Raw genomic sequence first — 57671 nt, 5'->3', positions numbered from 1 at the left:
GTAAGTACGATAGCCGGAACCGCGCCGTTCAGCACATTAAAATCGCTTGGTATTTTCAAAAGCCTGTCCGTAACCAACGGTATCGGGCCTTTTCCCGACCATAACCGAACGTTCAGTTTAGGGTTGTCCGCCAGAACGGTATTGGTACCTACCAGTATCCCTTGCTCTTGGCTGCGCCAAAAGTGGACTCGCTGTCGGGATGCCTTATTGGTTATCCAGTACGGTTGCGCAGTACTATCCCTTTCATGGCTTTCAGGTGCCATAAAACCATCCGATGTTTGTGCCCATTTTAAAATGATGTACGGTCGGTGTTCCTCATGAAATTTTAAAAACCGTTTGTGGTGTAGCCTACAGGCTTTTTCCATTATTCCCGTATGTACCTCGCACCCGCCATCCTTTAGTTTTTGTATTCCCTCGCCCGCCACTTTAATGTGGGGATCCTTAAGTCCGATGACCACTCGGGGGATATTATGCCGCAGTACCAGGTCGGCACAAGGCGGAGTTTTTCCATGGTGGGAGCAGGGTTCCAAGGTCACGTAAAGTGTACTATGCGGCAACAAGGCTTTATTTTTTACCGAACCAATGGCGTTTACCTCGGCATGCGCACCGCCAAAAGGACTGGTGAAGCCTTCCCCGATAATTTTACCATTGTGTACGACGATTGCCCCTACGGAAGGGTTTGGTGCCGTGGTGCCGATCCCGTTTTTGGCAATTTCAATACACCGTAACATATATTTTTCATCCGTAGTGTACGTCATTTTTTATGCGATAGGATTTTTAGGATTGCCTGCATTCTCAGTATCTTCACGGACACAAAAATAGAACAATAAACCGAGACGTTTCGATGGACTTTTAATGCCTGTTGAAGTGCTGGGTTCAAGTGGATCCGATATGTTGTTGAGCGAAGTAAAAAACATTTTTCACAAGGAGTTGGATGCGCATTATCCGGTGGAGGAAGTGGATAGTTTTTTTTTCCTGTTGATCGATCATTACTTTGATTTTCCACGTTTTGTACTGGCGTTAGACCCAAAACGACAGCTGACCAAAGCACAGGAAAAACCCTTGTTCCATGCCCTATCCGAATTGCGTAACCACCGGCCGGTGCAATACATAATGGGGAATACGGAGTTTATGGGATTGGATTTTTTAGTGGACGAAAACGTGCTGATTCCCCGTCCGGAAACCGAGGAGCTGGTCAACTGGATTTTGGAAACATACAAGGGGCATGTGGGCGATACCAAAGATTCGACGGCATCGGCACAAGGGGACGCGGCCATGGAAACGCAATCGAAAAGGGAAGAAACCCTCATGTTGGATATCGGTACTGGGAGTGGTTGTATAGCGGTTTCACTGGCAAAATACCTACAGGGAAGTACCGTATATGCGCTCGATGTCTCCGAGCCGGCCTTGGCATTGGCCGAACGCAATGCCCAAAGGAACAAGGTGGATGTTAAAACGGTACAGGCAGATATCCGTACACTAAACGATCTTGGACTTCGGTTCGATGTTATCGTGTCCAACCCTCCTTATGTACGGGAAAGTGAAAAAAAACAAATGCAGGCTAACGTGCTTGATTTTGAACCCGATTTGGCATTGTTCGTGCCAGATGAGGACCCTTTGATTTTTTATAAAAAAATTATCGGTTTCGCGGCACTTAATCTTGCCCAAAACGGCACCTTGTTTTTGGAAATTAACCAATATCTCCCGAAAGAGACCGAACAGCTTTTACAGGAGCATAATTTTATGGATATTGAATTGCGAAACGACCTTTACGGGAATCCTAGGATGCTAAAAGGTACCGTAACCAATATGCCGTAAAAAATATCAAGACAAACTAAACCCATTCGAAAGGATATGGACATTGAAGCACAGCTGACCGAATTACGAAACGAGTTACGGATACACAACCATAATTATTATGTGTTGGACCGTCCGACCATTTCCGATTATGAGTTCGATATGAAGTTAAAGGCCCTTCAAGACTTGGAAGCGGCCAACCCTCAATTTTATGATGCTACCTCGCCCACTTTGCGGGTCGGCGGTGGGGTCACCAAAAACTTCGATACGGTGGTTCATGACCATCGGATGTATTCGCTCGACAATTCCTATTCAAAAGAAGATTTGGAAGATTGGGAGAAACGCATTCAAAGGGGACTTGGCGACGTGGATGTGACGTTTACCTGCGAGCTGAAGTATGATGGCGCTTCCATAAGCCTTACCTATGAAAACGGGGAGTTGATAAGGGCGGTGACCCGGGGCGACGGTACCCAGGGAGACGATGTTACGACCAATGTAAAAACCATCAATTCCGTTCCGTTGCGGTTAAAAGGGGACTATCCTGAAAAATTTGATATTAGGGGCGAAATCGTATTGCCGTTCGAGGGTTTTGCCAAAATGAACGAGGAACGTATCGCCAATGGGGAAGAGCCCTATATGAATCCAAGGAATACCGCTTCGGGAAGTTTAAAACTTCAAGATAGCGCCATAACTGCGCAGCGCCCACTGGATTGTTTGCTTTATGGTATCGTTGGCCGGAACACAGGAATCACCTCACAATGGCAAATGCTGGAAAAAGCAAGGGAATGGGGGTTCAAAGTACCATCGGTAGCCAAACATTGTAAAACGGTGGGGGAGATTATGGATTTTGTCGCGTATTGGGACGTACATCGCCACGAGTTGCCTTATGAAACGGATGGTGTCGTTATCAAAGTAAACGACCTTCAACAACAGGAAGAACTTGGGTTTACTTCCAAATCGCCCCGATGGGCCATGGCCTATAAGTTTAAGGCGGAACAGGCGACCACTGTTTTGAGGGAGATTTCATATCAAGTAGGCCGTACCGGGGCCATTACCCCGGTCGCGAACCTGGAACCTGTGCTTCTCGCGGGAACCACGGTAAAACGGGCCTCATTGCACAATGCCGACCAAATTGCAAAATTCGATATTCGCGAAGGGGATACCGTTTTTGTTGAAAAAGGAGGGGAGATCATCCCCAAGATCGTTCAGGTAGATTTTACCAGAAGGCCCGAGGGTTCGAAACCGACGGCATACATTACACACTGTCCCGAATGTGATAGTGAATTGGAGCGTACCGAAGGGGATGCAAAGCACTATTGCGTGAACTATTATGGTTGTCCACCGCAGATTACGGGACGCATGCAGCACTATATTTCCAGAAAAGCGATGGATATCGAAGGAATGGGGAGCGAGACCGTAACCCTATTGTTCAAGGAAGGCTTGGTCACCAATTATGCGGATTTTTACGAACTGACCAAAGAACAGCTTATGCCGTTGGAACGTATGGCGGAAAAATCCGCAGCCAATCTCGTCGCAGGGGTAGCGGCATCGGTACAAATTCCTTTTGAGCGGGTCCTTTTCGCCTTGGGTATCCGCTTTGTTGGGGAAACCGTAGCAAAAAAACTGGCTAGGGCCTACAAAAATATAGATGCATTATCCGAAGCGACAGAGGAAGCGCTTGTAGCGGTCGACGAAATAGGGGAACGTATCGCAAAATCCGTTCTCGAATTTTTTGGAAATGCTACCAACAGGGCCATCATCGACCGACTTAAACGCCATGGGGTACAGTTCTCCATATCGGAGGAACAGTTGCAGCATCAAACCGATAAATTGAAAGGACGAACCATTGTCGTTTCGGGGGTTTTTGAAACCATCGGACGAAACGAACTAAAAAAACTGATCGAAGACAATGGGGGTAAAGTAGGTTCCAGTATCTCCTCGAATACCGCATATTTGGTTGCCGGCGACAAAATGGGACCCAGTAAACGAACCAAGGCGGAAAAATTGGGGGTTCCCATTATCTCGGAACAGGAGTTTTTGCAAATGGTTAACTGAGTTTAGCTTTTTAGGGTGTTCGGGCTAAAACGGAGCATGGGACGATATGCTAAGGAACTCCGGTCGATTTTGTTTCTTGTTTTGAAACAACGCCATTGTCAAAAAAGCTTGATTTCCACAAGTGGGTTTCATACCCCGATGCTTGCTTCGAAATGGTAAAGGACAGTTCCTTTTAATGCCTCGTGGGCTTGCCCCGAGATAATTTACTAGGGATACCCTTGGTTTAACGAATGACGAAATGATTACCAACACTACCCGACGTTTTTGGCTGGCAGTATTGACCACCTTGGCTTTTTTGTTTCGAAACCGATCGCTGCGCAAATGGTTATGGGTGCCTTTTTTGGTGCTAGGAGCCGGTTTTTTGATACCACAACGTATGGTAGTACCCGTTCGGGGCGCGAGCTTGACCAGTTGGAACAAAAAATCGTTTTGGGCCTATCCGTGGGGCAGTTCCATTACCCATAAAGGAATCGATATTTTTGCCGAAAAGGGTACCGATGTACTGTCGGCTACCCAAGGAATTGTGGTGTACGTTCACGAAGGGGGAAAAGGGGGGAAGTCCGTTATGGTATTGGGGCCAAAGTGGCGTTTTCATTATTATGCGCACTTGAACGATATCAAAACAACGGTCTTTAAACCACTGAGTGCCGGGGCGGTCATCGGTTCTGTCGGGGATACGGGAAATGCCGTTGGCAAACCACCACATTTGCATTATGCGATAACAACCCCATTTCCCTATCCACATTTATATGATGATGAAGCGGTGCAGGGATGGAAAAAAATGTTTTATTTGAATCCGGATGTTTGGTTGCGTCCGTGAAAAATAAATGCTAAGGCCAATGGAACCACCTCAAAATATTCAAGACTTTCAAGATTCGCTACGGCTCAGGGAAGTGCCGCTTCATTGGCCCGAAGGTTTAAAAGCGCTTTGGTTCGATGCCAAGGACGACTGGGAAGCCTCCCATAACATTGCCCAGGACATGCACACTGGTTTGGGAAGTTGGATCCACGCCTACCTGCACCGTAAAGAAGGTGATGCGTTCAATGCGGGCTATTGGTATCGTAAGGCGGGAAAACCGTACCCCACGGTAGACTTGAAAACCGAGCATTTGCAGTTGGTAGCCTTCGTGTTGACATCGGACTAAATAATCGCCCTTCTGACGACGCGGTTTGCAATCAAAATCAGCGGAATCAAAATTGGGGGCGATAGCGCGAACCAAACCCAAAAAAGGCGCAATCCTATCCATAGCAGCACTAGTGCAAGCAAAAAGCCGACGAGGTAGCGGATGCCTTTTATTACATCCTTTTGGATTAAACCATCGACCAAATAGCATAGAGCAGGTATTATAGGAACTATAGCAATGTACCACCTGGAAGTGCTTACGTAAAAAGTCAGGAATTCTTGTTGGTTTGGCCGTGAACAGTTTTTCTAAAACAAAGGCTGTTTTGGACGCCCTCATAGGGAGGGTAGTTGGGAACGATGACATAGCCGTTTTTTTGATAAAGGGCGATGGCTTCCGGTTGTCGTTTTCCGGTTTCCAGTAGGCAATGGTGAAAACCCAATGCTTTTGTCCATACTTCCAGTGCGGTCAACACTTTTGTGGCGATACCTTTTCCACGAAAATCGGGCAATACGTACATCCTTTTTACTTCAAGGGTGGTAGGGTCAAACGTTTTAAGGGCGCCACAGCCTACCGCCTTGTGGTTGTAATAGGCTACCAAACAATGTTCCAATCGGTCGATACCGTTAAATTGATGGTAAAACGAATGGTCCGCTCCATCTCGGGTCGCCAAATCGGTATCCAATTGTGCCACCAGTTTAATGAAGTCCTCATTTTTGGCATTGGTCTTTAAGAACTGTATGGTCATGGTTACACGCTAATGCTTACCCCTTTGGAGGTGCTGTTTTTTAGGGCATCAAAATAAAAATCGATTCTTCCCAATTGAAGCCCGAAACACCCAACTTGATTGACCAGAACATCATTGCCGATACGGTTTTTCGCGATGGTGGGTCTTTCCAAAAAAGTGTGTGTATGCCCACCGATGATCAGGTTGGTGTGTGCGGTTTTGGCTGCCAGTTTTAGGTCGTTGGGCCTGTTTTCGTTTGGGTACCGATAGCCCAGATGGGACAAGCAGATAATGACATCGCATTGCTCATCGTTTTTAAGGTGCTGTTCGCAATCCCAGGCAATTTCATAAGGGTCGAGCGACTTTGTTTCTTTATAGAGTGAATGGGTGACCAAACCTTCCAATTGAATACCAAGGCCGTAGATGCCTACTTTGATGCCATCCATAAAATAGGTGCGGTACGGCTTTACATGCCCATCGAGCACGGTGTTGCGAAAATCGTAATTGGCCGATAACAGCTCGAACGTCGCATTGGGCAGTTGGGCCAAAAGTCCGTCGATGCCATTGTCAAAGTCGTGATTTCCTATTGTGGCGGCATCGTACCTTAGTTTGGACATTAGTTTGAATTCCAGCTCGCCCCCATAAAAATTGAAGTAGGGGGTTCCCTGAAAAATGTCGCCGGCATCCAATAGCAAGGTGTTCGGATTTTCGTTACGGATTGTTTCTACCAATGCCGCCCGTCGCGCCAGACCGCCCATTCCCGGAAATTCGCTATGTTCCGAAGGAAAGGGGTCGATATGACTGTGTACATCATTGGTATGTAAAATGGTCAGCTTTTTTTTGGGTAGGTCCTCCTTGCACGACGCTAAGGAAAGACCGCTTAGCGCCAAGCTTCCCGCTGCCGAAACATCCTTGATAAACGTTCTTCTTTTCATCCGTTTGAGGTTTTGTAGTCTGCTAAAAATGAGAAAACTAAAAATTTCTGCTCATTTCATGGCACATGCTTCGTTTTTGGTGCCCGAATCCCACTAAGGGGTTAATTCTTCTATTGGGTGTTCAATATTTTTGTAAATCTCAATTCCTTTTATAAAACCGGTCGTCTACCTTGGGGGCTATGGTGTCTACGGCCTTAAAATAGTCGATTATGGCGTTCCGGACCAAATAATCGGTCTGGTGAAAAGCCGTGGCATCGGCAAAGAAACCCATGTTGTCGCCTCCCTTTACTAGGTAATCGTTGGTAGCAATATGGTACGTTTCCGTTTCGCTAAAAAGTCTGCCGGCAATGGTCACCTGATGAATGGTATCATCGTTATTTAAAACAATTTGGACTCCCGCTACGGGATGTGCTCTTTTTGAGCGTATCAAAAAGGATAAAAGCGACTTTACGGCCGTTCCGGGCAATTCTACGACCACGATGTAATTTTCAAAAGGCATCACTTCGTATGCCGTCCGGGCGCTTACCGGACCTTTGGAAATAGTAGATCGTATACCACCGTGGTTGAGCAACACAAAATCGATGGTATTGGAAGTGCGGCTTTTATATATCGGGTTGGCACGCTCCAACACTAAATCCGCCAAAAGATTGCCTGCGGTAGTATTGTAGCTGCCGTCGTCCTTGGAAATGGTGTTGGGCGCATAGGCCAAGGTACTGTCGAGTACCGCATCTATCCGTGAACGATAGGGGAAGATCATGGCGTCGATGGAATCGATTTTTGCGATCGTGTCCAATATAGGGAGCTGTTCTGCCGTTATTTTTTGTAAGGAGTAACCGTCCGGTTTACAGGATGCCATCATACATATTGTTACAGAAACAACAAAATGTTTTATTTTTAAAACAGTCATCCTTTTTATCTTTGTCCCATCAGGTGATAGGATATTCTTTACATTTGTATTGTATGCCCTTGCGACCCTGTGGTGAAACAGGTGGTACTTTATTCCAATGCAATTGGATAAAGACCCGATGTGCCAACGGACAAGGTTGCAGGTTTAAATGGTAAAAATACATGTTTAAAGGAATAAAAGATAAGCTGAAATATAAATCTGGTGTTAAGTTTTTGAAAGCGGCCATGGAACGCCCTGTAGTACCGGTGGACCGGTCCCACGGAATTACCTCGGTCGGGTGCATTGTGGATATGGACAAGTTTGAAAATTCGGACGTCTTTTTCCAGTTTCAAGAAGAGTATGCACTTCGGCCCAATGCCGTCAAAATAATAGGGTACAAGAGTTATTATGATAAAAACTCCCCCTATGCCACCCCGGTATTTTCCGATAAGGACCTGGGATGGAACGGTGCTATCGAAAACAGTTATGCTTTGGAATTTTTAAGCCGGGAATATGATTTGTTGGTCAATTATTACAAAGAAGATAACTTGCTCATGAAATTGATGAGCGTCAATACCAAGGCACGTTTTCGTGTTGGTTTCAGTGAAGTCGATAGTTATTTTAACGATTTGATTTTGGAAGTTCCCTTAAACGACTTCAAGGTCTTTAAAAAAGAGCTAAAGAAGTATTTGGGTGTCCTTAATGAAATAGGCGGATAACTATCTACAACATGCCGTTTTTCACTTGGTTATAATTGTTCGGAATAGAGGATATATTACAAATAAAGTGGATAGTATGAAGGAATTGATAGGAACTGGGGTTGCATTGGTGACACCTTTTACCACCGAAGGCCATGTCGATGTTGATGGGCTTACACGAATTGTTGGTTACTGTATCGATGGGGGCATCGATTATTTGGTGGTATTGGGTACTACCGGAGAATCGGCGACCCTTACCAAAAAAGAGAAGCAATTGGTTGCCGATACCGTGGTTGCCGCAAATAACGGTAGGCTTCCTTTGGTTTTAGGTGTCGGAGGTAACAATACCGCCGCCGTGGTAGAAGAGCTTAGGGAACTCGACCTAACGAATTTTGATGTCGTTTTATCCGTATCCCCCTATTACAACAAACCTACCCAAGAGGGCATTTACCAACATTTTAAGGTAATAGCCGCGGCATCGCCACTACCGATCATCGTGTACAATGTGCCGAGCCGCACCGGTAGTAATATGGCACCGCAGACTACCGTACGATTGGCCAACGATTGTCCAAAGATCATAGCCATAAAAGAAGCTTCGGGCGACATGGAACAGGTACGGCATATTTTAAGACAAAGACCGAACGGGTTTATGGTGATATCGGGTGATGATGCAACGGCATTGGAAACGACATTGGCGGGTGGTTCCGGAGTAATTTCCGTGCTTGGTCAAGGCCTTCCCGCGGAGTTTTCGGCGATGATACGGCTCGGCCTGAACGGTGAGGCCGCCGAGGCAAGAGCGCTGCACCATACGTTACATTCTGGAATGGAACTGATTTTCCAAGAGGGGAACCCTGCCGGGATTAAGGCGATTTTTGAAATTCTGAACCTTGCTACGGCCAAAGTGCGTTTGCCTTTGATGGAGGCCAGTACACGCTTAAAAGGAGAACTCCTTCGGTTCGTGGAACAAAAGCTAAAGCACACTGTTTCATAACGTACGTTAAAACTTCCTCAAAAGCGATTTAAAAGTTAGGGCATCTGCTTATTTTAGCAGGGAAATTTTGTTTTTTAAATCCATCCATAATCCCTAATTTTGCAAAATGTTTTTAAACCGGGCTACATTACCGTTCTATTTATGTCTAGTCGTTTGTTTTTCCTCTTGTAGTGAATACCAACAGGTATTGAAAAATCAAGATGTGAAGGCCAAGTACGATATGGCGGAAAAGCTTTACGAGGACGGTGACTATAAAAGGTCGAACCGTCTTTTTGAACAAATAGCGCCAAAGTACGTTGGAAAGCCTCAAGGGGAACGGGTCATGTTCTTTTTGGCGGACAGCTATTTTCAGCGAAAAGATTACAATATGGCCGGATATCAGTTCGAGCGTTTTGTCAAGTCATATCCAAGTAGTGATAAAGCGGCGCAAGCCTCGTTTCTTGGTGCAAAATGTTATTATAAGTTGAGTCCCAATTATTCATTGGACCAAACTGATACGGATAAGGCCCTTGCAAAATTGCAGACCTTTATCAATACCTATACGGATTCGGAGTATTTTCCGGAGGCCAACCAAATGGCTAAGGAGCTGACAACAAAGAAAGAACGAAAGGCCTATGAAATAGCCAAACAGTTCAATAAGCTAGGAAAGTTCGATTTTACCTTTCTCACTCCTGCAATTGCCGCCTTTGAGAATTTCATTACCGATTACCCGGGTTCCGTGTATATGGAAAAAGCGTTGTACTATCGGTTTGAGTCGGCTACCGAGTACGGGATAAACAGTATTGAGCGGATGAAGCCGGAACGTTTGAATAAGGCGCGGACGGCATATGAGCAGTTGAAAAAACAATATCCTGAAACGGAGTATGCCGAAAAGGCGGAAAAGTTATTGGAAAAAATAAACCAAGAGTTACCAGAGCAGCCAACAGGGCGGGCCAAATAAATAATTCGATATCATGAATATGAATGACCTAAAAAATTCCAAAGCGCCGGTTTCTACCGTTACCATCAACAAAAATGAATTTGATCAGGAAACGGGAAACATTTACGAAGCTATTTCGATAGCGGCAAAACGAGCGGTTCAAATAAACTCCGAAATCAAAAAAGAACTGTTGGAGAAGCTTGAAGAGTTTGCAACCTACAGCGATAGTCTGGAGGAAGTTTTTGAAAACAAAGAGCAGATCGAGGTTTCCAAATTCTACGAAAAACTCCCAAAACCGCATGCGTTGGCCGTTGAGGAATGGTTGAACGAAAAAATATACCACAGGAATACCGATAAAGAGGTATAACGGATGTTGTACGGCAAGCACATTCTCTTAGGAATAACAGGGGGAATCGCCGCCTACAAAACCACCTTCCTGGTTCGATTACTGATTAAAGCCGGCGCTACAGTCAAGATTATTATGACTGAAAGCGCCGGCTCCTTTGTTTCGCCGTTGACCTTGGCAACCTTATCCAAAAACCCTGTACTGACCGATTTTGTTTCGGAGGACAATGGCTCCGTAGATTGGAACAATCATGTATCGCTAGGGCTTTGGGCCGATTTGATGCTCGTGGCCCCGGCCACGGCCAATACATTGTCAAAAATGGCCAATGGAACGGCTGACAACCTGTTATTGGCGACATATCTGTCCGCCAAATGTCCTGTTTTTTTTGCTCCGGCGATGGATTTGGACATGTACCGACATGCTACTACCAAAAAATCGTTTGCCGCACTGGAATCTTTCGGAAATATTATGATTCCGGCGACCAGTGGGGAACTGGCCAGTGGATTGCACGGAGAAGGCAGAATGGCAGAACCGGAGGATATGGTAGCCTTTATAGAAAGGGAGCTACAAAAAGGATTGCCTTTATCGGGAAAGAAGGTCATGATTACCGCCGGACCCACGCATGAGGCCATTGACCCCGTTCGCTTTATCGGCAATCATTCTACCGGTCTTATGGGATACGAATTAGCGGAGTGCGCCGCCAATTTGGGTGCGACCGTAACCTTGGTGTCCGGGCCTTCCAACTTAAGCCCAAGACACTCGAACATCAATTGTATCCGCGTAACCTCCGCCAACGAAATGTACGATGTCGCCCATTCCAATTACTCCGATATGGATGTCGTTATCTGCGCTGCGGCAGTGGCCGATTATCGGCCCGAGCAGGTGGCAACACAAAAGATTAAAAAATCGGATGCCGAGTTTACCCTATCTTTAGTGAAGAACAAAGACATTTTAAAATCGTTGGGTGCCCTGAAAAAACGGCAATATTTGGTGGGTTTCGCCTTGGAGACAGAGAATGAGCTGGCCAATGCAAAAGGAAAACTGGAGCGAAAAAATTTGGATGCCATCGTATTGAACTCCCTGAATGACAAGGGTTCGGGTTTTGGTACCTCCACCAATAAAATACAATTTATAGATAAGAATTCGGAGATACGATCGTTTGAACTTAAGACAAAGGCGGCCGTAGCATCCGATATCTGGAACTTAATTATCAGTAAGACCCATGCGTAACACATTCTTTTTTTTCAGTTTCTTTTTGATGTTCATGGGTACTTTGGCCGCGCAAGAGCTAAATTGTACCATTACGGTGAATTCCGATCAGGTCTCGCAAACCAATCAACAGGTATTCAAAACCTTGGAACGGGCGTTGAACGATTTTGTGAACAAGAACAAGTGGACCAACCGTAAGTTTAAGGAAAATGAGCTGGTGAACGCACAAATGTTCATTACCATCACCGATTTCGATTCCAATCGTTTTCAAGGTAACATTCAGGTACAATCTTCTAGACCTGTTTACAATACTTCGTACCAGACCCCGATCTTTAACTTTAAGGACAACAATTTTGATTTTGAATACATTGAATTTCAGCCGTTGGTCTTCAATCAAAATGTTTTTGAATCGAATCTTGTCAGCGTCATATCGTATTACGTGTATGTAATCCTTGGATTGGATGCGGATACCTTTTCACTCGAAGGCGGAAACGATAATTTTAGGGTGGCACAGGCCATTGTTACCCAGGCACAGGGAAACAACATTCGTGGTTGGGAACGCACCACCGATAACAAACGCAGTCGGTTTGAACTGGTCGATAACCTCATGTCGAACTCGTACAGGGAATACCGTGTTGCCATGTACAACTACCACAGAAAGGGAATGGATGTACTGGCCGACAATAACAGCACCGGAAAACAGGTGATCGCCGGTACCATGAAACTTTTTGAAACGATGATTAAAAGACGTCCCAATGCCTTTTTGATCCAGACCTTTTTTGATGCCAAATCGGAAGAGATCCAAAGTATTTTTTCAGATGGTCCCAAGACCGATATCGTGTCTTTAAAGGAGACCCTGAACAGTATTGCGCCCCTGTATTCCAGCACTTGGAACGATATCAAATATTAAACTTCAATCGGTGGTAACTGTCAATTCCGAGGGATTGCGATAGGTGCCGGTCTATGTATTTGTAGGGTGATCGGCTTGTAGCACCGTTTTTACCGATTACCTGCGGCAGGTTCTTTTGAAGAAGATTATGGAATGTTTTACGACGGAATAAACATATCTTTGCATCCTAAGTAAGTGAAACTGTGCTCTCCAACCTATCCATTAAAAATTATGCGTTGATAGATGCCCTAGAGGTGTCCTTCCATACTGGTTTTACGGTTATTACCGGGGAAACCGGTGCCGGAAAATCGATTCTTTTAGGAGGTCTTGCCCTGGTATTGGGCAAACGTGCCGACCTTGGGTCGTTACGGGACAAAGAACGGAAGTGTATCGTAGAAGCGGCCTTTAAAATTACCAAATACCGATTACGTCCCTTTTTTGAACAGAACGACCTCGACTATGAGGACGAAACAATTTTGCGCCGTGAAATACACCCAAGTGGTAAATCCCGTGCCTTTATCAATGATTCTCCGGTAACCTTATCCATACTATCGGCTTTGGGGGAACGCTTAATCGACGTGCATTCGCAGCACCAGACCCTACGACTTACGGAAAATGAATTCCAATTAAAGGTTATCGACGCCTTGGCCGACAATAAGCAAAACTTGCAGGCGTATGGAACGGAATTAAAGGCATTCAGGGATACCGAAAAGCGTTTGCAACAGTTAATCGCTACCCAAAAGGAGGCCAATAAAGAGAAAGATTACGACAGTTTTCTGCTTCAAGAATTGGAAACGGCTGCCCTAAGCGAAGGAATGCAGGAAGCACTGGAATCGGAACAGCAAAAATTGAGCAATGTAGAGACCATTTTGGAGTATTTTGCCAATGGCTATCAATTGCTAAGTGACGATCAGTTGGGTATTATGAGCGCGGTAACCCAATTGACCCAACTCTCGGGCAAGCTGGCCGATTTTGGCGAAAAGTATGAAAACTTGCACCAACGGATACAATCGGTCCATATCGAAATGGAGGATATCGCTTCGGAATGGGAATCGCTCAAAGATACCACGGAAGCAGATCCCGAGCGTCTTGAGCAACTTAACGGCCAATTGCAATTGTTGTACGATCTTTTGCGAAAACACGATGTTCAAAATGTTAACGATCTTTTGTCCGTTCAGGAGGCACTTTCGCAAAAAGTTGGGGATACGGCGAATTTAGAAGTGGAAATCGCGGAAAAAGAAGCGCTGTTGGCGGCTCAAAAAGAAACGCTGGAAGCAAAAGCCTCCATTATTTCCCAGAAAAGAACCCGGGCAATACCGATCTTGGATAAGGAACTTTCCGAGGTGCTTTCCAGTTTGGGAATGCCCAGCGCAACCTTTAAAATGGAGTTGACGCCCGCAGCGAATTTTAAGGAAACCGGTAAGGACGATCTGGCCTTTTTATTTTCGGCCAATAAAGGAGTGGGGTATGGCGAGCTTAAAAAAGTAGCCTCTGGTGGCGAATTGTCGCGTATCATGCTGACCATAAAAGCGGTGTTGGCGCGCTATGAACAACTCCCAACGATGATGTTCGATGAAATCGATACCGGGGTTTCAGGGGAAATTTCCAACAAGATGGGCGACATCATGAAAGCCATGAGCAACCATATGCAGGTGTTTTCCATCACCCATTTGCCCCAGGTGGCTTCCAAAGGAGATGCCCATTTCAAAGTCTTTAAGGAAGAGATAGGGGAAACCACCCACACCAAATTGAAACAGCTACAGCAAGAAGAACGGGTTTCCGAATTGGCCGAGATGCTAGGGGGTAAGGTGTTGACCGATTCTGCAATGGCACATGCCCGGCAATTACTCGATTAATCTTTGGGCACTACAATCGTAAATTGGGACGAAAGCCGTATCCCCAATATACCGTTCCGCAAATGGGAAAATAGCGATTCAAACTTTCTGTAGACCACATCGTTTTCCTGCAAACTTTTTAAATATCTTTGAAGCCGAAATCGAACAAATATTACAAACACATGGCATATAATCTATTAAAGGGAAAAAGAGGAATTATTTTTGGTGCATTGGACGAAAATTCCATCGCTTGGAAAACGGCGGAAAGAGTGCACGAAGAAGGCGGCACTTTCGTACTTACCAATGCTCCGATTGCAATGCGAATGGGACAGATCAAGCAACTTGCGGAGAAAACAGGTTCCGAAATTATTCCCGCCGACGCTACTCTGGAAGAGGATTTGAATACTTTGGTGAGCAAATCGATGGAGATTCTTGGTGGCAAACTCGATTTTGTATTGCACTCTATTGGAATGTCGGTAAATGTTCGTAAAGGACGCCATTACACGGACGAAAAATATGATTTTACCGCTAAAGGATGGGATATTTCAGCCTTGTCCTTTCATAAGGTGATGCAAAGCTTGTACAAGCAAGATGCCATGGCAGAGTGGGGGAGTATCGTAGCGTTGACCTATATGGCGGCACAAAGGGTGTTTCCCGATTATAACGACATGGCGGACAACAAGGCCTATTTGGAGTCGGTCGCCAGAAGTTTTGGGTACTTTTTTGGAAAGGAAAAGAAAGTTCGCGTCAATACCATATCGCAATCGCCTACACCGACCACGGCAGGCCAGGGAGTCAAAGGTTTTGACGGATTTATCAGCTATGCCGAAAAGATGTCACCCCTCGGTAATGCAAGTGCTTTGGAATGTGCGGATTATACGGTATCCCTTTTTTCGGACCTTACCAAAAAGGTAACGATGCAAAACTTGTTTCACGACGGCGGTTTTTCCAACACCGGTGTCAGTCAAGAAGTCATCGATTATTTTTCCGAAAGTTAGGCCACTCCATTTAAATTCTGAATAAGCGTTGCCTGACCTGATGGTTAAGGGTAGGTCCATTTAAATGTTTGGGTGCCGATCGCTATTTGCTTTTGACTAAACTACCATGTATTTAAAATGCATAGGTTTCTAGGAAAGGAATGGAATTGTTTTTCAACATTGTATCAAAGTAGCAGTAAACAGTTGGTAGTGGGCTGTTTTGTAACCCATAAAAATTACGGACTGCCAAGTACAACTGCAAATTTATTGAAGATTTGTATTTCCGAGTATTCGGAGGAAAGTCTTGCACTAAAGTGCATTCTTTCAACTAACGCCTGTGGCCAATGAAGCTATTCTTTTCGTTCATCATTCCGGTTTACAATCGTCCCGATGAAATTCGGGAGCTTTTGGAAAGTCTGGCCGAGCAGACTTACGAAAACGCTTTTGAGGTTGTCATTGTTGAGGACGGTTCCACTATCAGTGCCGAACATGAGGTGTCCGTATTTCAAGATCGGTTGCAGATAACCTATCTGCCGAAACCCAATTCGGGGCCGGGTGCTTCCCGAAACTATGGAATGGAGCGGGCGAAAGGAAACTATTTTATTGTTTTGGACTCCGATTGTATTTTGCCGCCACAGTATTTGGTGGAGGCGGATAAAGCGCTGCAAGAGCATTTTGTACACTGTTATGGTGGACCTGATGCCGCACACCCGTCCTTTAGTCTTGTGCAAAAGGCCATCAACTATGCCATGACCTCTATTTGGACCACCGGTGGTATACGTGGGGGTAAAAAAGCTGTCGGTAAATTCCAGCCCAGAAGTTTTAATATGGGTATTTCCAAAGAAGCCTTTCAAACCGTTGGGGGATATGGAAAAATACACCCCGGAGAAGATCCCGACCTAACGATGCGCATATGGAACTACGGATACGAAACCCGTTTGATACCCAACGCCTTTGTATATCATAAGCGACGGATCGATTGGAAAAAGTTCTATATACAAGTAAACAAATTTGGGATGGTGCGCCCCATATTGAACAAATGGCATCCTGGAACGGCAAAGGTCACCTATTGGTTTCCAACACTTTTTTGTTTGGGCTTTTTGGTCTCGTTGGTACTTTCCGCAATCGGTATTTTTGCACCTTTAGGTTTGTATGGCTGCTACTTTGCATTGGTTTTTATCGATGCGCTATTAAAAAATAGGAGTGTTGCGATAGCATTATTATCCTTTTTGGCCGTATGGATCCAATTCATAGGATACGGGTATGGTTTTCTGAAGTCTGTTATCTTGATTAACTTTAGTGGCAAAACAGCGGAACAGGTATTTCCAAAACTGTTTTTCAAGTAGCAAAGGGTGATACAGAAAATTAAAAATATCCTAAAGCGACGAAAGGTAAAACTATTCTTTTTGTTCTTTTTGTGTTCAAGTTTGGCTTGGTTCGTAAGTAACCTTTCCAACCGCTATACGCATCATGCGGAAGTGGGCCTTACCTTTGTAAATCCTCCCGACAGTCTTTTGCTGGTCGATGTTTCTAAGAAACGGGTCCGTTTAAAATTGGAGGCGGTAGGCTTTCGGTTTTTATCGTTCAATTTAGGCGAACGCAGTTTTCGGCTCGACCTTTCCAAGGTGAAAAACGACCGTGGCCGTTATTTTATGGTAGAAAAGGAGTGCATGCGGCAAATTGAAACCCAGCTTCCCAATTCCGTAAGCTTGTTGGGAGTTGCCGAAGATTCCCTTTTTTTTGGCTTTCAAAAAGTCATTTCAAAAAAAGTGCCCCTTGTCCCCAAAGTGGATTTACAATTACCTCAGAATTATAGGCTTGAAAAACCTTTGGTGTTAACGCCGGACTCGATTGGTATCACCGGACCACAAAATGAAGTGGATACTATAGAACGGGTATTGCTGGACCCCATTCGTTTATCCGAGGTTACGGAGGATTTCTCCGTTAATGCGCGCGTAAAGGACGATGCAAAATTGAAGTATACCACTTATAGTACCACCGCAGTGCAAATAGAAGGTACCGTATCCCGTTTTTCCGAAAAGATGATCAGTGTTCCTATAACAGTTATCAATGCTCCTGAAAATATGTCCGTAACGACCTTCCCCGCTGAGACCAACGTTTTGGTCAAGGCAAGTTTAACAGCATTAAAGGGGCTCAAAGCGTCGGATTTTAGTGTGATTGCCGACTATAAAAAAGTGCAGGGAACCGATTCGAAAACATTGAAGCTCATCATTGCTTCAAAACCAACGAATATTTACGGTGCGACTGTTATAAAAGATCGTACGGATTTTATTCTGGAGCGGAAATGAAGTTGATCGGATTAACAGGAGGGATTGGTAGCGGTAAGTCCACCGTAGCGAAAATGTTCGCCGACCTTGGAGTGCCCGTCTACGATTCGGACAGGGAGGCGAAAAAGTTGATGCGCGACTCCGCTACTGTAAAAAGAGCAATTATCGGCTTGTTTGGCGAAGCCGCCTATTTGGACGAAAGGTTAAACAAAAAACATATTGCGGAACAGGTTTTTGGAAATGCGGAACTACTGGAAAAATTGAATGCTATCGTACATCCTGCAGTTCGGGAGCATTTTTTACAATGGGCATCCGAACAGAAAACACAGTATGTGATACAGGAAACCGCACTTATTTTTGAAAACGGGATGCAGGCTTTTTATGATGCGACCATTCTGGCAGCTGCAGATGAAAGTGTTCGAATTCAGAGGGTTATGGAGAGGGATAGCATTTCCGAAGGACAGGTAAGGGCTCGTATGGAACATCAATTGGACGACGAAATAAAAAGACGAAAAGCGGATTACGTTATCGAAAATTTAGATCTAGAACAAACGGCTCACAATGTTTTGGGAATACACCAAAAAATACTTGGGACCCTCTGAAAACACTCCATTTTAACATTTTTGTTAAGGTTTGGTTAAACCTAGAAAGTGGTAAATGTTAAATCTTTAATTTTGATTAAAAGATGAACAAAAGGTTATTTGTTCTTTTGGTAATTCTAATGAGCCTTTCGCTCATAGGAATCATTTTTGTCCAAGTTTTTTGGATAAAGAAGTCCGTGGAAGACAAGGAAGAACAGTTCTCAAACGCGGTTTCGCAGGTATTGTTGAAGGTGACCGACAAGGTGGAAGAAAGGGAGCGACGTGATTACTACGACCGTTATCTTTCCCAGGACAGTTTGGGAGCACCTACATCGACGAAGCTCAGAAACATCTTTTTTATCGATAGGGATATCAATTCCAACGAAATACTGTTTTATTCCCACGGTATTTTAGAGGAAAATTACAATATAGCATCCACGTTCTTTGACAATGGCAATAATGAAGACAGTACGCTGATATCCAATTATACCAGCAGAAGGCAAAAAACTGTTTTTAAAGAAGATTACGATCTCGATGGAAACGGCATACGCTTAAATGCGGTCGAAAAGCTCGAAAAAATTGGAACCCTTTCCAGTATCGAAAAAGCGCAATTCGATGACGTTTTCAGTGAAAGTGCGAAAACGGTCCCCATTCATAAACGGGTCTCCAAACAAGAATTGGAGCTGTTGTTGAACCGGGAGTTGGAATCACGAAACTTAAATGTCGAATATGAATACGGCATATACAGCAAGGGACTTCCGACCAAAGTTAAATCCCGAAAATTCAAGTTTGCGAGCAGTACCTTGTACAAGTCGCCCATTTTTGAGGATAAGGATGGGGATACGGATTTTTCGTTATTGCTCACTTTTCCTAAAAAGAAAGGTTTTTTGATCCAACAGATATTGGGCATGGCGGTGCTCTCCCTGCTTTTTACTTTGGTCATTATGGCATCGTATTCGGGAGCAATCTATCAATTGATAAAACAGAAACAGATTTCGGCCATCAAAACCGATTTTATCAATAATATGACGCATGAGTTCAAAACCCCGATAGCGACCATTAATTTGGCGGTAGAGGCGATCCGAAATCCTAAGACGATCGATGACAAGGAAAAGATAATGCGTTACCTGGGAATGATCAGGGACGAGAACAAAAGGATGCACGCACAGGTAGAAAACGTGCTGCGGATTTCGAAACTGGAAAAAAATCAGTTGGACATTAGTAAGGATAGACTAGATGTTCACGACATTATAATAGACGCCGTTGCACACGTAGAATTGATCGTACAGGATCGTGGTGGATATGTGAAAACACATTTAGAGGCAACCCGTACGGAAGTGTTGGCAAATGAGATGCATTTTACCAACGTGCTCGTTAACATGTTGGATAATGCCATAAAATATTCCCCCGAGGCCCCAAAGGTTGATGTATACACCGAAGTGGCAAAAAATTTTATTATCGTTAAAATAAAGGATCAGGGTTCAGGTATGAGCAAAGCTGTTCTCAAGCGGGTTTTTGAAAAGTTCTATAGGGAACATACCGGAGACTTGCATAATGTAAAAGGGCACGGTCTGGGACTGGCCTATGTAAAGAAAATAATGGATGATCATCAGGGTGAGGTCTATGCAGAAAGTGAAAAAGGAAAGGGAAGCACTTTCTTTCTAAAACTACCCTTAATCTAGAATAATTATGGATACTGTAAACAAAAAAATACTTTTAGTAGAGGATGACCCAAATTTTGGAATCGTGTTGAAAGATTACCTTTCGATGAACGATTTTGACGTCACTTTGGCGAAAAATGGAATGGAGGGCTTCGAAAAATTCAAAAAGGACAATTTTGACGTCTGTATTTTGGATGTTATGATGCCCTACAAGGACGGGTTTACATTAGCAAAAGAAATCCGGGAAAAAAACGAAAACGTGCCCATTGTTTTTTTAACGGCAAAAACAATGAAGGAAGATGTGTTAAAGGGGTATAAGGCAGGGGCCGATGATTACTTGAACAAACCTTTTGATTCGGAGGTACTTTTGATGAAACTTAAGGCCATTTTGCAACGAAAATCGTCCAATACGCTGGCCGATAGCAAAAAGTTCGAGTTTCAGATAGGCGGTTTTCACCTGAACAGTAAACTACGCTTTTTAAAGTATAAGGAAGAAGAGGCCATTAAACTCTCACCAAAAGAAAATGAGTTGTTGCGTTTGTTGGCACTTCATGAGAACGATTTAATGCCTAGGGAGTTGGCGTTGACCAAAATATGGAGGGACGACAATTATTTTACTTCCCGAAGTATGGATGTATACATCGCAAAATTGCGGAAATATCTAAAACGGGACGACACTGTGGAAATACTCAACATCCACGGAGAAGGCTTTCGTTTGGTAATAAAAACGGAATCCTAAACGGTTGTACGACCATTCCCAACGATACAAAGCATCTATTTATGATAGGTGCTTTTTTTATGTTGCTTTGTTACCGATGAATCTTTAACACTCATTCATTCAACCGTCCATTTACTTTTTTTGCAAGTGCTTAGTTACAACAGTACAAGGCCCTAGCGGCCTCAAATAAAAAGCCACTTCGCTATCTGTTGAGATATTTAAGGATAAATTGCAACGATACGCTAAATGGAGTACATTACCTGTGCCACCATGCTTTCAACAGGTTGTGAAATAGATACGGTAATCGCATCCAAGGGAGGCTCCAAGGTGTCAAATTGGGAGCGTAACAGGTCGGTGGGCATAAAATGGTCTTTTCGTGCTTTCATGCGCTTTTCTATGGTTTCGAACGAACCTTCTAAAAAAACAAAGGTGCTATAGTGTTCCATCCCATCGGTCAGTAGTTTCCGATAGGTTTTTTTAAGTGCGGAACAAGCGATGACAGCGCCTTGCATTTTATGGTTCATCGCCAATTTGTTCAAAGCGATCAGCCAGCCATGTCGATCGGCATCGTCCAGGGGAATGCCTTTTGCCATTTTGGTGACGTTGGCAGCGGGGTGGTAGTCATCGCCATCGAAAAACGGAATCTGAAGTTTTTCTGCCAACGCGCGTCCCACGGTAGATTTTCCGGAGCCCGACACGCCCATTACAAAAAGGATTTTGTTAACGTTCATTTGAAATTTGGGTTAGTTTTTCTTCCAGCATCGCTATCATCGGTTCCTTTTGGTATTTGTAATCGATCCAAAGCACATCGGATCGTTTTCGGTACCAAGTGAGCTGTCTTTTGGCAAAACGGCGGGTGTTTTTTTTAATTTCGGCAACTGCGGTCTCCAGGTCGATATTACCATCGAAATACTGGAATAGCTCTCGATAGCCAACGGTCTGAAGGGCATTTAGCTTCCGGTGGGGGTAAAGTCGTTCGGCCTCCTCCAAAAGTCCTTCTTGCATCATAAGGTCCACTCTTTTATTGATCCGTGCGTAAATGTCCGCTCGCGCCGCGGAAATCCCAAGGGTGACCGTCTTAAAGAAGCGTTCTTTTTTGGGGCGTTTCAAAAAGGAGGAGTAGGGGCGCCCACTACCGATACATACCTCCAATGCGCGGATCAGCCGATGTGGATTTTCGGCATCCACATTTTTATAATAGGTAGGATCTAATTGTTTAAGCTGTTGTTGCAGATGTACGATTCCCTTCTGTTGAAAATCCAGATTGAGTTGTTGTCGAATGTCGGTGGCTATTTTTGGAAAATAATCGAGTCCCTTCACCACGGCATCCACATATAGGCCACTGCCACCCACTAGGACGACTACCTCATGAGCATTAAAAAGGGAGTTCAACAACGTTAATGCGGCCGTTTCATATTCGCCTACCGAGTACTCTTCAAAAATAGCTTTGTGCTGTATAAAATGATGGGGCGCCGCATTCAGTTCCAAAGGGCTCGGTACTGCCGTGCCGATGCGCATTTCTTTGTAAAATTGACGGGAATCCGCGGATACGATTTCCGTTTTAAAATGTTGTGCCAAGGTTATTGCCAAGGTGGTCTTGCCGATAGCGGTGGGGCCTACTACTGCCAATAGGATTTTAGCCATTACAATTTGCTTCCACAATTAAAACAATGGGTGGCGTCGTCGCGGTGATCTTCCACCGCGCAACTGGGACAACTTTGAGTATTTAAATGGATTTTGCCTTTTTCCGACAATCCCTGTTTGGTAAATTCCGAAGTGACGATGCCCGTCGGTACGGCGATGATGCCATACCCTAAGATCATGACCATTGTGGCGATAAATTGGCCTAGGGACGTTTGCGGTGCTATATCGCCATAACCAACGGTGGTCAGGGTAACAATGGCCCAGTAAATGCTCCTAGGGATACTGGTGAAGCCCGAGGCATCACTTTCCACCCAATACATGATCGTACCCATAATGACGGACAAAATAAGGACCGTATAAATAAATACCGCAATTTTGGCCCTGCTCGCCTTTAGGGCTTTTTTAAGTTGGGAGGCTTCCCCAAGAAACTTGACCAATTTTAGGATCCTGAAAATTCGCAAAAGGCGCAAGGCCCTTACCGCCAATAACACCTGTGACCCGACGAAAAAATAAGAGATATACAGCGGAATGGTGGAAATAAAGTCGATTATGCCATAAAAACTGAGGATATACTTCCATGGTTTTTTTATGGCAACGATACGGGCAATGTATTCGATGGTAAAAAAAATGGTGACGATCCATTCAAAAATCAGCAGTTGCCTGTGGTATTTTACATCGAACGATTTCACACTCTCCAGCATTACCAAAACAACGCTTAGGATGATCAATGCAAATAATAACAGGTCAAAAGCTTTGCCCAAGGGCGTATCCGCTTCATAAATGATTTCATGAAGGCGACCTCTCCAATTTGCGTTCGGTTTGCGTTCTTTCACTCGGCTGGTATCAGTTGAACCTGTTTTGGACTTCTTTTTTTACGCAGGTACGATTCGATAATGTGTTTGGTGTTGGCATCGGAGCGCATGGGCGTAATTAACGATTCTAAGATATGCAAATTATTTAGTTGATGGTTCAGACCATAAAAACCGAACCCCATAAAGATCCCGTTCTTTATCAAAATTGCGCTCCGTTCCCCAATTGCCCTACCTTTATCGACTAACGCCATGGTTTTTGATGCGAGGCAATACGGCTCCAAGGCCGCTAAGGTTTTTGCATTGTAATGCTCCGGGCTTTCATTTTCGATACAGGCACCATCGCAGTTGCCCTCACTATAGGCCGAACAGTGTTTTCTGGCATCGGACCTCCCCGTTAATTTTAAACACAGCCGATTCTTTTTTATCAGTGTGTCCAGAAAGTTTTCAGCCCCCAATCGGCTATTGAACGTCAACAGCGCCCGTGATTTGGGGGTTGTTTTTGCAATTTTGAGGACAAGGTATCCTTTGGTATCGGTTTCTTCGTAAATGCAATGGGAAAACAACAGTTTTGCCCTTGCCTGGGAAAAGGAGGGCTTGTGGCGTTTCAGTTCCTCATACTCCTTTAAAACGGAAATCAGCTCATTTCCGGTTTTTTCGAAACTTACCTTTTTGGTCTCTTTTTGTAATCTTCGAGAACGTCCACCATCATTGGTAAAATGTTGGTTTACCCTTTTTCTGATATTCGTGCTTTTGCCTAGGTAAATGATTTCCCCATCCTTGTTGTGCATGTAATATACCCCAGTTTCCGATGGTAGGTTTTCTACCATATCGAGCTGTCGCTGTGAGAGCTCCCCGGTCGTTTCGGTCCTTAATACACTTTTAATGATGGTTTTATCAACATCTTTTGCAAGTAAAAGTTTAAAGAGTTCTAGGGTCGCCAAGGCATCTCCGTTGGCACGGTGCCGGTCGCTGACCGCAATACCTAAAGATCGTACGAGTTTGCCCAGGCTGTGGGATTCGGCTTCCGGGATCAACTTTTTGGAAAGGTCCACGGTGCAAATTGTCTTGCGTTCGAACTGGTACCCCAATCTTCTGAATTCGGTGCGTAGAATACGATAATCGAACTGGGCGTTATGGGCGACCAAGGTGGTGCCCTCCGTTATTTCTACGATGCGTTTTGCCACTTCGTGAAATTTTGGGGCCGTTCGCAACATTTTATTGTTGATTCCCGTAAGGTTTACAACAAACGGTTGTATGGGCTTCTCCGGGTTTACCAGACTGATAAATTGATCCACCGTCTCATGGCCGTCGAATTTATGGATGGCGATTTCCGTAATTCCCTCTTCGTTAAACTTTCCTCCCGTGGTTTCAATATCAAGTATGGCGTACATCTAAAAAGTATCCTGATTTTATATTATGTGTTTCGAGTGCCAAAGATACTGCTTCCAATGCGCACCATGGTACTCCCTTCGGAAATGGCCAATTTATAATCGCCACTCATGCCCATCGATACAATTTCCAAACCGTCCAGTACTGTTGCCGCCCGGTCGAAAAGCGTTTTTAGGTGCTTGAATTCCCTACGGACTTGGTCCTCATTGTCCGTAAAGGTCGCCATTCCCATAAGCCCTAGTATCCTGATGTTCGAAAGGGAGGCCAAGGCGTCGGAGGAAATCAACTCGAGCAGTTCTGCTTCGTCCAGCCCAAATTTGGTGCTTTCCTCGGCAATATGCACCTGTAACAAACAATCGATGGTCCGCTCGTGTTTTGCGGCTTGTTTGTTGATTTCCTTTAGCAACCGCAAACTGTCCACGCCGTGGACAAGGCTAACGTAAGGGGCCATATACTTTACTTTATTGCGTTGTACATGGCCGATCATGTGCCAGGCAATATCCTTTGGCAAGGCTTCGTGCTTCTGTGTCATTTCTTGGATCTTATTCTCGCCAAAAACCCGTTGGCCGGCGGAGTAGGCCTCTTGCAGATCGGAAACCGGTTTGGTTTTCGATACCGCCACCAGGGTTACGTTTTCCGGCAGTTCGGTTTTAATACGAAGCAAATTTTGTTGGATCGACATAGTTGGATAGCTTGTTATAGTTCGTAGATCGCAAGGCCACTGCGCAATTTCGGCTCGATGTAGGTGCTTTTTGGGGGCATTACCAACCCTGCGTCGGCAATGGCCTTTATTTCGGCCATGCGTACCGGTAGCATGCCAAAGCCAACGGTAAACCGTCCCTTGTCGATGGCATCCTTCATTTCTATGATGTTGTGTTTTCCATGCCCGTACGCGATCCGTTTGTCCTTTCTGAGGTCGGTTATTCCCAAAATTGGTTCCAAAATGGTCTTGAACAATATTTGGGTGTCCAAATGGCTTAACGCGTCGGTGAATCGGTAAACCTTCTTTCGAAGGTATAGGGAATAGAAGGCCCCATCGAGATACATGCTAAAGTGATGTTTTTTAGACGGCCTATACAGTACGTTCCCCTGATTTTCGATTCGGAAAAAAGCATCCAAACGAATCAAAAACGCTTCCTTGGACAAGCCGTTCAGTCCTTTCACCATGCGATTGAACTCATGTATCTGAATTTGGGAATCGGGTATCAGGTAACTCATAAAAAAATTATAGGGTTCCTTACCGGTATGGGAGGGATTCTCCTTTTTTGAGTTTTCGGCCAGCAGTGCGGAGGAGGCACTGCGGTGATGTCCATCCGCGATATAGAGCGCCGGTATTTTTTCAAAACCGTTCTGTAATTCGCTTACGGTCTTTTTTTCGGAGATTACCCATAGTTTATGGGTCGTTTTATCCGTAGTGGTAAAATGATACGCAACCGGTTTTTGTTTTTCCAGTTCAATGATCTTGGCAATAACGGTAGTATCCTCATAGGTCATCAGAACCGGTTCCGCATTAAACTTTACCGTTTTCAGATAATTGGCGAACAAGGCTTCCCGTCGTTGAAGCGTGTCCTCGTGTTTTTTGATGACGTTGTCATTGTAATCCGCCACGGTGGTACTGCAAAACAGCCCACAGCAACTGAACGCACCGTTTTCCATTTGATACAGGTAAAAACTGTCCTTGGCGTCCTTTAAAAAAACATTGTCCTCCAAAAACTCCAAATAACGATTAAGCACCAATTGAAATCGTTCCGGTCCCTTCACGTCCTTGTGGTATTTATAACCCGGATTGATGATGTGCAAAAATGAAAATGGATTATAGGTCAATTGGGCGTTAAGCTCTTTTCTACTATAGCCTTGATAGGATTTGGAGACCACATGAACGACTTTGTCCGCGCAGGGTCTGATCGCTTTGAACGGTTTTACGGTGGCCATTTTTGATACGATTAATGTTGTTTAAGTGTCTACGGGGGCTATTTCTGGTTCATTTATCCCTTGCTATAGAAAGCTTTGGGATACCGTTTCGGCTTTCCGGCTTTGGGAGTAATCATAGAACCCCTCTCCAGATTTCACCCCTAATTTCCCGGCATTCACCATATTCACCAAAAGCGGGCAGGGTGCGTATTTGGGGCGTTTAAAACCATCGTACAAAACGTTTAAAATGGAAAGGCAAACGTCCAAACCGATAAAATCGGCCAGTTGCAACGGTCCCATCGGATGCGCCATACCAAGTTTCATAACAGTGTCGATTTCCGTTACGCCACCGACCCCGTTGTACAAGGTTTCAATGGCTTCGTTGATCATCGGCATTAAAATCCGATTGGCCACAAATCCGGGATAATCGTTTACTTCGGTCGGTGTTTTCCCCAGCTTTTTAGAAAGCTCCATAACGGTGCCCGTCGTTGCATCGGAGGTATTGTAACCACGAATGATCTCTACCAGTTGCATAATGGGAACGGGGTTCATAAAATGCATGCCGATAACCTTTTCTGCCCGCGATGTCACCGCGGCGATCTGGGTAATGGAAATGGAAGAAGTGTTCGTAGCCAAAATACAATCGGGATTGCACAGCTGGTCCAGTTGTTTGAAGATTTCCAATTTTACGGCCAGGTTTTCCGAAGCGGCCTCTACGACCAGTTCCGTCTTAGCTACGCCTTGCTCCAAGGCGGTAAAGGTATGTATGTTCTTTAAGGTGTCGGATTTTATCGTTTCCGTAATTTTTTCCTTTTGTAACAAGCGGTCCAAATTTCTGGTGATCGTCCCCATTCCTTTATCCAAAGAAGCTTGGGAGATATCTATCAAACTAACGGAAAAACCATTTTGTGCAAATACATGGGCGATACCGTTCCCCATGGTGCCGGCACCTATTACGGCGATATTGTTCATAAGTTCGTTTTAAAATGATTCGATAATGCGAAGTGCTACCCGTAGGGCATTGGTCCCTTGCTCAAGGGAAACGACCGGTTCCGTATCGGTTTCGATCGCTTTGGCAAAAGCCTCCAATTCGTCTTTAATGGCATTGTTGAGGTGTACTTCCGGATTTTCAAAATAGATCTGTTTTTTGACCCCTTCGGCGTTTTGTAATACCATGTCAAAATCTCCCGGTCGTTCGGGTGCCGCTTTCATTTTGACCACCTCTACTTTCTTCTGCAAAAAATCGACCGAGATGTAGGCATCTTTTTGGAAGAAACGCGATTTGCGCATGTTTTTCAAAGAGATACGACTTGCCGTCAAATTGGCGACACAACCGTTTTCAAAGGCAATTCTGGCATTGGCAATATCCGGTGAGCTGCTAATGACTGATACGCCACTGGCATTGATCTGTTTTACCTCCGAATCTACAACACTTAAAATGGCGTCGATATCATGGATCATCAGATCTAGCACCACAGGTACATCCGTACCTCTTGGGTTGAATTCCGCCAAACGATGTGTTTCAATGAACATGGGGTCCTTAATGTTTTCCTTGACCGCCGTAAAAGCAGGATTAAAACGCTCTACATGTCCTACCTGTCCCTTTACCGAATATTCCCGGGCAAGCGCTATCAATTCTTCGGCCTTTTCCAAAGTATGGGTAATGGGCTTTTCGATAAAAATGTGTTTCTTGTTCTCGATGGCTTTTTTGGCACATTCGAAATGCGAAAGGGTAGGTGTAACGATATCCACAACATCGACCGAAGCAATGAGGGTGTTTAAATTGTCGAAATAACGGTATCCGAACTCCTTGGCGACACGTTCTCCATTTACTGCATCGGCATCATAAAAACCGATAAGCTCATACGCCTCTGATTCGTTGAGTAAACGCAAATGTATTTTACCTAAATGCCCCGCTCCGAGCACTCCAACCTTTAACATAGTCTGTTGTGTTTATGGATATACGGCAATCCTCATTCCCTGGCAACCTCTTGTCTCAAAAAAAATGCCATAAAAAGTATAGGGGCCGTACTGTTCAATGTTTGACAAAAATAAGCATACTTAAGCAGTTATTTTGGCTAAACCGCTAGCTTTTGATGGTCGCCATAGGATGTTCCTACCGATGGAACGGTACCATGCACCAGGTAATGGGAAAGATTAGGTATTGCGCTCAAATGCTTCCTCGGAAGAAATAACTTCGTTACATTTGATGTTCCAAAACCGACCCTTTTTGAAAGATACTTTGAAGCATCGAGGCATGCGCAACAAGCTGGCAGATGTACTGGAGGAGAAAGGAATAACCGACTCCAAAGTGCTCGGTGCCATACGTACCGTTCCCAGGCATCTGTTTATAGACAGTAGTTTTGAAGGACATGCGTATCAAAACAAGGCGTTCCCCATTGCTGCGGACCAGACCATTTCACATCCCTATACCGTAGCGTTCCAAACGAGCCTGCTGCAGCTCGCGCCGAACCAAAAAGTACTGGAAATCGGTACGGGTAGCGGATACCAAACTGCCGTTTTATTGCATTTGAAGGTAAAGGTCTATTCCATTGAAAGACAGTTGGAACTGTTCAAAAAAACATCCCTGTTCTTCAAAAAAATGGGATATCGTCCCAAGAAACTGATTTTTGGTGACGGGTACAAGGGACTTCCCGAGGAAGCACCGTTTGATCGTATTGTAGTAACGGCAGGCGCACCGGAAGTGCCGAAAGCACTTATGGCCCAACTTAAAGTAGGAGGGAGGTTGGTCATCCCGATCGGGACCGATGAACAGATAATGACCCTGTTCGTACGGAAATCGGCAAAGCAATTTGAAAAGAAAACATTGGGTTCCTTTCGGTTCGTTCCGCTTTTGGAAAACAAAAATTGAACTTAGCTTAAGGCACTGTTCAAGTATTGAAACTTTTTTTGATCCGATCTAAATTCCGTTTGTTGTCACGGTCTTTTATACTTTCCCTTTTGTCGTATAGTTTTTTACCCTTTGCCAACGCAATGTTTATTTTGGCCAGACCACGGTCGTTTAAAAAAAGATTTAAAGGAATTATGGTCAATCCTGAAGTCTTCACTTCCTTGAACAGTTTTTTAAGCTCCCTTTTATTGAGCAGTAGTTTACGGGAAGCTTTTGGTTTATGATTATAATGTGATCCATGGGAATATTCGTCCACTTGCATGTTGATCACAAATAGTTCGCCCCGTTCGCTAAACTCGCAAAAACTTTCGGTAATCGATGCCTTTCCCAAACGAATGGACTTGATTTCCGTGCCAGAGAGTACAATACCCGCGGTAAAGGTGTCCAGCAGTTCGTATTCGAACCTGGCGCGCTTGTTCTTTATGTTTATTTTATGCTGCATGGGTTACAAAAATACCCACAATTATTGGAACAGTTGAACGAAACCAATTTCATTGTTCCGTTCACTTTTTAAAACGGACCAACTTTTAATCGAATGAATCGGACGAAATGGTTTAGCCAATTTGTTTTTCCCATGTCTCTATTACGGGATTACTTGCCAAAAACTTAAAAGGACGAAAAATGAAAAAAAAGTATTGCGTTGGTGTTGGTTTTAACGACGTTTTTTTCTTCATACTGTTATGGTACGTGATCGATAATTGCTGTGGACCGTGAAACGGGCGAAATAGGTATTGCGGGCGCATCATGTACCTTTGATGTTTCTGGAATAGCATCTATCGTTCCGGGAAAAGGAGCGATCGTTGTTCAGGCGGGAAGCGATTATTTTGCGCGAATGGAAGGCGTAAGCTTAATACGAGATGGCAAAGGACTAACGGAAATACTTACCGCTATGAAAGATGAAAGGTTCCATCCTGAAAGACAACAATATGGTATCGTTTTACTGAACACGGATGATCGACCACTAGTATATTCAGATACAGAAATTACAGATTGGAACGGTGAACAAGTAGGTGACGATTTTGCCGTTATGGGGAATATACTACCAGGGGAGAAAGTAGTGGCAGAGGCCTATAGGGCATTTGATGAAAATAGGGATAAACCAATAGCAGAAAGGCTTATGCTTGTGCTAAAGGTGGGCGAAGAGGCCGGTGGTGATAAAAGGTGCGAAACACAATATGCGCGGTCCGCTTTTATAATGGTCTACCAACCTAAGGATGGAGCAATTTTAAAACTCGCGGTACAAGGAAGGAAAAAGGGAGGCAAACCTGCCGTAACCTTGTTGAACAAACAATTTGCGCTTTGGCGTAAAGAGGAAATCAAGAAAAAGTAACGTTCATAAAAATCCAATAAACATACTTCTCCATAGTTAGGGAATTAGAAGTCGATTCATCGATTGGAAGATCACAATGATTCTTCCCGTTTTGGACAGTTGCAATTGAAGACAATTTTTTGTGAGGTAGCAACACCGTTTACGATCTGTACGATAAAGAAACTGCCGTTATCATATTCGTCCATTTGATAATATTTTTCCTCGCCCAACAACTTGTTCGCAAATTCTGGCGTACTGTTGCTATGTCCGACGATAAGAACTCTTTTGTTCAGGTTCTCGGTCTTAAACTGTTCAATATCAATTTCGTTGGGGTCGTAATACTGCGTGTCGATGTCGTTTTTGACCGATGTAGGAGATGCGGTCATGGAGGTTCGATTGTAATCGGTGCTATACACGGCGTCCAGTTCCGCGTCCTGTAAAATTTCTGCCCAGTGCATGGCCCGGCCCAAACCGGCCTGTGTAAGTTCAGGGTCCACATTATCGGGGTCGGATTGGTCCTTTTCGGCATGCCGTATCAGATAAAAAGTACTTACACCGCTCTCCACTGGGGTGTCTACGGTTTCTGCTTTCTTTTCTTCTTTACAGGAAAAGATGCTTAAAACCAGCACGGTAGCTACAAACAATCGTAAAAATTTCATATGCTTTTGGTTGTTCGTTCAATACATATCGAACACCTTATCGGTGCTATGCTTTCTAACCAACCTGGAAGGGCCGGGTAATTGTTGAAAACTTTTCTTTCTATTTAACTAAAATAAGTTTGAAATAGTATGTGAAACGTGCTGTTTTTTGTTTTTTTGTATATGACGAGATGCGGGCTTCTTTTGCTTTTTTTACTGTGGGTATCGAAAGCGATTTCTCAAGAAGTTTCACTTCCCGTAGACTTGCGACAACATAACGTAGGTCCTTACAACGCCAGTCTGTTCCATCCCGGTTTTTCCCTTACCGCTACCAATGAACAATCCGTTGCGCTATGGAGCCGGTGGCAATGGCAGAACATTGACGCCGATCCTACAACGCTTTTTCTCAATTATAGCAGAAAACTTAAGCCCAATGCTGCGGCGTCGATTGGTTTTTTCCAACACAACACCGGCCTGTATGTCAACACCGGAGGAGTGTTGAACTATGCATACGCCTATGAGTTCAATTCGAAAGTGCGTTTTGGGGCAGGCCTTAACCTGTTTGGTTTTCAGCAAGCGTTTGCCGATGAGCGTTTCGTTATCGATCCTTTGTTACAGTTACCGATCAGTGACAACGGTTCTGATTTTATCCTTCAAATTGCACCCGGTATTTTTCTACAATGGAGCGATTTGACCATTGGACTGACCTCAGAAAACTTATTGGACTATAATTTTTCTACCCGTAAGCGAAATTCTGGCCCGTCCGACCGTATCTATACCGCTTCGGTATCGTATGATTTGTCATTCGGAAGTTCCGCTACCACAATGTTACGACCATTGTTTTACTACAAATCGGTTCCTGGTTTTGAAAATCAATTTGGTATCGGCGCACAGTTTTCCACAGAAAAATACTGGACACAGCTGGGGTATAACGATTTTTACGGATTTGCCTTTGGTGCCGGAGGGCGCTTTTTTAAAAAACTATCGCTGGGGGGCGTTGTAGAGACGGGCACCAGCTCGGCCTTACGAAATACGGGTACCACATTTGAGCTGGTCGCGATGTATCAATTTGGTGGACGGTCGGTAAGGAAGCCATCGGTTACGGACAAAACCGAGACCGTTGCTCAAGAAAAAATAGTCCATAATAAAGAAAAACCAGAAAACGCCGAAATTGAAAAAACTTCTGAAAAAGCGATTACAAAAACAACTGAAATACAGTCTGTTGATGGTGACAAGGAAACTAAGTCATCAGTTTCCGAAATCGAGGTCGAAAGACCGGATACAATCCCGAAAGAATCCGATGGGCGTGTTTTTGATGCAAAACAGCAACAGGAGAAAGAGGCATTACAGCAGCGTTCCATAGAAAAAGAACGACGTAAGAAGCGTGCAATGGAAGCGCAAAAGCGATTGGATTCCATACAGCGAATTATAGAAAATACCCCACCGGTTTCAACGGATGAAACCGTAGCACCTCCACCACGTTCCTATGCCGAAAAAGGTGAAACCGAAGCGCCCAAACCCGATACCAAGAAAGAAACGGTAGTACAGCAAGGAAATGAAAAATATGAGGAAGTGCTGTCGGAAGGGGAGTTGCTGCCCGGTTTCTATTTGATTACCAATGTTTTCGGTACCAAAACGTACTATACCGCCTTTATGAAAAAGCTGAAAGGAGCGGGGCTAGCGCCAAAATCGTTCGTGAGGTCCTCAAATAGATACAACTACGTTTATTTGAAACGATTCGATACCATGTCGGAAGCCCGAGAGGCTAGGGATAGTCGTTTTTACGGGAAATATCAGGATAAAACCTGGATTTTTAGGGTAGTGGGGCGATAATACTGTTGCAATACCATCAATTATTGTTTTGCCAGGAACAGCCAAAAAATAATTCAATGGCTATACCTACCATCTCAAAATTAAAATGGAACGGGTATAAAACCGTTAATTTCTGAGTTCTTTCTTCACCAGTTGTTCCAAATAGGCAATGGTATTCAAAAGATATTTACGGTCTTTGGTTATGGTGGCCATAGAAACCGCTCCCTGTATCATGGTGAACAATTGTTTGGCAAATTGTAAGGGAGTCACGGGCAGTCGCAGTTCGTTGTTGTTGACCCCATTTTCCAAGGTCAGCGCAATTTTGCCCTCCAATGTCTTGATTACCTCCTTGCTGGCGGCACTTAACATTTTATTGTTATGGTCGGCATCTATACCTACATTGATTACCGGGCATCCGCCCATCGGCACGGTAAACTCATCATAGTTTCGGTAAAAATCGGTCAATCTATAAATACGCTCCAAAGCGGTTCCCGTTCCGTTCAATCGGTCGTCTACGGCCGACAACAGGCGTTTTGCGTTGTACTCAAAAGCAGCCAACGCTAAGGCTTCCTTATTTTCAAAATTCCCGTACAATGCTCCTTTGGTAAGCCCTGTAGCTTCCGTCAGATCGCTCATACTCGTACCGGCATACCCCTGTTTATTAAAAACGGGCGCTACGGTTTCGATAATAAAAGCGGTGGTTCTTTCGGCTTTGGTGGACATTTATGGCAGATTTTCCTACGAAGATAAAAAAATTATATACTGCATGGTATGTGGGACATGAAAAAAGAGCAGTACTCAAACTGCTCTTTTTTATGCCCATGTTCCGCAACCATTATTCCACTAACGCAATCTGGTTTCTAAAGACCAAATTATCATCAAAGCAATCGATCAATACGATGCTTTCCGCGGTAATGGCACCTTTTAAGAGTTCCTTGGACAAGTTGTTCAGGACTTCCTTTTGTATGACCCGCTTTATCGGTCTGGCCCCATACTGTGGGTCGAATCCTTTTTTTGCCAGGTATGCGATCGCCTCGTCGGTGGCATCAATGGTAATATGCTGTTTGTTCAAGGTCTTCTTTAATTTGTTCAGCTGTAACCTTACTATCTTTGAGATATCCGATTCATCCAATGGGGTGAACATTATAATGTCGTCGATACGGTTTAAGAACTCCGGCCGTATGGTTTTTCGCAGCAGTCCCAATACTTCAATACGGGCCGCTTCCATAGCAGTGTCCCGGTCTTTGGTGCTTTCCAGCCTTTCTTGAATGAGTTGACTGCCCATATTACTGGTCATGATGATGATAGTGTTCTTAAAGTCGGCCACTCTTCCTTTGTTATCGGTCAGCCTGCCTTCGTCCAAAACTTGTAATAGCACGTTAAAGGTATCCGGATGTGCTTTTTCAATCTCATCCAACAACACCACGGAATAGGGTTTGCGCCGAACCGCTTCGGTCAATTGACCGCCCTCTTCATAGCCCACATATCCTGGAGGTGCCCCCACGAGTCTGCTTACGGAATGCCGTTCTTGATATTCGCTCATATCAATTCTTGTTAAGGCATTCTCATCGTCGAACAGGTAGGCCGCCAATGTTTTGGCCAGTTCCGTTTTCCCCACTCCCGTGGTACCCAAAAATAGAAACGAGCCTATGGGGCGGTCAACGTCTTGCAGACCGGCCCTGCTGCGACGGATCGCATCGGAAACCGCGATGATTCCCTCTTCTTGACCGACAACTCTCTTGTGCAGTTCCTCTTCCAATTGAAGCAGTTTTTCCCGTTCGCTCTGGAGCATCTTATTCACCGGGATACCTGTCCATTTTGCCACGGTTTCCGCAATGTCCTCGTTGGTGACCTCTTCCTTGATCAGAACTCCTTTTGTTTGCTGGGCCGCGAGTTCTTTTTGGAGTTGTTCCAAGCGTTCTTGGGCCTCTTTCGTTTTTCCATATCGCAGTTCGGCTACTTTTCCGTAATCGCCTTCGCGTTCCGCCCGTTCGGCCTCCAATTTATAGTTTTCTATATCCTGTTTGGTTCGCTGCAGATTGTCCACAACCGTTTTTTCACTTTCCCACTGGGCAAAGATCTGTTTGCGGTCCTCTTTAAGGTTGGCCAGTTCGATATGGAGCAATTGGAGTTTGTTTTGGTCGTTTTCCCTTTTGATTGCCTCGATCTCAATTTCGAGCTGCATTATTTTACGGTCGAGAACGTCCAGCTCCTCGGGCTTGGAATTGATTTCCATACGCAGTTTCGACGCGGCCTCGTCCATAAGGTCAATAGCCTTGTCCGGTAAAAAGCGATTGGTAATATAGCGTTGCGAAAGTTCTACTGCGGCGATAACGGCCTCATCTTTGATTCGCACTTTGTGGTGTGCTTCATATTTTTCCTTGATACCACGTAGGATCGAAATGGCGCTTTCCGTATCCGGTTCGTCCACGACCACTTTTTGAAACCTCCGTTCCAATGCCTTGTCCTTTTCAAAGTACTTTTGATATTCATCCAAAGTAGTCGCCCCAATAGCCCGTAATTCCCCTCTTGCCAATGCCGGTTTCAGAATATTCGCGGCATCCATGGCCCCTTGGCCGCCGCCTGCTCCTACCAAAGTATGGATCTCGTCGATGAACAATACAATGTTGCCATCGGATGACACTACTTCTTTGATTACCGCCTTTAAACGTTCCTCGAACTCGCCCTTGTACTTGGCCCCGGCAATCAATGCGCCCATATCCAGTGAGTAGATGGTTTTGTCCTTTAAGTTTTCCGGGATATCGCCTTGGACGATACGATGTGCCAACCCCTCGGCAATGGCAGTTTTTCCGACTCCCGGCTCTCCCACGAGCATGGGATTGTTTTTGGTTCTCCGGGAAAGGATCTGTAAAATGCGACGTATTTCCTCGTCCCTTCCGATTACGGGATCCAACTTGCCGCTATCGGCCAGCTGATTGAGGTTTTTGGCATATTTATCAAGGGAATTATAGGTGTCCTCCGCATTTTGCGAATTCACCTTTCCGCCTTTTCGCAATTCCTCAATGGCTGCGAGGTATTCCTTTTCCGTAGCGCCCTGGTCTTTTAAGATACGGGCAACATTGCTTTTCGATTTAAAAATGGCCAACGAAAGATGCTCGATGGCAACAAATTCGTCGTTCATGTTCTTGGCCAATATGCTCGCTTCCGTTATAGTTTGGGCAGCTTTGCTGGAAAACTGTAGATTTCCTCCCGTTACCTTTGAAAAACTGGACAGTTGCTTGTCCAACAATTGAATAAGCAACGGTATTTGGATATTCAACTTCTTTAAAATGAAGGGAATAACATTCTCGTCCACTTGTAAAATGGCCTTAAAAAGATGTTCGTTCTCTATTTGTTGATGGCCCATTTCCTGCGCCAGCTGCTGGGACAGTTGAATTGCCTCCTGCGATTTTATGGTATAATTATTACTATTCATCGTGTTATTTTTATGTATTTCCTACTTTTGAAGAATAGGGGACAACAATCCTACCAAGCTGAACGAGCAGACAAAATGGCGGTTTTTGATGGTATTTTGATGTCATTTCGGCAGGACGTAAGTAACGGGAATAATCGCGACCTATCTATTGGTCTCGGAAAACGATAAATCGATTCAGAGTTTAAAAAGTGTGGACTGATAACCTTTTGGGAAATCGTTTAAAAAACTCAAGACGAGTGCAATAAAGCAAACATAACTATGGGAGTATTCAATAACCTTTTCGGTGGAAAAAAAGAGCAAGAAAAAGAGAAAAAGGAAGAAATCCCGTGGATTCCCCTTAACGATATAGCGCAACTGGCCGAGATCACCTCGCGATCAAATTCCAAGACCCAGGTCATTTTTAAACATTCGACCACCTGCGGTATCAGTAGAATGGTGCTGAATATGTTTACCGGTAATTACGGATTTACCAAAGAACAGATCGACCTCTATTTTCTAGATCTTCATGCGCATAGGGCGGTATCCGATGAAACAGGGTATCATTTTCAGGTGATACACCAGTCCCCACAGTTGATCGTGGTGCGCAATGGTACGGTGGTGCAACATGCGAGCCATGGTGCTATCGCGGAAGTATCGCTAGATCGGTTCATTTAATGAAGAACATCCTGCAATAAATGCTCGTTCCTTCCTTTTTGAAAAGGTAGTGTAAAAACTAGGGACCGAACACGATCGCTATACACCGTAGAACGTATTTTCATTTGGACATCTAAAACTGTTGGCGAACAAGTATCCGCTTTAAACGCTGCTTAAGATCTTCGCCCGCATCGTACACCATTTGTTCGTTCGTAGGAAATGGAACCGCCGCCAATTTCAACAGCGCGACCAATTCATTGTCGAGAGCCCTACGGTCACCATCATAATTGGCGTACACATGTTCAAAGATAAATTCGCTCGACAAGGGATAAGAATTGATTTGTTGCTGTGTTTTTAAATCGGTAAAATCGACCATGCCCGATACTTGGGCCGACTTAAACTGGGTAAACTGATAAAAATCGCAACGTACCGTTTTAAAGGCATCTACTTTTATACGGTTTCCAAGACTGTCCCGAACGGCGTTTCCGCTTGCGTCACGAACATAGGTATATCCGTCCTTTATCTGTCTTTCTTTAATGATCTGTTTTTCGTTGACCTGCTCGGGTGAAATCACGATGTTCCTTAGGGCTACTTGCATTTGGTAGTCATAGTCGATATCCTTAAGGTGGTTGGTATGGTACCGAATCCATTTGGCGTCCAGTCCGTAGGTATTAAAATCGAGCAACTCTTCTTGCAGTCGGGCGGGAATAATTTGGTCCGAATCGTTTATCATGTCCACTTTTACGTAATCCAATCCCTTGGCATAGGCCTGCTGTATCCGTTTTGGTGTCTCTTCAAATCCGGGGTTGATTTCCTGTAGGTATTGAAAATCGTCGTGCGCTTTCCTAAAATCCTGTTTGTTCGTTCCGTTGGCCAATAAGCCCGAAGCATTGTCATAAAGGTATTCGGACAATGCATCTTTCGCGTCAAGAATTTCGTTTTCGTAATTGTTAAAGGAAAATTTGGCATTTCTTCTTTCTTCCTTCACATATAAGGGTAGCAAAGGGCGCACCCGTTCTTGAATGCTGCGCAGTTTCTCATAACCGGTATAGATGGCTTCGAAGTTTGCCGGATTTTCATCATTTTTTAAAAACCTGATTTTTTGGAGCTCACGTTCCGTATTTTTTTGATAGGCTTCCTCAAGTAGCAGAACATAGGGTTGGTTCCCTTTTTTGGTCTTGTTCTCAACCAAGTTACGGATCGACTTGTCTATGGCACTGCCATAATCTCCGATGTTGATCGCTTCCTGGGTCTTTTTTACACCGCCACAAGAAAGCATTACCAAAAGGCTTATCGCTATAAGTAGTCCTTTTTTCATGATATGGTTTTTAAGGGTATACGGACACCTTTTCAACAGCCGTGCCAAAATGGTGTGGTTCTAGAACGCAAAACGATGAAATATCTTGTTCCATCGTTATAAAACCATATCGAATTGAAGGATTTACTCCGTTTGGAAAGGAGGCAACAGTTTGGTGCTTACTTCACCAAATCCGATTCGGACGCCATTTTTTTCGCAGAAGCCTTTCATGATTACGGTATCGTTATCCGCTATAAAACTACGTTGGCTACCATCCTTCATGGTAACGGGTTTGGTTCCCTGCCAGGCGATTTCGAGCATGGAGCCATAGGAGTCGGGTGTTGGACCGGATATGGTGCCGCTCCCCAGCATATCGCCACTGTTTATTTTACAACCATTGACCGTGTGATGGGCGAGTTGCTGTGCCATGGTCCAATACATGTATTTAAAGTTGGACTTTCCTACCACGGTAGCTTCCGTGTTTTCCGGGGCAATGGCGACCTCTAATTGAATATCAAAACTGTGGTCGCCCTTTTGTTGCAGATAGGGTAGGGGCTCCGGGTCCTGTTTTGGTCCGGCTACCCGAAACGGTTCGAGCGCATCCAAGGTTACGATCCATGGGGAAATGCTGGAGGCAAAGTTTTTGGCCAGAAACGGACCCAATGGCACATATTCCCATTTTTGAATGTCCCGGGCACTCCAATCGTTAAAAAGTACCATTCCAAAAATATAATCCTCGGCCTCCGCCACGGAAACAGGTTCGCCCAGTACATTGGCATCGGTCGTAATAAAGGCCATTTCCAACTCAAAATCGACCCTTTTTGATGGTCCGAATACAGGTGCTTCCGATCCTTTGGGAAGGGTCTGCCCATTCGGGCGGTGTATTGCGGTGCCGCTGGGTACAATAGTGGAACTCCTCCCGTGGTATCCTACGGGGATATGGAGCCAATTCGGTAGTAAGGCCTTGTCCGGATCCCGGAACATGGTTCCAATATTGGTCGCGTGCTCCTTACTGGAATAGAAATCGGTATAATCACCTATCTGTACCGGCAACTGCATCTCTATTTCATTTACGGAAAAAAGCACGGTCGACCTATGGTCCATATTCGTCCGCAACGTATCGTTTTCCACATCAAAAAGCGTACTGATCCTATTGCGAACGAGCCGCCATGTTTTTTTTCCGTCGGATATAAAATCGTTCAGGCTATCCTGCAGAAAAATGTCATCGGTCAGCGGTATCCCTTCAAAATAACCCAGTTGTTGCAGGGCATTGAGGTCAATGGCGTAGTCGCCTATTCTGGTGCCTATCGTAATGATATCGTCACGGGTCAGAAATACTCCAAAAGGAATATTTTGAATCGGAAAATCGGAATTTTCAGGTACGGACAACCAACTTTTTTTTGAGGCATCGTTCGTCTTATGGGGCATGGGAAAATTGTTAATTATTGTTTAATAAAATCTCTTTCAAATATATTCTTTTATGCCAATTAACCTCACTCGTTTCGTATTTTTGCCATTCATTTAACAGAAACACCGATTATGCAACGCGACAATCAGATTTTTGACCTTATCACCGCAGAAGAGGCCCGACAGATACACGGAATAGAGCTCATTGCTTCTGAAAATTTTACCAGTCCCCAAGTAATGGAAGCCGCCGGTTCGGTACTTACCAATAAGTACGCCGAAGGGTATCCTGGAAAGCGGTATTATGGAGGATGTGAGATTGTCGATCAAGTTGAACAGATCGCGATCGATCGTGCAAAAGAGCTTTTTGGTGCGGAGTATGCAAATGTTCAGCCGCATTCGGGATCTCAGGCCAATGCCTCGGTATATCATGCCTGTCTAAAGCCCGGTGATACCATTTTGGGTTTTGATCTGTCGCACGGTGGGCATTTGACACATGGTTCCCCGGTGAATTTTTCGGGTCGACTTTACAATCCGGTGTTTTATGGTGTTGAAAAGGAGACCGGTGTTTTGAAATATGATGTGATACAGGAAATTGCCGAACGTGAGCAACCCAAGATGATCATTGCCGGTGCCTCGGCCTACTCCCGAGACATCGACTTTGAACGTTTCCGGAAAATTGCCGATAGTGTAGGGGCCCTGTTGTTAGCTGATATTTCTCACCCATCGGGTTTGATCGCCAAGGGGATATTGAACGATCCCGTGCCGCATTGCCATATTGTGACCACCACCACCCACAAAACCTTACGCGGGCCTCGGGGCGGACTTATTTTAATGGGTAAAGATTTTGATAACCCTTTTGGTATTACCCTAAAGAACGGAAAACTGCGTAAAATGTCGGCATTATTGAACCTTGCCGTTTTTCCCGGAAATCAAGGCGGACCGTTGGAACACATTATAGCAGCCAAGGCCATTGCCTTTGGAGAAGCACTTTCCGACGACTTTTTGCAGTACATGATCCAGGTGAAGAAAAATGCGGCCGCCATGGCCAAGGCGTTCGTTGAAAGGGACTATCATATTATTTCGGGAGGAACCGATAACCATATGATGCTGATCGATCTGCGAAACAAGGATATTTCCGGAAAGGAAGCCGAAGCGGCATTGGTTAAAGCCGATATTACCGCAAACAAGAATATGGTCCCTTTTGATGACAAATCTCCATTTGTAACCTCTGGAATTCGTTTTGGAACACCCGCCATAACCACTCGTGGCCTACTGGAGGAGGATATGGGAACGATAGTAGCCCTTATCGATCGTGTTCTCGCAAACATTGACAACGATACGGAAATCGCATCCGTTAAAGCGGAAGTGAACGCCTTAATGAAAAATCGTCCGTTGTTCAACGCATAATGATGCATTAAAAAATAGTCACCGCTTATTTACCGTTTAACTGAGATTACAAATACGGGATACCTGATACTAATTTTTAGACTCATTTCAAGTTTGTGCCATGATATAATGGCTGGAAACACCTGCGACCTATCAAGGGCTTATGGCACACTTATCCCAGAATGGAATACGGGCAATTATCGGTTACTCATTGAGCATATTTAGTTCGCCCGAAGAAATCGACTTGTTCCGCAAGGTGTAGATAAGGCCGTCGTCTTCCTGGGAATAAAAATAAAGTCCCCAGTAATTGAAATAATCCTTTCGTTGCATTTTCCCTTTGGCTGCTTTCGCGGGAATTCGATTATCGGCAACAAAGGATTGTTCACCTTCTTCAAAGATCGGGATGAAAATTTCAAAGGGTATTTCCCTATTCCTGTTGGTCAGGTATATAAAATGTGATGACAGCTTTGTTAAAATGGCATCCAGTTGTTTTGGAATACTGCCTTCATAAATCTTGTTTACGATAACGGTACTATCCGTAAAAACAAAGGACAGTTCTTCCACATCGATATGAAATTCGTTCTTGCTTTTTAGACCGCTCATCAATTTGTAGAACAAGGAGTCGCTAAAAATATGGCTCCGGCTCTTTTTCCACTGTCCCCATATCCCTTCGTCAAGATGAATGAGGCCCTCGATAAGGTTGTAATTACAGTTCAGTTCGATTACCAATTTGGCCGAACGCATGTCGGTCGCGCTGTTTCGAATAATTACTTCTGAAAAGAACAGTTTTTCCAATTCTTTTTTGAAAAACGATAGCCCATTAATATCACTATCCTTAAGTATAGCGATAGGGGGTCTGTTTTTGAAGTTGTCTAGGTGTAAAGGCATACTACAATGGAGCTTAGGTTTCACTAGCGACCAAAGTTAGCCGTTAATTGGTTTGCCCGATTATAGAAAAACCTTAGAAAAATTAGGTTTTTAGGGGTATTGCGTGCATTTCATCTAATTTTTTTAGATGAACCCCCTAACCCTTGCCTCTTCGATCAAGGCGAGGTCATTTTTGTCCTGTACACCAAAGTTGTGTTTTAGGGCCCTCTTTCGGTTGTCGATGGTCGCTTGGGAAAGCGGAATCACCGAGGTCATGTCCTTTGTTTTTGTGCCAATGGACAATTGATAGAGAATGGCTTGGTCGTGTTCGTCCACGCGAAAGGTTTGTGCAATATTCTTACGAACGGCCACCAATGCCAGATGGGTGTAATAAGGAGGTGCGCTGACCACGGTCTTTACCATATCGATCAAACTGAGCTCGTCGATTTCCGATTTTACCAAATAGCCGTCCGGATTTACGGATTGACAAATACTGTTTATTCGAAAGCTATCGCTAAAGGACGACATGAACACCACCTTGCTCTCGGGAATGAGTTTACGGGCCAGTATGCCCAAATCTTGTCCTGTTCTAGGGTCTTTGGCTTCTGCCGGGAACAGTTGTATGTCCAATAATACAATATCATAACGATCGGTCCCCGCGGCCGCCTCAATTTTTTTCTCTCCTTCCAAATAGCCGTTCGCTACGTCTACACGAACCGTGTACTCCTCAAAAACAGCGTCTTCCAGAATATATTTATATCCCAAAGCTGTCATCTTATGGTCATCGACCGATAAAATTGTCACTACTCTATCCATTACTCCTTATTATTTTTTATGATTCACCCCAGCGACTTACACTGGAGTCTTTTTCCAAATAAAAGATTTTTTCAGGGTTTATCCTATCATCACATCCCAGCGTTCAAGCTACTTAAAAAGTAGCTTAATTAAGCCAAAATCCTACTTTTTTTGTTTAAAAGCAAGAGTAGAAAGTGATTTATTGTCTTTTTAAGTTTAATGGTGGGTCGCATTCCGGATAAACGAGGGTCCTTTATATCTGATTTTGGACCAATTGTAGGGACGCTATGGGAATCAAGAACGTAACGGTGGTGCCTTTACCGGGAGCACTTTCAATGTCAAACTCACCATTTATCTTTGCTATTCTCGAGGCAATGTTGCGCATTCCTATTCCTTTTCTCCCTTTTTTGATCGTGAAGCCCTTACCATCATCGATCAAACTTACCCGCAATAGCGTTTCCTTTTCCAAATGAAACACCAATTTAAGCTGATTGGCCGCTGCATGCTTTACGCAGTTTTGAATGCTTTCCTGTACCATGCGATACAGGTTAACTTTTACGGCGCTTCCCAAATTGTCCCATTGTAGGGAGTCGTCATACTCAAAGGAATAATCGAGTTTGGCACTTTCCTTTACATTAGCTAAAAGATCCTCGATCGTTTTGATAAAGTTGTGTATTTTCTGGTAGGCCGCATGGCTAAGTTCGTGGGAAATGGCCCTTACTTCTTCTTGGATATCCTGTAGTTCCTTTATCGCCTCGGAACGTTGGTCGATTGCCTCAGGGGTCGTTCGTTTATTGAGCCCTAGCAATAACATTCGCACCCCTTGTAACCGTCCTTGGACACCGTCATGCAGTTCCTCTGAAATGCGTTTTTGGGCAATTTTTTTGCCTTCCTCCACTTTTTGACTTTGATCGGAAAGGAGGTTGAATATTTTTTCGTTGTTTTCCTGCTGTTCTTTTTGGAAGCGCAGTTTTTGGTTTTTCGCGCGTTGATCAAAAAATAGGAATGCGGCCAACGCCAATAGAACAACCACCACGGCAATTCCGATCCATAACCTTTTTTGTTGCGCTAAAAGGCGGTTTTGTTCTATGGTTTCGTTGGTTTCAAAACGGATCCGCGCAAATTTGTTTCTGGTTTTTCGTTCTTCCTGTTGAAGGCTATCGTTCAGCGCAATATACTCCAAAGTATGCTGGACCCCATTTTCGGAATCTACTACTCCCAATAACAATAGCGTTTCCAACATTCTTTGATTGTCATTACTTTGTTTGGTAACTTTCTTGGCCAAAATGCCATGGTGCAACGCTTTTACCGTATCCTTTTGTCTAAGGTAAAATTCGGCCAAATGAAAATTGGAGCTGGCAATACCCCTACTATCTTCGAGCTCTGTTCTAATTTTAAGGGTTTCCCTAAGATTTTCTTCAGCTTTATCATTTTTTTCAAGCATGTATCTAGCTTGTGTCAGGTTGATTAGAGTTATTGAATAGCGACGAGGATCTTCTATTTTAAGGTTCTTGTTTGAATTTAGTATATCTTCAAACAAACGTTCGGCCCTATCATATTCTTCAAGGCGCAAATATATACTACCGATATTATTCTGTGCTTGTATTTGTTTGGTCCTATAGTTAGGTAAGCTTTTAGCATAATCTAACGCTTTGTTGTAATATCGAATGGAGTTGTCGTATTCCTTGAGCCCAGCGCTTATCATTCCAAGCCAATTATAACACATGTGAAGTTGTTTGTTCTTCTTTAAGGGTTTTAAAAGCTCAATGGCCTTGATAAGATTGATTTCCGCCCCGGTATAATCTTTAACACGGCCCTGTATGAAGCCCATATTGTACAACATACGACCGGAATAAAAATCGTTGCCCATACCGTCGTAAATCTTTTGTGCCTTGGCATAATGGTAATAGGAACTATCCATTACCTCGGTATTCCTGAAAAATGTGGCTATATCCCAATGAGCCTCAGCGAGGCGGTTGCTGTCTTTTAACTTTATGCTTAGGGTTCGGTAAAGCTGATTGGATTTTGTAAAATGGAGTGAGTCTTTTTGATTTAAAAAGGCTAGCGAAAGTTCTGAAAGGTATTTTATTCTTACAGTATCGGTTTTTAGGTTTTGAGCTTTGTTGAAAACGGACCGCAATTGCTTTTGATATTCTGCATCAGTAATATCGGGTTTTCGTATTAGTTCTGATTTGACACTATCGACGGTTGCATCCTTTTCTAAATTATTTTGTTCGCAGGCGGTAAATAATGATAGGGCACTCGCAAGAAAGAGAAATAATACGAATCGGTGGCTCAATATCATATAACGAAGATAAAAAAAAGCCCCAACATCTGTTGGGGCTTTTTTTTAAGGAGTTTTAATTTCCTGATCCGCGATCATCACCATCAGTAGGGTCGTCATCGCCTGCTTGTAAGTTTTCATAAAGTGCTTGGGTCTCATCGGCACTATCCTGTTCGCAAGAATAAAGTCCTACACTGGTCAACAATACTGCGGCAATCAAAATCACTTTTTTCATAATAGTAGTTTTTAGTAGTTCGTTTTATTTTCATGACTAAAGTAGAACAGAACCAGCTCGTAGGAGCACGATTAAAAGTGTGCGGGGTAAACTCATCATTTATAAGAGAATTCTTCTTAATTTTATTAGAATTGTACTAATTTGAAGCGGAAATGCTGTTTTTTGAGAGGATTTTTTTGAGGCCATCCACGTTTTCTTTGTAGGTTTTTGAAAACGGGAGTTGCAATTTTTGCCCTTTTAAACTACATATTGCCTTTCCGTAATTGATTCGCGCAACATGTTTGGTATTGAGAATATAACTCTGGTGTACCCTAACGAAACTTTTTGGTAATTGTTGTTCAAAGCTCTTTAAGGTTTTGTACGTATTTATTCTGGACCCGTCGGTCATTATAAAATCCGTGGCATTGTTGTCCGCCTGCAGGTAAAGGATATCGTTGGTATCCACATAATGATAGTCGCGGTAGGACTGTAAACAAAGGGTATGGGGCGTTTTGTCCTCTTTTGGTGATCGCAATTTTAGTTTTAGAAGGGATTTGCGAATATCCAATTCGCTGTAGGGAAGCAACCAATAATCGAAAAAATTACATTTTATGGCCTGGTATGCGTGATTCTTGGTTTTTGAGAGCCCGATGACCAGTGGCATATCCTTAACATATTGGTGCAGTTCCATGACCATTTGGAAACACTCTTCCGCAGATTTGTTCAAGTTAACGAAAACCAGATCGGGAAGCAGTTTAAGAATGTTGTTCAATCCTTCTCCACTAGTTTTACTAAGCCCCAAAAAATCAAAATCTTCGTGCTCATCCAAATAGTGCATAAGCTGCAGATTTGATGTAGCATCCGAATCGATAATGATATACTTGTAATCCATTTCTGGTGCCAATTATGATACTGCAAATTAGCGATAGTGGTCGAGAGTGGATTAGAGAATAACCTTAGAAAAACTATAGTTTTTTTTGCTAACCCCTTGAAAACAAGCTATTTTGACAGAAAAATCTGTCAATTTAACAAATTTTAACATTTGGGCGTTTAGCACTTTTTGGATTTTAACAAAAAAGGATTTATAAAGCTGGTATTCTCGAAACGGGAGTTATTGATGCTTCCCTACGGAATTGGAACAAACTGGAAAGCGCCTAGGTCCGGAGCGGTGGTACGATCGATTCCCAAAATATCAAAAGGAACGATAAGGGCGGCACTGGTACTTCCTATGCCTATGATCGGGGCATTTTCCAATAATCGAAAATCATTTTGATCGGTACCCTTGTAAGGAATATTTTCATTCAGTAAAACGCTGTTGTATCGCGCGGTATTTTCAAAGTCATAGACCGGTAAGCCGGAAAGTTGGCCGGATATGTCATCGAATCGAATATAGGTATGGTCAAAAAGGAAATTGAAATCATTTTGTCCGTTATCTATCAAAGCAAGTTCCAAAAGACTGCTGCCATCAATAATACTGTTTTCAAAAGTGGCGTTCACCAAGTTCCCGGTAAACCGTTCTCCGGAGGCTAGCTCAATTTCATTATCGATCCGAAGGGCTTCGCCGCCCCGAAAGCCTCTGGACCAATAGTTGGCAATTGTGGTATGGGTAAAGCGGTAATTTCCTCCTAAATTACAGTATACCGATATGTTCCCTGCGCTGCCGAATACCATATTTTCGGCAACAATGGCGCTGTTCCTCGCCCAAAGGTTAACGCTGGATGCATTATACACCTTGGAGTTGCGCAGGGTCAGGGCAGGGGTGTCTCCCGTTGCACCGCTTTCCACCAGTAGGCCTACGGTCGCATTTTTAATGGTCAAATGGTCAATTTCGTTGTCCGTACTGCCATTGGCCATCCAAACCGTTCCCCATTGGCCCGGAGTATCGGCAAGTTCCGGTTCCAAACGATCTCCCTCGAAGATGACCTCATTTTCAAGCAACAAGGTATCGCTACTTATGGCACCGTTGACCTTTAAGGTAGCCCCATTCTGGACCCAAAGACCGGAGTTTTGATGAAAGTGTACCCGTGCACCCGCGTCTATTTCCAGGGTCTCATTTTCGGGTACTGCCGCATAACCGTAAATAACATAGGGCTTTTCATTAGTGAAGTTCAGTTGGTCCGCCGCCAGTTCAACACCCTCGACCCGTAGTTGGTTGCCTTCCGCATCAAGCCCTAACAGAATGCTTTCCTTGGTACCGTCCGCATTGGTCCGGGGAAAAATAAAAACGGCATCTTGCACGAGTGTGACCAGGGATACCGTCTGCTCGTTTGGTCCGGTATCGAATATAAGGTCATCGGTATACAAAAACGTAAGGGCATCGTTCTGGGAAATAGCAAAGGTCGTTTCTATAAAAATGAAAAGACTGTCCTTGGCAAGCAAGGGGATATTTTGGAATTCTTTTCCGGCAGCACCGTCTACGTTGAGCCGGTATCCGCTTTCGGAACCTTGTGCCAATCGAATGTTAGGGATTTCAATATCATCATCCGATCGATTATATACCTTTAGACTATAGGTACTGCTGCCGATGTTGTTGAACACGGTATCCAAAAATACGGTATCCGTTGAAAAGCCCAACCTTCCGTTACTCTGCACATATTCGAAATCTTTTCTACAGGAGCTCCAAAAACTGATCATCACCAGAAGCAACAACATTCCAATCCCCTGGAGAAAACTATGGGAACCGGATCGTAAAAGGTAAAATATATTCTTTTTCACTTACTGTTTATGTTTCTTGTTCATGAAATATGGACAAAATGGCCTTTGGTATTCGAATGGGCTTAAAATTGGTTGCTCCCAGCAAACACCATTGGCTTTTTGCACGCACCAAAAGCGTGCCCGTTCGAGTTCAATAAAATTCGACGATCCGCATCGATTGCGCTCCTTTGCTTTCTGAAATATAGGTTTTTATCCGTAGCTCTTGGTCCTCCGTTGCGGCACCTTTATAGGAGATGTCGTGGTGGGTAACTACCCATACCATGTTTTTACGCATTTCGTCCCCGACCAGCAACTCCCAATGTGCTTTTGAAATATCCTGTATCCACTGTACGAACCGCACGTTATTTACGTGATATAACTCGTCCAAGTCCTTTTTCGCGACTACAATTCTTTTTTCAAAAGTCGGCATCCTTATTTTTTAATGATGTTTACTTCGAACAACTTGTCCCAATCTTTTCCCGTGACAAAGAATGTTTTTCTTTCGGGATGGTATGCTATTCCGTTCAACACATTTTCCGATTCGTTCCAAGTATCCGATTTGGTTACCTTTTTGTCCAATCCCCCAAAATTTACGGCACCTTCTATAGCCCCGCTGGTCGGATCAATGATCATAATGCCCGGGCGCTGGTAAACGTTAGCGTATATTTTGCCGTTTACATACTCCAATTCATTGGCCCTATTGAAAATGGACTTGTTGGTAACGATTTGTATAAAATCTTCCTCTACCAAGGTTTCCGGATTTAAAAACCAAATTTTTTCGGTACCGTCGCTTTTGATCAGGCGTTTCCCGTCATTGGCAAACCCCCATCCCTGTTTGCTTTCGCCATATTGAAAATTATCGAGTTTTTCCAGGGTGGTTAAATCGTATATGAATCCCTTATTACTCTGCCAGGTAAGCATAAAAATTTTTTCGTTCAGTATGGTTATGCCCTCTCCAAAAACAGTACCGTCCATGGCGACTTTCTGAAGTACTTCACCACTTTTGTAATCCACTTTTCGTAAAGAGGAGCGGTCTTTTTTACCCGTGCTCTCGTACAAGGTGTCGTTATGGAACTCCAGTCCTTGGGTATAGGCACGGTCATCATGCGGGTACTCCGCTACAATTTCGTAAGTATACACCTCTGGCGGCCTGGGTGCGAGTACCCGAATGTTTTTGGATACCGTTGCCTTGCCTTCATCATAGGTTATGGTAGCGTTTAGCGTTTTTTCGCCTAATTTTTTGATGGCCAAATAGATTTTCCCATCGGTTACCGGGAGTGTTTGCCCGTCTATGGTATAAATGATGCTTTTAATTTCCTTGTTTTCGGTATTGCCGATAGCGACGGCCACACGATCGTCCTGTTTGAATGTTTTGCCCTCAAGTTTTAACTTGAAAAGTTCCGTCTTTTTTCGGTTCATATCCCCACACCCGGACAACAATACTATCGCCGGAACGATAAATAAAAAGGAGTGTTTTCTACAATGATTAAGTAGTTTCATTACAACGTTTAAAAAATAAAATATTGATATTAACCAAGAATCGGGTCCTTGACTGTTACCGTTTTTCCAGAAAACGGTCGCGTCCTCAAAGATACCAATACCCGTTAAACTTTTATATGCAATACCATTTCTGTTCTTAAATTACCCATTAAAAATTGTTCTTTTCCGTGTATGCTTCAAAATAAAAGCTAACCATAGCTATTGCTATGCTTGGATTTTCTTTTTCGCCTACCCAAAAAACCCCTGGTTTTTATTTAAGTAATTTAAGAACAGAAATGGTATAACGTAACTCCTTTTGTTTTTTCGATATGGCACGAGCGCAGACCGGGGCTATTCGATTGGGTAGAATCATAAAATTGACATTTTGATTGAATATTCTAGGTGGAATATTTTAAAATAGCATTTAAAAGATCGTATATTTGCACTTGGCAAGTCCTACACGACCAGCTCCTGTAGAATCCCCCAGGGCGGGAACGCAGCAAGGGTATATGGTTGTAGCGGTGCGATGTAGGTAGCTTGCCTTTTTTTGTGCCCTAAAGTGAAATTTTGGGTAGCCCTCTTCGGTGCTTATACCATTTTAACTTTGAAATGGTATTAGGTTTTATTCTTATTTTACAAACATATGAGCGACAAAGTTGTATTGATTACAGGTGGTTCGAGCGGAATCGGTAAAGCGATCGGTAGCTATCTCAAACAAAAGGGATACCGGGTATACGGTACTACCAGGAGTATTTCGGCCCATCCGGATTTTAATGATTTTCCCTTATTAGAGTTGGATGTGCGTGAGCCAAAAAGCATACAAACGGCCATACACCGTTTGTTGGAAAAGGAGGGGCGGGTTGACGTGTTGATCAATAATGCCGGCGTCGGGATTACCGGACCTTTAGAAGAAACACCGGAAAATGCCATTATGAACGCTTTCGACATTAATTTTCACGGCCCATTGCGGATGACAAAAGCGGTACTGCCGCAAATGAGAAAACAAAAGAACGGTTTGATCATCAACATTACTTCCATCGCAGGGTATATGGGGTTGCCCTACCGCGGGATCTATTCCGCCTCCAAAGGTGCCCTCGAACTTGTTTCGGAAGCCTTACGTATGGAGGTGCGATCGTTCGGAATTACCGTTGCGAACTTGGCTCCCGGCGATTATGCCACCAATATCGCCGCCGGCCGTTTTCACACCGCCGCTTCAAAAGATTCGCCTTACACGACCTACGCGGATACTTTGAACGCACTGAACGATGATGTCGACCAAGGTGGAGATCCGATAGAGGTTGCAAAATCGATCCTCAAGATTATTGCGCACCCTTCCCCAAAAATTCATTACAAGGTGGGAGCATTTTTACAGAAAACTTCGGTTTCCCTAAAGCGGTTGTTGCCCCAGAAAGTGTTCGAGAAAATGTTATTAAAACATTATAAGTTGTAATTTTGCCAAATCTTTAGAACGATCGTCCGGTGGTTGTCGGATGCTATTTGAGGACAAAATCAATATCAACATAAATTAGGAAGGAAATGAAATTTTTTATAGACACGGCAAATTTAGATCAAATCCGCGAAGCCCAGGCATTGGGTGTTTTGGACGGTGTGACCACAAACCCATCGTTAATGGCCAAAGAAGGTATTGGCGGACGTAACAACATCCTAAAACATTATGTTGATATCTGTAACATTGTAGAAGGTGATGTATCTGCGGAAGTAATCGCCACAGATTTTGAAGCCATGGTCAAGGAAGGGGAGGAGCTTGCCGAACTGCACGACCAGATCGTAGTGAAAGTGCCGATGATCAAAGATGGTGTAAAGGCATTAAAATATTTCTCCGACAAGGGTATACGTACCAATTGTACCTTGGTTTTTTCTGCGGGTCAGGCGCTATTGGCGGCAAAGGCGGGAGCAACTTACGTTTCTCCGTTTATCGGGCGATTGGACGACATTTCTACGGATGGGCTCAACCTTATCGCGGAGATTAGAATGATTTATGACAATTATGCTTTTGCCACCGAAATATTGGCGGCTTCCGTACGGCATACCATGCATGTTATCGATTGTGCCAAGTTGGGCGCCGATGTCATGACAGGGCCACTGTCCGCAATAGAAGGTCTGTTAAAGCACCCGTTGACCGACATTGGTCTTGAGAAGTTTTTGGCCGACTATAAAAAGGATAATTAAAGGCGACGTTTTTCGCTCAAAATAAAAGAAAAGACCGCCCGTAGCGGTCTTTTTTTATGCTGGTATTGCTATAAACGATTTTCTTTACTATTGTTACCGTAAGACTGTTTCGTTGTTCTTGACGCGTACGTATGTTGTTCGGTATGGGGTCTAAAATTCGGAATAGATGTTCGCAAAAGCATCGACAATTTTTGCGTCCTCGGTAATAACGCATTTATTGGGCGGATAAATAATCAATGATTTCGTAAGCTCTTCAAAATCATCGGCCCTAAACTGTAAGCTTTTATCTAGGCCCGATCGTTCTACCATGGCCTTCCAAGTTGGCTCATTGGTTTTCATATTGATTCCAACGTATCGTAAGCGAGGGTGTTCTTCGCTCAATTTTGTTATCCTGGCCTTAATATTGTTAAAATGTCTTTTTTCCGAACCGGACCAAAAATAAAAAACGGTTTTCCCCTTTTCGGAAATTTCACGAAGTGAAATGGTGTCACCATCCATGCTCGATACATAAAGCTCGGGTATGAACTTATTGGGTTGAATGTTTTCAATACCGTGGTACAGATTGTCAATTTCCTCCAGATGCTTATTGTTCTGTGACAGTTCGTGAAACTCCTCGATAAATTTTCGATTGTTTTCCTCCGTGTCGTGTACCTTCAAAAGATAATCGAAAGCAACATAACGGTAAAGGTTGTCCTTTAGCTCCTTAGCGGTGACCAAACTGTCGATCATTCGCATTTTGTGCTGGTTAAAGTGCAGTTGGTCCCTCACAATAGCTTCGTTCACGGCACATTTTTCGGAACAATCCATATAGGCCCGGTTTTGAATGTGATGTTGCATGAAATTGTAATAGGGACGCAGGTACACCAGCTTTTCATCACCGTAATCAAGCGATTTGCGATAACTATAAAACCCTTTTGGCAAGCTTTCCATTACGCCCTGATGGGCCAACTGTTTATGTTTGAAAGGATACTTCTCCATAAACGTATTGTAGGTGTACGAAATGCTGGCCAATGCAATGGCTTCTTCTTCCCCGGATACTTCACCATCACTTTTCAAGTCCCCAAGCATGTCCATCTTCGACTTTTTAAGGGAATCGATTTTGAGTGAAAAGGCTCCCGCCTCCAGGGTATAATATGCGTTGATCAAAGGAGCTTCGGCTTCTTTGGCCAAAAACACTTCTAACAGAAAGCTGCTGATCTCGCTACCTTTCCCGGAAAATGCCAAAGATTCGTCAAAATCAATGGTGTTCAATCGAATTGTAATGCTATCGCCGGGCTCCAAATAAATGTACTGCAGTTCGGGCGAATGGTTGAAGTGATATAGCCCCGTGGGCAACGAGTCAAAGTTGAAGGCAAAGCGGTTGGTGGCATCAAGTTGAGCAGAGTCGATGACCCGGTCTCCTTTTAGTAATACCACATGTTTACTGGTCGGATTGACGATTTCTCCTGCAAAATGTACCTTAGGGGTATTCAATACTCCTTCACCGCAACCTATTACTACTAAAACGAGGGGATATAGTAATTTTTTTATCATAAAACTAGCGCTACGCAAGGTAAAAGTAAGCAAGGCATTGGGCCTTTGCTGTTAATAGGGCGTTAAATATTAGGGGTTTGGCCCTTGCTTTTCGTCAAGCGACATGCAATCAACGTTTATTGGCCGACGGAACTTATTTTGCGTATTTTTGCACGAAATTTTAAAACAGTAGTTATGTTGTCGGTTTCCAATCTATCGGTCCAATTTGGTAAAAGAGTATTGTTCGATGAAGTGAACGTATCGTTTACGCAAGGCAATTGTTATGGGATTATCGGTGCGAACGGCGCTGGCAAATCTACATTTCTGCGAATTTTATCGGGACAAATTGAACCCACCTCAGGGCATGTACACCTTGAACCGGGCAAAAGAATGTCCATTCTGGAACAGGATCACAACGCATACGATACGGCCACGGTTTTGGAGACCGTAGTAATGGGAAATACCCCTCTTTTTAAAATAAAGCAGGAAATCGATGCGCTGTATGCCGATTACACCGATGAAAATGCCGACAAAATAGGGGAACTACAAGTACAGTTCGAGGAAATGAACGGTTGGAACGCCGATAGTGATGCGGCGGCGCTACTGTCCAATTTGGGCATCAACGAAACCTTGCATTATACTACAATGGGCGAAATGGACTCCAAGTTAAAGGTTAGGGTACTCTTGGCACAGGCGTTGTTCGGAAATCCGGATGTTTTGATCATGGACGAACCTACCAACGACCTGGATTACGATACCATAAGTTGGTTGGAGCATTTTATCGGTGGATACGAAAATACCGTTATCGTAGTGTCCCACGACCGTCACTTCCTAGATTCCGTATGTACCCACATCGGCGATATCGATTTTGGTAAACTCAATTTATATAGTGGTAACTATACGTTTTGGTACGAGAGCAGCCAGTTGGCAGCGCGGCAAAGAGCACAACAGAATAAAAAGGCCGAGGAAAAGGCAAAGGAACTACAGGAGTTTATCATGCGTTTTAGCGCTAACGTCGCAAAAAGCAAACAGGCTACGAGCCGAAAAAAAATGCTTTCCAAATTAAAGGTCGAGGACATCAAACCGTCCAGTCGAAGATACCCCGCCATTATTTTTGATCGGGAGCGTGAGGCAGGCGATCAAATACTGAACATTAATGATCTTTCCGCTTCTTCCGAGGATGGTGAGGTATTGTTCAAAGGGTTAAACCTGAATTTGGCAAAAGGGGACAAGGTTGCGGTTATTTCAAAGGATTCGCGGGCTACTACCGCATTTTACGAAATTGTAAACGGAAGGAAACGCGCGGATAACGGTGATTTGCAATGGGGCATCACTACTTCACAATCCTACCTTCCCGCGGACAATTCCTCATATTTTAACCAAGCGGTAAGTTTGGTCGACTGGTTACGCCAATGGGCAAAAACCGAAGAAGAGCGCGAGGAGGTATACCTAAGGGGATTTTTGGGTAAAATGTTGTTCAGCGGAGAGGAAGCCCTTAAAAAATGTACCGTGCTGTCCGGTGGTGAAAAAGTAAGGTGTATGCTCAGTAGAATGATGATGTTGCGTGCCAATGTATTAATGTTGGACGAGCCTACGAATCACTTGGACCTGGAAAGCATTACCGCTTTTAATAATTCATTGAAGAATTTCAAGGGAACGGTATTGTTTACTACCCATGATCACGAATTTGCGCAAACCGTAGCCGATCGTATCATTGAACTGACCCCAAAAGGCAATATTGATCGTCATTTGACGTTCGATGAATACATGTCCGATAAGGGCATTAAGGAATTGCGAGCTAAAATGTACGCGGTTCCGGTATAGTACCAGTAAAAACCCAAATACTTACATTATGCGTACCTACACTTTTTGCGGCCTCTTTTTGGCGGTATTTGCCCTTGTTTCCTGTAGTAGTTCTGAAAATGGTTCGGATACCCCGGGCGATGGACCCACAGTGGGAGCAGCGGTCGATTACACCTTATTGATGGACAGTGGAAATACGATTACCAGTAAATCGTTGAACGCCAATGGTGAGGTAATTACCATGAATCCCACAGCTGCCCCATTTGGAACAACGGACCAACCAGATTTTACCTATAGGGACGGAAACGTAATTTCCTTTTACAATACTACAGGACCCTGTGGTGGTGCTTACACCAAATACGATTTTAGTACCGATGCGGCACAGGACGCCACCATTTTTGAAGATTTGGGAGATTGTGGTCTCACGGCACTTGGTATCGCACATAGCGATGATGCCGTGTATATCGGCTATGGAGTAGTGGAGAACGACACGGAAACCAACTATTTTATCCGGGCCATACCTACAGGCGATCAAGGTGGTGACCCTGTCGATATTCCCATGGTCCAGAAACCGGAACATTTGGTATTCGCCAATAATCGTTTGTTTGTATTGACATCCGATTTGGTAACGGTAAATGAAAACAAGCTTTATGTTATGGATGCGGCGACCAATACCTTTATCATTGAAATGAATTTGGGCACCGATGCGCGGCGGTTGATCAAAGATGCCAATAATGATGTAATCGTTTCCTATGATACCTTACATACCATAATGAACAGTCAAACGCTTTCTCAAGAAACCGTAAGGTACCGGGAGGACTTGCCTACGGAGTTCGCCGCTTCCGATTTTCACACTTTTGACAGTTCTGGCAGCCTTTACTACATTATGCCCCCGGGTGATAATGCCGCTTATTCCTTTTTACCGGCAATCTATAATTTCAGTTCCAATTTGATCGTCCTGTACGACTTTGAGCAGTTTCTCTCTGATCAAAAACGAAATTTGGAATACGAAATAGAAACGGCCACCGCCGTTACTTATGATGAAGGAAACAACTTTTTGGTAATCGGGTACAAAAAAATAGGTTCGCAAAAAGGTGGCATACTGCGTGTATTTATCGGAGAACAGCCGGCCGTAATCGATAATCTGGATGTCGATGGCATTCCATACGCCATACTGGAAAAATAGTACCAGAGCAAGCATAGCAATAACAATAGCTTCGTCTGCACAAGTAATACCATTTTAACTTTGAAATAGCGTTAATGAATCATTTCTTTTCAACTGTTCTTGGTTAAAAAGGCTGTTACTAGTCAAGCTGGGGACAGGAATTTTAACTTGAATACCTAAAAAACAATTGCATTGTCGTACTTGCTATTTCAAAGTTAAAATGGTATTAAATAGTTTCATAAAACGAATTTGGAAAATGCACCGGCATACAAACAACTTCAATTCTCCAACATCGGTACCATAAAAGTATTATCTTGTAGGTCTTCGCTTAAAAACCAGCCAAGCCCATGCGTGCCGACAATGATTTTGACCAGTTTAAGGATCTTGACGAAGAACAATTACCAGTAGCCAAACACAAATTACACGATTGGACGCATTTTGCTGGACTCTACGCTGCCGAGCATGTTGCGGCAACAGAGTTTGTTATTGGGGCGACCTTTGTCGCACTCGGTGCCAAAACGATGGATATCCTTCTCGGGCTTCTAATCGGTAATATTCTAGCCGTACTGAGTTGGCGGTTTATTACCTCTCCCATTGCCGTTGATACGCGATTGAGCCTTTACACCTATCTGAATAAGATTGCGGGCGATTCGATGACCAAGTTGTACAATTGGGCCAATGTCATCATCTTTTCGGTAATTTCGGCTGCTATGATTACCGTATCGGCCACTGCCGTGCGTTTTGCCTTTGATATTCCTGCGCAACTCAATTGGTATCCCACCAACGTCTGGTTTGTTTTGATCGTTTTGATGGTGGGCATTGTTGTGGTTTTCATCGCGCTCTATGGTTTTAATGCCGTTTCAGAATTTTCGGGCATCTGTGCGCCTTGGCTTTTTGTGATGTTTACCAGTGGCGCTATGGTGCTCCTTCCCGCTTTGTCATTAGATGTTTTGGATAAAACGTTACCTGCGGGATGGGCCGACATTATAACTCTGGGGGATCAGAGTATTTGGACAGGAATCAACAGTGATGGACAACCTGGAATCGGACTGGTCGAAGTCATCGGCTTTGCTTGGGCGGCAAATACCATAACCCATTTCGGATTGATCGATATGGCACTTTTGCGTTTTGCCAAAAAGAAAAGCTACGGTTATGCCACCAGTACCGGCATGATGTTCGGGCATTATGTCGCATGGATCGCTGCCGGAATCATGGGAGCCGGTGCTGCTGTAATTTTAGGAAAATCTATAGTAGAACTCGACCCAGGTGATGTGGCCTATTATGCCCTTGGATGGTCCGGTTTTGTTATTGTTATTGTTGCGGGGTGGACGACCGCTATTACCAATTTGTATAGGGCAGGTTTGGCCGCACAAGCGATTTTCTTCAACCATTCTCGAAAGAAAACGACCATCGTAGTGGGTATGGTCACCATTGCTGTAGCCTGTTTTCC

General features: G+C 44.0%; 54 protein-coding genes and 1 other RNA gene (2 of these 55 cut by a window edge). 28 read left to right on the top strand and 27 right to left on the bottom strand.

Annotation, left to right across the window (positions count from 1 at the left end):
- Positions 1–758: the 5' portion of a bifunctional diaminohydroxyphosphoribosylaminopyrimidine deaminase/5-amino-6-(5-phosphoribosylamino)uracil reductase RibD gene (gene ribD / locus ACRD7P_RS11870; protein ID WP_430907833.1), read on the bottom strand. Its footprint begins 298 nt before the window's first position; only the first 758 of its 1056 coding nucleotides appear in the window; it begins with the start codon at positions 756–758; its stop codon lies off the left edge, out of view.
- A 97-nt stretch (positions 759–855) separates the two neighbouring features.
- On the opposite strand from ribD, the gene prmC reads away from it, so the two are divergent.
- From prmC to ACRD7P_RS11850, 4 genes are all read left to right on the top strand, one after another.
- Positions 856–1818 carry a peptide chain release factor N(5)-glutamine methyltransferase gene (gene prmC, locus ACRD7P_RS11865; protein WP_430907832.1) on the top strand — a complete coding sequence of 321 codons (963 nt, stop codon included), beginning with the start codon at positions 856–858 and terminating at the stop codon, positions 1816–1818.
- A gap of 36 nt (positions 1819–1854) precedes the next feature.
- Complete coding sequence (ligA, locus tag ACRD7P_RS11860) at positions 1855–3852, top strand: NAD-dependent DNA ligase LigA (protein ID WP_430907831.1); 1998 nt, start codon at positions 1855–1857, stop codon at positions 3850–3852.
- A gap of 238 nt (positions 3853–4090) precedes the next feature.
- Entirely contained in the window at positions 4091–4672 is a 582-nt protein-coding gene (locus ACRD7P_RS11855) for a M23 family metallopeptidase (protein WP_430907830.1), read from the top strand.
- 19 nt (positions 4673–4691) lie between these two features.
- The gene (locus ACRD7P_RS11850; RefSeq protein ID WP_430907829.1) at positions 4692–4997 is read left to right on the top strand and encodes a hypothetical protein; all 306 of its coding nucleotides are present in this window, start codon (positions 4692–4694) and stop codon (positions 4995–4997) included.
- A gap of 247 nt (positions 4998–5244) precedes the next feature.
- Here ACRD7P_RS11850 and ACRD7P_RS11845 read toward each other — a convergent pair whose 3' ends face one another.
- The 3 genes from ACRD7P_RS11845 to ACRD7P_RS11835 form a co-directional block, all read right to left on the bottom strand.
- Positions 5245–5721: a GNAT family N-acetyltransferase gene (locus ACRD7P_RS11845; protein ID WP_430907828.1), complete on the bottom strand. Its 477-nt coding sequence runs from the start codon at positions 5719–5721 to the stop codon at positions 5245–5247.
- A 2-nt stretch (positions 5722–5723) separates the two neighbouring features.
- Positions 5724–6635: a metallophosphatase gene (locus ACRD7P_RS11840; protein WP_430907827.1), complete on the bottom strand. Its 912-nt coding sequence runs from the start codon at positions 6633–6635 to the stop codon at positions 5724–5726.
- A 139-nt stretch (positions 6636–6774) separates the two neighbouring features.
- Complete coding sequence (locus tag ACRD7P_RS11835; protein WP_430907826.1) at positions 6775–7491, bottom strand: 5'-nucleotidase C-terminal domain-containing protein; 717 nt, start codon at positions 7489–7491, stop codon at positions 6775–6777.
- Positions 7492–7703: 212 nt separating this feature from the next.
- Here ACRD7P_RS11835 and ACRD7P_RS11830 point away from each other — a divergent pair, with 212 nt between their 5' ends.
- The 13 genes from ACRD7P_RS11830 to ACRD7P_RS11770 all read left to right on the top strand — a co-directional run bounded on the left by ACRD7P_RS11830 (position 7704) and on the right by ACRD7P_RS11770 (position 20654).
- Positions 7704–8240, top strand: coding sequence for a DUF6913 domain-containing protein (locus ACRD7P_RS11830; RefSeq protein ID WP_430907825.1), 537 nt, complete (start codon positions 7704–7706; stop codon positions 8238–8240).
- Between the two features lie 76 nt (positions 8241–8316).
- Complete coding sequence (gene dapA / locus ACRD7P_RS11825) at positions 8317–9210, top strand: 4-hydroxy-tetrahydrodipicolinate synthase (protein WP_430907824.1); 894 nt, start codon at positions 8317–8319, stop codon at positions 9208–9210.
- 106 nt (positions 9211–9316) lie between these two features.
- Positions 9317–10150 carry an outer membrane protein assembly factor BamD gene (locus ACRD7P_RS11820; RefSeq protein WP_430907823.1) on the top strand — a complete coding sequence of 278 codons (834 nt, stop codon included), beginning with the start codon at positions 9317–9319 and terminating at the stop codon, positions 10148–10150.
- A gap of 13 nt (positions 10151–10163) precedes the next feature.
- Positions 10164–10496, top strand: coding sequence for a DNA-directed RNA polymerase subunit omega (locus ACRD7P_RS11815; protein ID WP_430907822.1), 333 nt, complete (start codon positions 10164–10166; stop codon positions 10494–10496).
- Between the two features lie 3 nt (positions 10497–10499).
- The gene (gene coaBC, locus ACRD7P_RS11810) at positions 10500–11705 is read left to right on the top strand and encodes a bifunctional phosphopantothenoylcysteine decarboxylase/phosphopantothenate--cysteine ligase CoaBC (protein WP_430907821.1); all 1206 of its coding nucleotides are present in this window, start codon (positions 10500–10502) and stop codon (positions 11703–11705) included.
- Positions 11698–12594, top strand: a complete 897-nt coding sequence (locus ACRD7P_RS11805) for a DUF4835 family protein (protein ID WP_430907820.1) — start codon at positions 11698–11700, stop codon at positions 12592–12594. The genes coaBC and ACRD7P_RS11805 overlap by 8 nt, the downstream gene beginning before the upstream one ends.
- A 182-nt stretch (positions 12595–12776) precedes the next feature.
- The gene (recN, locus tag ACRD7P_RS11800) at positions 12777–14429 is read left to right on the top strand and encodes a DNA repair protein RecN (RefSeq protein ID WP_430907819.1); all 1653 of its coding nucleotides are present in this window, start codon (positions 12777–12779) and stop codon (positions 14427–14429) included.
- Between the two features lie 161 nt (positions 14430–14590).
- Positions 14591–15406, top strand: a complete 816-nt coding sequence (locus tag ACRD7P_RS11795; RefSeq protein ID WP_430907818.1) for an enoyl-ACP reductase FabI — start codon at positions 14591–14593, stop codon at positions 15404–15406.
- A 323-nt stretch (positions 15407–15729) separates the two neighbouring features.
- Positions 15730–16731: a glycosyltransferase gene (locus ACRD7P_RS11790; protein WP_430907817.1), complete on the top strand. Its 1002-nt coding sequence runs from the start codon at positions 15730–15732 to the stop codon at positions 16729–16731.
- Between the two features lie 60 nt (positions 16732–16791).
- A complete protein-coding gene (locus ACRD7P_RS11785; protein WP_430907816.1) occupies positions 16792–17694 on the top strand; it encodes a CdaR family protein in 903 nt (300 codons plus the stop codon).
- The gene (gene coaE, locus ACRD7P_RS11780; protein ID WP_430907815.1) at positions 17691–18275 is read left to right on the top strand and encodes a dephospho-CoA kinase; all 585 of its coding nucleotides are present in this window, start codon (positions 17691–17693) and stop codon (positions 18273–18275) included. The genes ACRD7P_RS11785 and coaE overlap by 4 nt, the downstream gene beginning before the upstream one ends.
- 83 nt (positions 18276–18358) lie before the next feature.
- Positions 18359–19936: a sensor histidine kinase gene (locus ACRD7P_RS11775; RefSeq protein WP_430907814.1), complete on the top strand. Its 1578-nt coding sequence runs from the start codon at positions 18359–18361 to the stop codon at positions 19934–19936.
- Positions 19937–19943: 7 nt separating this feature from the next.
- A complete protein-coding gene (locus ACRD7P_RS11770) occupies positions 19944–20654 on the top strand; it encodes a response regulator transcription factor (protein WP_430907813.1) in 711 nt (236 codons plus the stop codon).
- A gap of 221 nt (positions 20655–20875) precedes the next feature.
- Here the strand turns inward: ACRD7P_RS11770 and ACRD7P_RS11765 are convergent, their stop codons facing one another.
- The 8 genes from ACRD7P_RS11765 to ACRD7P_RS11730 all read right to left on the bottom strand — a co-directional run bounded on the left by ACRD7P_RS11765 (position 20876) and on the right by ACRD7P_RS11730 (position 28330).
- The gene (locus ACRD7P_RS11765; protein WP_430907812.1) at positions 20876–21364 is read right to left on the bottom strand and encodes a gluconokinase; all 489 of its coding nucleotides are present in this window, start codon (positions 21362–21364) and stop codon (positions 20876–20878) included.
- A complete protein-coding gene (gene miaA, locus ACRD7P_RS11760) occupies positions 21354–22277 on the bottom strand; it encodes a tRNA (adenosine(37)-N6)-dimethylallyltransferase MiaA (protein ID WP_430907811.1) in 924 nt (307 codons plus the stop codon). The genes ACRD7P_RS11765 and miaA overlap by 11 nt, the downstream gene beginning before the upstream one ends.
- Positions 22277–23110 (bottom strand): ion transporter, encoded by an 834-nt coding sequence (locus ACRD7P_RS11755; RefSeq protein WP_430907810.1) that lies wholly within the window; start codon positions 23108–23110, stop codon positions 22277–22279. Before ACRD7P_RS11755 ends, miaA begins: the two co-directional genes overlap by 1 nt.
- The gene (locus ACRD7P_RS11750) at positions 23107–24480 is read right to left on the bottom strand and encodes an exonuclease domain-containing protein (protein WP_430907809.1); all 1374 of its coding nucleotides are present in this window, start codon (positions 24478–24480) and stop codon (positions 23107–23109) included. Before ACRD7P_RS11750 ends, ACRD7P_RS11755 begins: the two co-directional genes overlap by 4 nt.
- Before the next feature lie 23 nt (positions 24481–24503).
- The gene (locus ACRD7P_RS11745) at positions 24504–25160 is read right to left on the bottom strand and encodes a YggS family pyridoxal phosphate-dependent enzyme (RefSeq protein ID WP_430907808.1); all 657 of its coding nucleotides are present in this window, start codon (positions 25158–25160) and stop codon (positions 24504–24506) included.
- Between the two features lie 14 nt (positions 25161–25174).
- Positions 25175–26410 carry a DUF1015 domain-containing protein gene (locus tag ACRD7P_RS11740; RefSeq protein WP_430907807.1) on the bottom strand — a complete coding sequence of 412 codons (1236 nt, stop codon included), beginning with the start codon at positions 26408–26410 and terminating at the stop codon, positions 25175–25177.
- Between the two features lie 63 nt (positions 26411–26473).
- Positions 26474–27361 (bottom strand): 3-hydroxybutyryl-CoA dehydrogenase, encoded by an 888-nt coding sequence (locus tag ACRD7P_RS11735; RefSeq protein ID WP_430907806.1) that lies wholly within the window; start codon positions 27359–27361, stop codon positions 26474–26476.
- Between the two features lie 9 nt (positions 27362–27370).
- On the bottom strand, positions 27371–28330 hold the full coding sequence (locus ACRD7P_RS11730) for a Gfo/Idh/MocA family protein (protein ID WP_430907805.1): 960 nt from the start codon (positions 28328–28330) through the stop codon (positions 27371–27373).
- 289 nt (positions 28331–28619) lie between these two features.
- On the opposite strand from ACRD7P_RS11730, the gene ACRD7P_RS11725 reads away from it, so the two are divergent.
- Positions 28620–29261 carry a protein-L-isoaspartate(D-aspartate) O-methyltransferase gene (locus tag ACRD7P_RS11725; protein WP_430907804.1) on the top strand — a complete coding sequence of 214 codons (642 nt, stop codon included), beginning with the start codon at positions 28620–28622 and terminating at the stop codon, positions 29259–29261.
- 19 nt (positions 29262–29280) lie between these two features.
- Here the strand turns inward: ACRD7P_RS11725 and smpB are convergent, their stop codons facing one another.
- Positions 29281–29742 carry an SsrA-binding protein SmpB gene (gene smpB / locus ACRD7P_RS11720; RefSeq protein WP_430907803.1) on the bottom strand — a complete coding sequence of 154 codons (462 nt, stop codon included), beginning with the start codon at positions 29740–29742 and terminating at the stop codon, positions 29281–29283.
- Between the two features lie 261 nt (positions 29743–30003).
- Here smpB and ACRD7P_RS11715 point away from each other — a divergent pair, with 261 nt between their 5' ends.
- Entirely contained in the window at positions 30004–30630 is a 627-nt protein-coding gene (locus ACRD7P_RS11715) for a DUF1028 domain-containing protein (RefSeq protein ID WP_430907802.1), read from the top strand.
- A 71-nt stretch (positions 30631–30701) separates the two neighbouring features.
- On the opposite strand, the gene ACRD7P_RS11710 is transcribed toward ACRD7P_RS11715, so the two are convergent.
- Positions 30702–31268, bottom strand: coding sequence for a SixA phosphatase family protein (locus ACRD7P_RS11710; protein WP_430907801.1), 567 nt, complete (start codon positions 31266–31268; stop codon positions 30702–30704).
- Positions 31269–31451: 183 nt separating this feature from the next.
- Here ACRD7P_RS11710 and ACRD7P_RS11705 point away from each other — a divergent pair, with 183 nt between their 5' ends.
- Positions 31452–33080, top strand: a complete 1629-nt coding sequence (locus ACRD7P_RS11705; protein WP_430907800.1) for a PorP/SprF family type IX secretion system membrane protein — start codon at positions 31452–31454, stop codon at positions 33078–33080.
- A 105-nt stretch (positions 33081–33185) separates the two neighbouring features.
- On the opposite strand, the gene ACRD7P_RS11700 is transcribed toward ACRD7P_RS11705, so the two are convergent.
- Both ACRD7P_RS11700 and clpB read right to left on the bottom strand, forming a co-directional pair.
- Positions 33186–33782 (bottom strand): TetR family transcriptional regulator C-terminal domain-containing protein, encoded by a 597-nt coding sequence (locus ACRD7P_RS11700; RefSeq protein ID WP_430907799.1) that lies wholly within the window; start codon positions 33780–33782, stop codon positions 33186–33188.
- Between the two features lie 112 nt (positions 33783–33894).
- Complete coding sequence (gene clpB / locus ACRD7P_RS11695) at positions 33895–36495, bottom strand: ATP-dependent chaperone ClpB (RefSeq protein ID WP_430907798.1); 2601 nt, start codon at positions 36493–36495, stop codon at positions 33895–33897.
- Between the two features lie 258 nt (positions 36496–36753).
- On the opposite strand from clpB, the gene ytxJ reads away from it, so the two are divergent.
- On the top strand, positions 36754–37149 hold the full coding sequence (gene ytxJ, locus ACRD7P_RS11690) for a bacillithiol system redox-active protein YtxJ (protein WP_430907797.1): 396 nt from the start codon (positions 36754–36756) through the stop codon (positions 37147–37149).
- A gap of 112 nt (positions 37150–37261) precedes the next feature.
- Here the strand turns inward: ytxJ and ACRD7P_RS11685 are convergent, their stop codons facing one another.
- Positions 37262–38446: a hypothetical protein gene (locus ACRD7P_RS11685; protein WP_430907796.1), complete on the bottom strand. Its 1185-nt coding sequence runs from the start codon at positions 38444–38446 to the stop codon at positions 37262–37264.
- Positions 38447–38569: 123 nt separating this feature from the next.
- Positions 38570–39853: a fumarylacetoacetase gene (gene fahA, locus ACRD7P_RS11680; RefSeq protein WP_430907795.1), complete on the bottom strand. Its 1284-nt coding sequence runs from the start codon at positions 39851–39853 to the stop codon at positions 38570–38572.
- Positions 39854–39964: 111 nt separating this feature from the next.
- Here fahA and glyA point away from each other — a divergent pair, with 111 nt between their 5' ends.
- Positions 39965–41239, top strand: a complete 1275-nt coding sequence (glyA, locus tag ACRD7P_RS11675; RefSeq protein WP_430907794.1) for a serine hydroxymethyltransferase — start codon at positions 39965–39967, stop codon at positions 41237–41239.
- Between the two features lie 183 nt (positions 41240–41422).
- Here the strand turns inward: glyA and ACRD7P_RS11670 are convergent, their stop codons facing one another.
- The 8 genes from ACRD7P_RS11670 to ACRD7P_RS11635 form a co-directional block, all read right to left on the bottom strand.
- Positions 41423–42106, bottom strand: a complete 684-nt coding sequence (locus ACRD7P_RS11670) for a hypothetical protein (protein ID WP_430907793.1) — start codon at positions 42104–42106, stop codon at positions 41423–41425.
- 123 nt (positions 42107–42229) lie between these two features.
- A complete protein-coding gene (locus tag ACRD7P_RS11665; RefSeq protein ID WP_430907792.1) occupies positions 42230–42901 on the bottom strand; it encodes a histidine kinase in 672 nt (223 codons plus the stop codon).
- A gap of 232 nt (positions 42902–43133) precedes the next feature.
- A complete protein-coding gene (locus ACRD7P_RS11660) occupies positions 43134–44801 on the bottom strand; it encodes a tetratricopeptide repeat-containing sensor histidine kinase (protein ID WP_430907791.1) in 1668 nt (555 codons plus the stop codon).
- Positions 44802–45240: 439 nt separating this feature from the next.
- Entirely contained in the window at positions 45241–45399 is a 159-nt protein-coding gene (locus ACRD7P_RS11655; protein ID WP_430907790.1) for a hypothetical protein, read from the bottom strand.
- A 136-nt stretch (positions 45400–45535) separates the two neighbouring features.
- Positions 45536–46270: a LytR/AlgR family response regulator transcription factor gene (locus tag ACRD7P_RS11650; protein ID WP_430907789.1), complete on the bottom strand. Its 735-nt coding sequence runs from the start codon at positions 46268–46270 to the stop codon at positions 45536–45538.
- 233 nt (positions 46271–46503) lie between these two features.
- The gene (locus ACRD7P_RS11645; protein WP_430907788.1) at positions 46504–48093 is read right to left on the bottom strand and encodes a hypothetical protein; all 1590 of its coding nucleotides are present in this window, start codon (positions 48091–48093) and stop codon (positions 46504–46506) included.
- A 130-nt stretch (positions 48094–48223) separates the two neighbouring features.
- Complete coding sequence (locus ACRD7P_RS11640; protein WP_430907787.1) at positions 48224–48502, bottom strand: acyl-CoA thioesterase; 279 nt, start codon at positions 48500–48502, stop codon at positions 48224–48226.
- Between the two features lie 2 nt (positions 48503–48504).
- Positions 48505–49572: a glutaminyl-peptide cyclotransferase gene (locus tag ACRD7P_RS11635; RefSeq protein ID WP_430907786.1), complete on the bottom strand. Its 1068-nt coding sequence runs from the start codon at positions 49570–49572 to the stop codon at positions 48505–48507.
- A 426-nt stretch (positions 49573–49998) separates the two neighbouring features.
- Here ACRD7P_RS11635 and ffs point away from each other — a divergent pair.
- From ffs to fsa, 3 genes are all read left to right on the top strand, one after another.
- An RNA gene (gene ffs / locus ACRD7P_RS11630) (signal recognition particle sRNA small type) lies at positions 49999–50097 on the top strand.
- A gap of 97 nt (positions 50098–50194) precedes the next feature.
- On the top strand, positions 50195–51001 hold the full coding sequence (locus tag ACRD7P_RS11625) for an SDR family oxidoreductase (RefSeq protein WP_430907785.1): 807 nt from the start codon (positions 50195–50197) through the stop codon (positions 50999–51001).
- An 86-nt stretch (positions 51002–51087) separates the two neighbouring features.
- Entirely contained in the window at positions 51088–51741 is a 654-nt protein-coding gene (gene fsa, locus ACRD7P_RS11620; protein ID WP_430907784.1) for a fructose-6-phosphate aldolase, read from the top strand.
- 150 nt (positions 51742–51891) lie between these two features.
- Here fsa and ACRD7P_RS11615 read toward each other — a convergent pair whose 3' ends face one another.
- Positions 51892–53274 (bottom strand): transaldolase, encoded by a 1383-nt coding sequence (locus ACRD7P_RS11615; RefSeq protein ID WP_430907783.1) that lies wholly within the window; start codon positions 53272–53274, stop codon positions 51892–51894.
- 174 nt (positions 53275–53448) lie between these two features.
- On the opposite strand from ACRD7P_RS11615, the gene ACRD7P_RS11610 reads away from it, so the two are divergent.
- From ACRD7P_RS11610 to ACRD7P_RS11600, 3 genes are all read left to right on the top strand, one after another.
- Entirely contained in the window at positions 53449–55077 is a 1629-nt protein-coding gene (locus tag ACRD7P_RS11610) for an ABC-F family ATP-binding cassette domain-containing protein (protein ID WP_430907782.1), read from the top strand.
- 28 nt (positions 55078–55105) lie between these two features.
- Positions 55106–56242, top strand: a complete 1137-nt coding sequence (locus tag ACRD7P_RS11605; RefSeq protein WP_430907781.1) for a hypothetical protein — start codon at positions 55106–55108, stop codon at positions 56240–56242.
- 326 nt (positions 56243–56568) lie between these two features.
- Positions 56569–57671: the 5' portion of a purine-cytosine permease family protein gene (locus tag ACRD7P_RS11600; RefSeq protein WP_430907780.1), read on the top strand. Its footprint extends 616 nt past the window's final position; 1103 of the gene's 1719 nt are visible here — the first part of the coding sequence; it begins with the start codon at positions 56569–56571; the stop codon falls past the right edge of the window.

The sequence above is a fragment of the Maribacter sp. 2-571 genome (assembly GCF_050589625.1).
Classification (GTDB): Bacteria; Bacteroidota; Bacteroidia; order Flavobacteriales; family Flavobacteriaceae; genus Pelagihabitans.
The sequence above is the reverse complement of the archived record's forward strand: the minus strand, read 5'-3'. Positions and strand labels throughout refer to the sequence as shown.

Bases quoted from the DNA above. Each gene is read 5' to 3' on its own strand.
- coaE (WP_430907815.1), top strand. From the start codon at position 17,691: ATGAAGTTGATCGGATTAACAGGAGGGATTGGTAGCGGTAAGTCCACC.
- smpB (WP_430907803.1), bottom strand. From the start codon at position 29,742: ATGCAGCATAAAATAAACATAAAGAACAAGCGCGCCAGGTTCGAATAC.
- ACRD7P_RS11735 (WP_430907806.1), bottom strand. From the start codon at position 27,361: ATGAACAATATCGCCGTAATAGGTGCCGGCACCATGGGGAACGGTATC.
- ACRD7P_RS11670 (WP_430907793.1), bottom strand. From the start codon at position 42,106: ATGCCTTTACACCTAGACAACTTCAAAAACAGACCCCCTATCGCTATA.
- ACRD7P_RS11770 (WP_430907813.1), top strand. From the start codon at position 19,944: ATGGATACTGTAAACAAAAAAATACTTTTAGTAGAGGATGACCCAAAT.
- ACRD7P_RS11730 (WP_430907805.1), bottom strand. From the start codon at position 28,330: ATGTTAAAGGTTGGAGTGCTCGGAGCGGGGCATTTAGGTAAAATACAT.
- ACRD7P_RS11685 (WP_430907796.1), bottom strand. From the start codon at position 38,446: ATGAAAAAAGGACTACTTATAGCGATAAGCCTTTTGGTAATGCTTTCT.
- ACRD7P_RS11615 (WP_430907783.1), bottom strand. From the start codon at position 53,274: ATGATAAAAAAATTACTATATCCCCTCGTTTTAGTAGTAATAGGTTGC.
- prmC (WP_430907832.1), top strand. From the start codon at position 856: ATGCCTGTTGAAGTGCTGGGTTCAAGTGGATCCGATATGTTGTTGAGC.
- ACRD7P_RS11820 (WP_430907823.1), top strand. From the start codon at position 9,317: ATGTTTTTAAACCGGGCTACATTACCGTTCTATTTATGTCTAGTCGTT.
- ACRD7P_RS11835 (WP_430907826.1), bottom strand. From the start codon at position 7,491: ATGGCATCCTGTAAACCGGACGGTTACTCCTTACAAAAAATAACGGCA.
- ACRD7P_RS11765 (WP_430907812.1), bottom strand. From the start codon at position 21,364: ATGAACGTTAACAAAATCCTTTTTGTAATGGGCGTGTCGGGCTCCGGA.
- ACRD7P_RS11855 (WP_430907830.1), top strand. From the start codon at position 4,091: ATGATTACCAACACTACCCGACGTTTTTGGCTGGCAGTATTGACCACC.
- ACRD7P_RS11650 (WP_430907789.1), bottom strand. From the start codon at position 46,270: ATGGATTACAAGTATATCATTATCGATTCGGATGCTACATCAAATCTG.
- ACRD7P_RS11665 (WP_430907792.1), bottom strand. From the start codon at position 42,901: ATGGATAGAGTAGTGACAATTTTATCGGTCGATGACCATAAGATGACA.
- ACRD7P_RS11655 (WP_430907790.1), bottom strand. From the start codon at position 45,399: ATGAAAAAAGTGATTTTGATTGCCGCAGTATTGTTGACCAGTGTAGGA.
- ytxJ (WP_430907797.1), top strand. From the start codon at position 36,754: ATGGGAGTATTCAATAACCTTTTCGGTGGAAAAAAAGAGCAAGAAAAA.
- ACRD7P_RS11805 (WP_430907820.1), top strand. From the start codon at position 11,698: ATGCGTAACACATTCTTTTTTTTCAGTTTCTTTTTGATGTTCATGGGT.
- ACRD7P_RS11740 (WP_430907807.1), bottom strand. From the start codon at position 26,410: ATGGCCACCGTAAAACCGTTCAAAGCGATCAGACCCTGCGCGGACAAA.
- fahA (WP_430907795.1), bottom strand. From the start codon at position 39,853: ATGCCCCATAAGACGAACGATGCCTCAAAAAAAAGTTGGTTGTCCGTA.
- ACRD7P_RS11775 (WP_430907814.1), top strand. From the start codon at position 18,359: ATGAACAAAAGGTTATTTGTTCTTTTGGTAATTCTAATGAGCCTTTCG.
- ACRD7P_RS11850 (WP_430907829.1), top strand. From the start codon at position 4,692: ATGGAACCACCTCAAAATATTCAAGACTTTCAAGATTCGCTACGGCTC.
- ACRD7P_RS11605 (WP_430907781.1), top strand. From the start codon at position 55,106: ATGCGTACCTACACTTTTTGCGGCCTCTTTTTGGCGGTATTTGCCCTT.
- ACRD7P_RS11640 (WP_430907787.1), bottom strand. From the start codon at position 48,502: ATGCCGACTTTTGAAAAAAGAATTGTAGTCGCGAAAAAGGACTTGGAC.
- ACRD7P_RS11830 (WP_430907825.1), top strand. From the start codon at position 7,704: ATGTTTAAAGGAATAAAAGATAAGCTGAAATATAAATCTGGTGTTAAG.
- ACRD7P_RS11815 (WP_430907822.1), top strand. From the start codon at position 10,164: ATGAATATGAATGACCTAAAAAATTCCAAAGCGCCGGTTTCTACCGTT.
- miaA (WP_430907811.1), bottom strand. From the start codon at position 22,277: ATGGCTAAAATCCTATTGGCAGTAGTAGGCCCCACCGCTATCGGCAAG.
- ACRD7P_RS11840 (WP_430907827.1), bottom strand. From the start codon at position 6,635: ATGAAAAGAAGAACGTTTATCAAGGATGTTTCGGCAGCGGGAAGCTTG.
- ACRD7P_RS11710 (WP_430907801.1), bottom strand. From the start codon at position 31,268: ATGAAATTTTTACGATTGTTTGTAGCTACCGTGCTGGTTTTAAGCATC.
- ligA (WP_430907831.1), top strand. From the start codon at position 1,855: ATGGACATTGAAGCACAGCTGACCGAATTACGAAACGAGTTACGGATA.
- ACRD7P_RS11790 (WP_430907817.1), top strand. From the start codon at position 15,730: ATGAAGCTATTCTTTTCGTTCATCATTCCGGTTTACAATCGTCCCGAT.
- coaBC (WP_430907821.1), top strand. From the start codon at position 10,500: ATGTTGTACGGCAAGCACATTCTCTTAGGAATAACAGGGGGAATCGCC.
- ACRD7P_RS11610 (WP_430907782.1), top strand. From the start codon at position 53,449: ATGTTGTCGGTTTCCAATCTATCGGTCCAATTTGGTAAAAGAGTATTG.
- ACRD7P_RS11750 (WP_430907809.1), bottom strand. From the start codon at position 24,480: ATGTACGCCATACTTGATATTGAAACCACGGGAGGAAAGTTTAACGAA.
- ACRD7P_RS11795 (WP_430907818.1), top strand. From the start codon at position 14,591: ATGGCATATAATCTATTAAAGGGAAAAAGAGGAATTATTTTTGGTGCA.
- clpB (WP_430907798.1), bottom strand. From the start codon at position 36,495: ATGAATAGTAATAATTATACCATAAAATCGCAGGAGGCAATTCAACTG.
- ACRD7P_RS11745 (WP_430907808.1), bottom strand. From the start codon at position 25,160: ATGTCGATCCAACAAAATTTGCTTCGTATTAAAACCGAACTGCCGGAA.
- ACRD7P_RS11660 (WP_430907791.1), bottom strand. From the start codon at position 44,801: ATGGATAGTTCCTATTACCATTATGCCAAGGCACAAAAGATTTACGAC.
- dapA (WP_430907824.1), top strand. From the start codon at position 8,317: ATGAAGGAATTGATAGGAACTGGGGTTGCATTGGTGACACCTTTTACC.
- glyA (WP_430907794.1), top strand. From the start codon at position 39,965: ATGCAACGCGACAATCAGATTTTTGACCTTATCACCGCAGAAGAGGCC.
- ACRD7P_RS11845 (WP_430907828.1), bottom strand. From the start codon at position 5,721: ATGACCATACAGTTCTTAAAGACCAATGCCAAAAATGAGGACTTCATT.
- ACRD7P_RS11700 (WP_430907799.1), bottom strand. From the start codon at position 33,782: ATGTCCACCAAAGCCGAAAGAACCACCGCTTTTATTATCGAAACCGTA.
- ACRD7P_RS11635 (WP_430907786.1), bottom strand. From the start codon at position 49,572: ATGAAACTACTTAATCATTGTAGAAAACACTCCTTTTTATTTATCGTT.
- ACRD7P_RS11625 (WP_430907785.1), top strand. From the start codon at position 50,195: ATGAGCGACAAAGTTGTATTGATTACAGGTGGTTCGAGCGGAATCGGT.
- fsa (WP_430907784.1), top strand. From the start codon at position 51,088: ATGAAATTTTTTATAGACACGGCAAATTTAGATCAAATCCGCGAAGCC.